This window comes from Mycobacterium sp. SMC-18 (genome assembly GCF_045310895.1).
Taxonomy (GTDB): Bacteria; Actinomycetota; Actinomycetes; order Mycobacteriales; family Mycobacteriaceae; genus Mycobacterium.
Map to the genome: position 1 here is coordinate 1 of NZ_JBJIAL010000020.1, position 54,518 is coordinate 54,518.

The 54,518-nt window shown below is 66.3% G+C and carries 58 protein-coding genes, 3 tRNA genes and 2 pseudogenes (1 of these 63 running past the window's edge); 39 read left to right on the plus strand and 24 right to left on the minus strand.

What is annotated here, in order from left to right; all coding sequences use genetic code 11:
• Positions 1–80 precede the first annotated feature (80 nt).
• Positions 81–332, minus strand: a pseudogene (locus ACJH6J_RS18045) (undecaprenyl-diphosphate phosphatase); the annotation flags it as partial.
• Between the two features lie 6 nt (positions 333–338).
• Complete coding sequence (locus ACJH6J_RS18050) at positions 339–1,169, minus strand: crotonase/enoyl-CoA hydratase family protein (RefSeq protein ID WP_212807453.1); 831 nt, start codon at positions 1,167–1,169, stop codon at positions 339–341.
• Positions 1,170–1,212: 43 nt separating this feature from the next.
• On the opposite strand from ACJH6J_RS18050, the gene ACJH6J_RS18055 reads away from it, so the two are divergent.
• Complete coding sequence (locus ACJH6J_RS18055) at positions 1,213–1,770, plus strand: TIGR03086 family metal-binding protein (RefSeq protein WP_212807452.1); 558 nt, start codon at positions 1,213–1,215, stop codon at positions 1,768–1,770.
• Here ACJH6J_RS18055 and hisC read toward each other — a convergent pair.
• Positions 1,745–2,806 (minus strand): histidinol-phosphate transaminase, encoded by a 1,062-nt coding sequence (gene hisC, locus ACJH6J_RS18060; RefSeq protein WP_212807451.1) that lies wholly within the window; start codon positions 2,804–2,806, stop codon positions 1,745–1,747. The two genes, ACJH6J_RS18055 and hisC, sit on opposite strands and share 26 nt — an antisense overlap.
• Positions 2,807–2,933: 127 nt before the next feature.
• On the opposite strand from hisC, the gene ACJH6J_RS18065 reads away from it, so the two are divergent.
• Positions 2,934–3,025, plus strand: a tRNA-Ser gene (locus tag ACJH6J_RS18065).
• A 24-nt stretch (positions 3,026–3,049) separates the two neighbouring features.
• Positions 3,050–3,125: transfer RNA gene (locus ACJH6J_RS18070), tRNA-Arg, on the plus strand.
• Between the two features lie 63 nt (positions 3,126–3,188).
• Here the strand turns inward: ACJH6J_RS18070 and ACJH6J_RS18075 are convergent.
• The 3 genes from ACJH6J_RS18075 to ACJH6J_RS18085 are packed head-to-tail and all read right to left on the minus strand — an operon-like array spanning position 3,189 to position 5,838.
• Positions 3,189–3,443 (minus strand): hypothetical protein, encoded by a 255-nt coding sequence (locus ACJH6J_RS18075; RefSeq protein ID WP_406784095.1) that lies wholly within the window; start codon positions 3,441–3,443, stop codon positions 3,189–3,191.
• Positions 3,440–4,246 carry an alpha/beta hydrolase gene (locus ACJH6J_RS18080; protein WP_406784096.1) on the minus strand — a complete coding sequence of 269 codons (807 nt, stop codon included), beginning with the start codon at positions 4,244–4,246 and terminating at the stop codon, positions 3,440–3,442. Before ACJH6J_RS18080 ends, ACJH6J_RS18075 begins: the two co-directional genes overlap by 4 nt.
• Before the next feature lie 5 nt (positions 4,247–4,251).
• Complete coding sequence (locus tag ACJH6J_RS18085; RefSeq protein WP_406784097.1) at positions 4,252–5,838, minus strand: alcohol dehydrogenase catalytic domain-containing protein; 1,587 nt, start codon at positions 5,836–5,838, stop codon at positions 4,252–4,254.
• Positions 5,839–5,934: 96 nt separating this feature from the next.
• On the opposite strand from ACJH6J_RS18085, the gene ACJH6J_RS18090 reads away from it, so the two are divergent.
• Entirely contained in the window at positions 5,935–6,561 is a 627-nt protein-coding gene (locus ACJH6J_RS18090) for a TetR/AcrR family transcriptional regulator (RefSeq protein WP_406784098.1), read from the plus strand.
• A 1-nt stretch (position 6,562) separates the two neighbouring features.
• Here ACJH6J_RS18090 and ACJH6J_RS18095 read toward each other — a convergent pair whose 3' ends face one another.
• Positions 6,563–7,201, minus strand: a complete 639-nt coding sequence (locus ACJH6J_RS18095) for a TetR/AcrR family transcriptional regulator (protein ID WP_406784099.1) — start codon at positions 7,199–7,201, stop codon at positions 6,563–6,565.
• Positions 7,202–7,291: 90 nt separating this feature from the next.
• Between ACJH6J_RS18095 and ACJH6J_RS18100 the strand changes: the two genes are divergently transcribed.
• The gene (locus ACJH6J_RS18100) at positions 7,292–8,593 is read left to right on the plus strand and encodes a flavin monoamine oxidase family protein (protein ID WP_406784100.1); all 1,302 of its coding nucleotides are present in this window, start codon (positions 7,292–7,294) and stop codon (positions 8,591–8,593) included.
• A 57-nt stretch (positions 8,594–8,650) separates the two neighbouring features.
• Here ACJH6J_RS18100 and ACJH6J_RS18105 read toward each other — a convergent pair whose 3' ends face one another.
• Complete coding sequence (locus tag ACJH6J_RS18105) at positions 8,651–9,331, minus strand: transporter (protein WP_406784101.1); 681 nt, start codon at positions 9,329–9,331, stop codon at positions 8,651–8,653.
• 11 nt (positions 9,332–9,342) lie between these two features.
• Positions 9,343–10,596, minus strand: coding sequence for a saccharopine dehydrogenase family protein (locus ACJH6J_RS18110; RefSeq protein ID WP_406784102.1), 1,254 nt, complete (start codon positions 10,594–10,596; stop codon positions 9,343–9,345).
• A 133-nt stretch (positions 10,597–10,729) separates the two neighbouring features.
• Between ACJH6J_RS18110 and ACJH6J_RS18115 the strand changes: the two genes are divergently transcribed.
• A complete protein-coding gene (locus ACJH6J_RS18115; RefSeq protein ID WP_406784103.1) occupies positions 10,730–11,932 on the plus strand; it encodes an adenylate/guanylate cyclase domain-containing protein in 1,203 nt (400 codons plus the stop codon).
• On the opposite strand, the gene ACJH6J_RS18120 is transcribed toward ACJH6J_RS18115, so the two are convergent.
• From ACJH6J_RS18120 to ACJH6J_RS18130, 3 genes are read right to left on the minus strand one after another with little or no spacing between them, the layout of a single operon-like run.
• Positions 11,883–12,521 carry a TetR/AcrR family transcriptional regulator gene (locus ACJH6J_RS18120; protein WP_406784104.1) on the minus strand — a complete coding sequence of 213 codons (639 nt, stop codon included), beginning with the start codon at positions 12,519–12,521 and terminating at the stop codon, positions 11,883–11,885. The genes ACJH6J_RS18115 and ACJH6J_RS18120 overlap by 50 nt on opposite strands.
• Before the next feature lie 22 nt (positions 12,522–12,543).
• Positions 12,544–13,881: a wax ester/triacylglycerol synthase family O-acyltransferase gene (locus ACJH6J_RS18125; RefSeq protein WP_318983950.1), complete on the minus strand. Its 1,338-nt coding sequence runs from the start codon at positions 13,879–13,881 to the stop codon at positions 12,544–12,546.
• 7 nt (positions 13,882–13,888) lie between these two features.
• Positions 13,889–14,572 (minus strand): TetR/AcrR family transcriptional regulator, encoded by a 684-nt coding sequence (locus tag ACJH6J_RS18130; RefSeq protein ID WP_406784105.1) that lies wholly within the window; start codon positions 14,570–14,572, stop codon positions 13,889–13,891.
• 101 nt (positions 14,573–14,673) lie between these two features.
• Between ACJH6J_RS18130 and ACJH6J_RS18135 the strand changes: the two genes are divergently transcribed.
• From ACJH6J_RS18135 to ACJH6J_RS18145, 3 genes are all read left to right on the plus strand, one after another.
• Positions 14,674–15,231 carry an ester cyclase gene (locus tag ACJH6J_RS18135; protein ID WP_406784106.1) on the plus strand — a complete coding sequence of 186 codons (558 nt, stop codon included), beginning with the start codon at positions 14,674–14,676 and terminating at the stop codon, positions 15,229–15,231.
• Positions 15,228–16,019 (plus strand): MBL fold metallo-hydrolase, encoded by a 792-nt coding sequence (locus ACJH6J_RS18140; protein ID WP_406784107.1) that lies wholly within the window; start codon positions 15,228–15,230, stop codon positions 16,017–16,019. The genes ACJH6J_RS18135 and ACJH6J_RS18140 overlap by 4 nt, the downstream gene beginning before the upstream one ends.
• Before the next feature lie 146 nt (positions 16,020–16,165).
• Entirely contained in the window at positions 16,166–17,404 is a 1,239-nt protein-coding gene (locus ACJH6J_RS18145; protein ID WP_406802841.1) for a DUF222 domain-containing protein, read from the plus strand.
• A 27-nt stretch (positions 17,405–17,431) separates the two neighbouring features.
• On the opposite strand, the gene ACJH6J_RS18150 is transcribed toward ACJH6J_RS18145, so the two are convergent.
• From ACJH6J_RS18150 to ACJH6J_RS18160, 3 genes are all read right to left on the minus strand, one after another.
• Positions 17,432–20,239: an RND family transporter gene (locus ACJH6J_RS18150; RefSeq protein ID WP_406774126.1), complete on the minus strand. Its 2,808-nt coding sequence runs from the start codon at positions 20,237–20,239 to the stop codon at positions 17,432–17,434.
• 68 nt (positions 20,240–20,307) lie between these two features.
• Entirely contained in the window at positions 20,308–20,706 is a 399-nt protein-coding gene (locus ACJH6J_RS18155) for an MmpS family transport accessory protein (RefSeq protein ID WP_029119092.1), read from the minus strand.
• Between the two features lie 179 nt (positions 20,707–20,885).
• Positions 20,886–21,350: a hypothetical protein gene (locus ACJH6J_RS18160; protein ID WP_029119091.1), complete on the minus strand. Its 465-nt coding sequence runs from the start codon at positions 21,348–21,350 to the stop codon at positions 20,886–20,888.
• Positions 21,351–21,477: 127 nt separating this feature from the next.
• Here ACJH6J_RS18160 and ACJH6J_RS18165 point away from each other — a divergent pair, with 127 nt between their 5' ends.
• From ACJH6J_RS18165 to ACJH6J_RS18175, 3 genes are read left to right on the plus strand one after another with little or no spacing between them, the layout of a single operon-like run.
• Positions 21,478–22,458, plus strand: coding sequence for a phosphotriesterase-related protein (locus ACJH6J_RS18165; RefSeq protein ID WP_346415895.1), 981 nt, complete (start codon positions 21,478–21,480; stop codon positions 22,456–22,458).
• A gap of 11 nt (positions 22,459–22,469) precedes the next feature.
• Positions 22,470–22,961 (plus strand): metallophosphoesterase, encoded by a 492-nt coding sequence (locus ACJH6J_RS18170; RefSeq protein ID WP_346415894.1) that lies wholly within the window; start codon positions 22,470–22,472, stop codon positions 22,959–22,961.
• A gap of 31 nt (positions 22,962–22,992) precedes the next feature.
• Positions 22,993–24,870 carry an alkyl sulfatase dimerization domain-containing protein gene (locus ACJH6J_RS18175; protein ID WP_318983946.1) on the plus strand — a complete coding sequence of 626 codons (1,878 nt, stop codon included), beginning with the start codon at positions 22,993–22,995 and terminating at the stop codon, positions 24,868–24,870.
• A gap of 18 nt (positions 24,871–24,888) precedes the next feature.
• Here ACJH6J_RS18175 and ACJH6J_RS18180 read toward each other — a convergent pair whose 3' ends face one another.
• Complete coding sequence (locus ACJH6J_RS18180; protein WP_346415893.1) at positions 24,889–26,334, minus strand: carotenoid oxygenase family protein; 1,446 nt, start codon at positions 26,332–26,334, stop codon at positions 24,889–24,891.
• A gap of 70 nt (positions 26,335–26,404) precedes the next feature.
• Between ACJH6J_RS18180 and ACJH6J_RS18185 the strand changes: the two genes are divergently transcribed.
• The gene (locus tag ACJH6J_RS18185; protein ID WP_318983944.1) at positions 26,405–27,067 is read left to right on the plus strand and encodes a WHG domain-containing protein; all 663 of its coding nucleotides are present in this window, start codon (positions 26,405–26,407) and stop codon (positions 27,065–27,067) included.
• A gap of 1 nt (position 27,068) precedes the next feature.
• Here ACJH6J_RS18185 and ACJH6J_RS18190 read toward each other — a convergent pair whose 3' ends face one another.
• Positions 27,069–27,827, minus strand: a complete 759-nt coding sequence (locus tag ACJH6J_RS18190) for an SDR family oxidoreductase (RefSeq protein ID WP_318983943.1) — start codon at positions 27,825–27,827, stop codon at positions 27,069–27,071.
• Between the two features lie 188 nt (positions 27,828–28,015).
• Here ACJH6J_RS18190 and ACJH6J_RS18195 point away from each other — a divergent pair, with 188 nt between their 5' ends.
• From ACJH6J_RS18195 to ACJH6J_RS18205, 3 genes and pseudogenes are all read left to right on the plus strand, one after another.
• On the plus strand, positions 28,016–29,161 hold the full coding sequence (locus tag ACJH6J_RS18195; RefSeq protein WP_318983942.1) for a TIGR03364 family FAD-dependent oxidoreductase: 1,146 nt from the start codon (positions 28,016–28,018) through the stop codon (positions 29,159–29,161).
• Between the two features lie 43 nt (positions 29,162–29,204).
• Positions 29,205–29,904, plus strand: a pseudogene (locus tag ACJH6J_RS18200) (phosphonatase-like hydrolase).
• Positions 29,905–30,099: 195 nt separating this feature from the next.
• Positions 30,100–31,434 carry an MFS transporter gene (locus tag ACJH6J_RS18205; protein WP_318983940.1) on the plus strand — a complete coding sequence of 445 codons (1,335 nt, stop codon included), beginning with the start codon at positions 30,100–30,102 and terminating at the stop codon, positions 31,432–31,434.
• A 6-nt stretch (positions 31,435–31,440) separates the two neighbouring features.
• On the opposite strand, the gene ACJH6J_RS18210 is transcribed toward ACJH6J_RS18205, so the two are convergent.
• Positions 31,441–32,172 (minus strand): GntR family transcriptional regulator, encoded by a 732-nt coding sequence (locus ACJH6J_RS18210; RefSeq protein WP_318983939.1) that lies wholly within the window; start codon positions 32,170–32,172, stop codon positions 31,441–31,443.
• Between the two features lie 87 nt (positions 32,173–32,259).
• Here ACJH6J_RS18210 and ACJH6J_RS18215 point away from each other — a divergent pair, with 87 nt between their 5' ends.
• Complete coding sequence (locus ACJH6J_RS18215; RefSeq protein ID WP_064857768.1) at positions 32,260–32,868, plus strand: histidine phosphatase family protein; 609 nt, start codon at positions 32,260–32,262, stop codon at positions 32,866–32,868.
• A gap of 9 nt (positions 32,869–32,877) precedes the next feature.
• The gene (locus ACJH6J_RS18220) at positions 32,878–33,900 is read left to right on the plus strand and encodes a phosphotransferase family protein (RefSeq protein ID WP_406783998.1); all 1,023 of its coding nucleotides are present in this window, start codon (positions 32,878–32,880) and stop codon (positions 33,898–33,900) included.
• Positions 33,901–34,063: 163 nt separating this feature from the next.
• On the opposite strand, the gene ACJH6J_RS18225 is transcribed toward ACJH6J_RS18220, so the two are convergent.
• The gene (locus tag ACJH6J_RS18225; RefSeq protein WP_318983937.1) at positions 34,064–34,459 is read right to left on the minus strand and encodes a lipopolysaccharide assembly protein LapA domain-containing protein; all 396 of its coding nucleotides are present in this window, start codon (positions 34,457–34,459) and stop codon (positions 34,064–34,066) included.
• 106 nt (positions 34,460–34,565) lie between these two features.
• Between ACJH6J_RS18225 and ACJH6J_RS18230 the strand changes: the two genes are divergently transcribed.
• The 5 genes from ACJH6J_RS18230 to ACJH6J_RS18250 are packed head-to-tail and all read left to right on the plus strand — an operon-like array spanning position 34,566 to position 38,535.
• Positions 34,566–35,495 carry an ABC transporter substrate-binding protein gene (locus ACJH6J_RS18230; RefSeq protein ID WP_406804314.1) on the plus strand — a complete coding sequence of 310 codons (930 nt, stop codon included), beginning with the start codon at positions 34,566–34,568 and terminating at the stop codon, positions 35,493–35,495.
• Positions 35,492–36,589 carry an ABC transporter ATP-binding protein gene (locus ACJH6J_RS18235; protein WP_318983935.1) on the plus strand — a complete coding sequence of 366 codons (1,098 nt, stop codon included), beginning with the start codon at positions 35,492–35,494 and terminating at the stop codon, positions 36,587–36,589. The genes ACJH6J_RS18230 and ACJH6J_RS18235 overlap by 4 nt, the downstream gene beginning before the upstream one ends.
• Entirely contained in the window at positions 36,586–37,230 is a 645-nt protein-coding gene (locus tag ACJH6J_RS18240; RefSeq protein WP_318983934.1) for an ABC transporter permease, read from the plus strand. Before ACJH6J_RS18235 ends, ACJH6J_RS18240 begins: the two co-directional genes overlap by 4 nt.
• Positions 37,227–37,928, plus strand: a complete 702-nt coding sequence (locus ACJH6J_RS18245; RefSeq protein WP_406783999.1) for an ABC transporter permease — start codon at positions 37,227–37,229, stop codon at positions 37,926–37,928. The genes ACJH6J_RS18240 and ACJH6J_RS18245 overlap by 4 nt, the downstream gene beginning before the upstream one ends.
• A 4-nt stretch (positions 37,929–37,932) precedes the next feature.
• Positions 37,933–38,535, plus strand: a complete 603-nt coding sequence (locus ACJH6J_RS18250; protein ID WP_212807425.1) for a putative glycolipid-binding domain-containing protein — start codon at positions 37,933–37,935, stop codon at positions 38,533–38,535.
• Here ACJH6J_RS18250 and ACJH6J_RS18255 read toward each other — a convergent pair.
• Entirely contained in the window at positions 38,498–39,442 is a 945-nt protein-coding gene (locus ACJH6J_RS18255; protein ID WP_318984278.1) for a prephenate dehydrogenase, read from the minus strand. The two genes, ACJH6J_RS18250 and ACJH6J_RS18255, sit on opposite strands and share 38 nt — an antisense overlap.
• Positions 39,443–39,536: 94 nt before the next feature.
• On the opposite strand from ACJH6J_RS18255, the gene ACJH6J_RS18260 reads away from it, so the two are divergent.
• The 3 genes from ACJH6J_RS18260 to ACJH6J_RS18270 all read left to right on the plus strand — a co-directional run bounded on the left by ACJH6J_RS18260 (position 39,537) and on the right by ACJH6J_RS18270 (position 40,921).
• Complete coding sequence (locus tag ACJH6J_RS18260; RefSeq protein WP_318983932.1) at positions 39,537–40,055, plus strand: tRNA adenosine deaminase-associated protein; 519 nt, start codon at positions 39,537–39,539, stop codon at positions 40,053–40,055.
• Between the two features lie 20 nt (positions 40,056–40,075).
• Entirely contained in the window at positions 40,076–40,534 is a 459-nt protein-coding gene (locus ACJH6J_RS18265; protein ID WP_293012475.1) for a nucleoside deaminase, read from the plus strand.
• Between the two features lie 296 nt (positions 40,535–40,830).
• Positions 40,831–40,921, plus strand: a tRNA-Ser gene (locus ACJH6J_RS18270).
• Between the two features lie 38 nt (positions 40,922–40,959).
• On the opposite strand, the gene ACJH6J_RS18275 is transcribed toward ACJH6J_RS18270, so the two are convergent.
• Positions 40,960–42,120: a tyrosine-type recombinase/integrase gene (locus ACJH6J_RS18275; protein WP_406804315.1), complete on the minus strand. Its 1,161-nt coding sequence runs from the start codon at positions 42,118–42,120 to the stop codon at positions 40,960–40,962.
• A complete protein-coding gene (locus ACJH6J_RS18280; RefSeq protein WP_406804316.1) occupies positions 42,107–42,718 on the minus strand; it encodes a helix-turn-helix domain-containing protein in 612 nt (203 codons plus the stop codon). The genes ACJH6J_RS18275 and ACJH6J_RS18280 overlap by 14 nt, the downstream gene beginning before the upstream one ends.
• Positions 42,719–43,085: 367 nt before the next feature.
• Here ACJH6J_RS18280 and ACJH6J_RS18285 point away from each other — a divergent pair, with 367 nt between their 5' ends.
• From ACJH6J_RS18285 to ACJH6J_RS18340, 12 genes are all read left to right on the plus strand, one after another.
• Positions 43,086–43,340: a hypothetical protein gene (locus tag ACJH6J_RS18285; protein ID WP_406804317.1), complete on the plus strand. Its 255-nt coding sequence runs from the start codon at positions 43,086–43,088 to the stop codon at positions 43,338–43,340.
• A gap of 94 nt (positions 43,341–43,434) precedes the next feature.
• Positions 43,435–43,794: a hypothetical protein gene (locus tag ACJH6J_RS18290; protein WP_406804318.1), complete on the plus strand. Its 360-nt coding sequence runs from the start codon at positions 43,435–43,437 to the stop codon at positions 43,792–43,794.
• Positions 43,794–44,276 (plus strand): hypothetical protein, encoded by a 483-nt coding sequence (locus ACJH6J_RS18295; protein WP_406804319.1) that lies wholly within the window; start codon positions 43,794–43,796, stop codon positions 44,274–44,276. Before ACJH6J_RS18290 ends, ACJH6J_RS18295 begins: the two co-directional genes overlap by 1 nt.
• Positions 44,273–44,611, plus strand: coding sequence for a DUF2742 domain-containing protein (locus ACJH6J_RS18300; RefSeq protein WP_406804320.1), 339 nt, complete (start codon positions 44,273–44,275; stop codon positions 44,609–44,611). The genes ACJH6J_RS18295 and ACJH6J_RS18300 overlap by 4 nt, the downstream gene beginning before the upstream one ends.
• Positions 44,608–45,882, plus strand: coding sequence for an AAA family ATPase (locus ACJH6J_RS18305; protein ID WP_406804321.1), 1,275 nt, complete (start codon positions 44,608–44,610; stop codon positions 45,880–45,882). The genes ACJH6J_RS18300 and ACJH6J_RS18305 overlap by 4 nt, the downstream gene beginning before the upstream one ends.
• Positions 45,879–46,265, plus strand: coding sequence for a hypothetical protein (locus ACJH6J_RS18310; protein ID WP_406804322.1), 387 nt, complete (start codon positions 45,879–45,881; stop codon positions 46,263–46,265). Before ACJH6J_RS18305 ends, ACJH6J_RS18310 begins: the two co-directional genes overlap by 4 nt.
• Positions 46,266–46,652: 387 nt before the next feature.
• Positions 46,653–48,116 (plus strand): terminase large subunit domain-containing protein, encoded by a 1,464-nt coding sequence (locus ACJH6J_RS18315; RefSeq protein WP_406804323.1) that lies wholly within the window; start codon positions 46,653–46,655, stop codon positions 48,114–48,116.
• A complete protein-coding gene (locus ACJH6J_RS18320; protein ID WP_406804324.1) occupies positions 48,113–49,441 on the plus strand; it encodes a phage portal protein in 1,329 nt (442 codons plus the stop codon). The genes ACJH6J_RS18315 and ACJH6J_RS18320 overlap by 4 nt, the downstream gene beginning before the upstream one ends.
• Positions 49,441–49,623 carry a hypothetical protein gene (locus tag ACJH6J_RS18325; protein WP_406804325.1) on the plus strand — a complete coding sequence of 61 codons (183 nt, stop codon included), beginning with the start codon at positions 49,441–49,443 and terminating at the stop codon, positions 49,621–49,623. The genes ACJH6J_RS18320 and ACJH6J_RS18325 overlap by 1 nt, the downstream gene beginning before the upstream one ends.
• Positions 49,616–50,068: a hypothetical protein gene (locus ACJH6J_RS18330; RefSeq protein ID WP_406804326.1), complete on the plus strand. Its 453-nt coding sequence runs from the start codon at positions 49,616–49,618 to the stop codon at positions 50,066–50,068. The genes ACJH6J_RS18325 and ACJH6J_RS18330 overlap by 8 nt, the downstream gene beginning before the upstream one ends.
• A gap of 96 nt (positions 50,069–50,164) precedes the next feature.
• On the plus strand, positions 50,165–51,025 hold the full coding sequence (locus ACJH6J_RS18335) for a phage major capsid protein (RefSeq protein WP_406804327.1): 861 nt from the start codon (positions 50,165–50,167) through the stop codon (positions 51,023–51,025).
• A gap of 50 nt (positions 51,026–51,075) precedes the next feature.
• On the plus strand, positions 51,076–51,330 hold the full coding sequence (locus tag ACJH6J_RS18340) for a hypothetical protein (protein ID WP_406804328.1): 255 nt from the start codon (positions 51,076–51,078) through the stop codon (positions 51,328–51,330).
• A gap of 375 nt (positions 51,331–51,705) precedes the next feature.
• On the opposite strand, the gene ACJH6J_RS18345 is transcribed toward ACJH6J_RS18340, so the two are convergent.
• Together ACJH6J_RS18345 and ACJH6J_RS18350 are read right to left on the minus strand one after the other, a co-directional pair.
• Positions 51,706–52,431: a hypothetical protein gene (locus ACJH6J_RS18345; RefSeq protein WP_346415886.1), complete on the minus strand. Its 726-nt coding sequence runs from the start codon at positions 52,429–52,431 to the stop codon at positions 51,706–51,708.
• A 227-nt stretch (positions 52,432–52,658) separates the two neighbouring features.
• Positions 52,659–53,924, minus strand: a complete 1,266-nt coding sequence (locus tag ACJH6J_RS18350) for a helix-turn-helix domain-containing protein (protein ID WP_318983930.1) — start codon at positions 53,922–53,924, stop codon at positions 52,659–52,661.
• Positions 53,925–54,029: 105 nt separating this feature from the next.
• On the opposite strand from ACJH6J_RS18350, the gene ACJH6J_RS18355 reads away from it, so the two are divergent.
• Positions 54,030–54,518 carry the 5' end (the start) of a class I adenylate-forming enzyme family protein gene (locus ACJH6J_RS18355; protein ID WP_212807422.1) on the plus strand. 972 nt of this gene lie beyond the right edge of the window, so only the first 489 of its 1,461 coding nucleotides appear in the window; the start codon lies at positions 54,030–54,032; its stop codon lies off the right edge, out of view.

The window sequence follows — 54,518 nt, forward strand, 5'->3', positions numbered from 1 at the left end:
ACACCCAGCCAACCAGACACCCCAATCACAGGCCGACAGCAGCTGACCGTTCTACACCCTCAATCATGAAGAGCCACCAAACCGCCGGCGACCGCCACCCAGTCCCGCCAGAAGAACACCAGCAGCGCCAGCGCCGTCGCGACGTGCACGGCCACCAGGAACGCGAGGTACGGCGACTTCTCGGCCGTCATGCTCAGATCCTGGGCCCATTGCCCACCGACCAGAGCCGGAACCAGGATCGAGTGGCCCAGGCTCGACACCGGGAACAGCTCGGTGACACCCTGGAACGCGCCGACTACGATCGCTTCGATGTAGTTGAGGCTCAAGGTGATTCGCCCTTACTCGCCCTTGAACTCCGGCGCGCGCTTCTCGAACATCGCGGTGATGCCTTCGCTCAGATCCTTCGACGCGATGAACGCCGAGTTCCAGGCCGCGACGTACCGCAGGCTGGCCGAAACCCGTTCCGTGCGTTGCTCATCCAGTACGTCTTTGACACCGCGCACCGTCAGCGGCGGGTTCGCGGCGATCTCACGTGCGGTCTCGTGCGCGGCAGCGAGCGACGCGTCGGCGTCGGCGTAGACGTCGTTCACCAGGCCGATCTTCTCGGCGCGGGCAGCGTCGAAGTCCTTGCCCGTCAACGCCAATTCACGCAGATGACCGTCGTTCAGGATGAGCGGCAACCGGGCCAGCGAGCCCACGTCGGCGACGATGGCCAACTTCACTTCGCGCACCGAGAACTTGGCATCGGCGCTCGCGTAGCGGATGTCCACCGCCGAGATCAGGTCGACACCGCCGCCGATGCACCAGCCCTGGATCGAGGCGATGGTGGGGGTGCGGCAGTCGGCGACCGCGGTGATCGCCTGCTGCATGGCCCGCAGCGCGGTGTGGAAGTCGGCGCGTTCCTTGGCCAGCCCGCCCCCGAGCATGGGTGCCAGCATGCCGCCCATCGCGGGCAGATCCAGTCCATAGCTGAAGTTGCGGCCCGACCCGGTGAGCACGATGGCCCGCACGTCGGGGTCGGCGTCCAGGGCGGCGAAGGCCACCGGCAGCTCGGCCCAGAAGGCCGGACCCATGGCATTGCCCTTGCCCGGCCCGAGCAGCGTCACCTGTGCGACGTGGTCCTTGGTCTCAATGGAGAGCGATTCGAAGCTTCCCGAGGTTTCACCCATGATCGGCAGGCTAGCCGGTCAACCTGGGCGTAGCGTCTCGCCCATGACGATTCCGTCCGATGTGATCGAGGCCGGCGAGGCCAGTCTGGACGTGCTCGAGCGGGTGTTGGCCGGTCTCGGGCCTGACGATGCGGCGCGGCAGACGCCGTGCACCGAGTTCGATGTGGCGGCCCTCACCGATCACCTGATGAACTCGATCACGGTCATCGGCGGGATCGCCGGCGCGCAGCTGCCCGAGCGTGACGCCGCGGCGCCGATCGTCGACCAGGTCACCGCCGCAGCCCGGCCTGCTCTGGCCGCGTGGCGCAGCAGGGGGCTGGAGGGCACCGTCGCGGCGGGGCCGGGGGAGATGCCCGCCGCGCAGATCGCCGGCATCCTGCCTCTCGAATTCCTCGTCCATGCCTGGGACTACGCAACGGCCGTCGGCCGCGACGTGGACGCCCCGGAGGACCTGGCCGAGTACGTCCTCGTCATGACCAGGGCTGTGATCAGTCCCGCGGCGCGCGCGGCCGTCGGGTTCGACGACCCCGTCGAGGTACCGGCTGATGCGAGTGCACTGGATCAGCTGATCGGCTTCACCGGCCGCCGCCGCGCCACCTGACCGCGAAGTCGAGGAACAGGTCGTTCTCGTGCGGCACCGTGACGGTGACGCGCACGCCTTCCCCGCCGTAGGGCCGCACCAGCAGCTTGTTGTCGGCGGCCGCGTCGACGAAGTCGGCGGTGTCTTCCGGGCTCAACGGCAGCCAGACGAAGTTGGCCTGCGAGTCGGGCAGCTCGAACCCTGCGTCGCGCAGGGCGGCGCTGACCCGGGCCCGCTCGGCCACCACCGCGTCGGTGCGCGCCAGCAGTTCGTCGGCGGCGTCCAGGCAGGCGATGGCCGCGGCCTGGCTGACGCTGGTCGCCGTGAACGGCACGTACACCTTGCCCAGCGCGGTGACGATGTCCTCGTGTGCGACGGCGTAGCCAATCCGCAGTCCGGCCAGGCCGTAGGCCTTCGAGAAGGTGCGCAGGACGACGACGTTGGGGTGCTTGCGCACCAGCGCCAGACTGTCCGGCAGGAGGCCGTCGCGGATGTACTCGACGTACGCCTCGTCCAGGACCACCAGGATGTGCGGCGGGACCTTGGCGACGAACTCGGCCAGCTTGACCGGGTCGACGACCGTCGAGGTGGGGTTGTTGGGGTTGCAGACGAAGATCAGTCGCGTGCGGTCGGTGATCGCGGCCAGCATGGCGTCCAGATCGTGCGTGTAGTCCGTCAGCGGGACGGGCACGGGCGTCGCGCCGGCGGTGCGGACCTGCAGTGGGTAGATCTCGAAGCTGCGCCACGCGAACAGCACCTCGTCGCCGACCGAGGCGGTGATCTGGACGAGCTGCTGGCACAGGCTCACCGACCCGCAGCCCACCGAGATCTGGTTGGGCGCGAACCCGACGTAGGCCGCCAGTCGTTCACGCAGCGCCGCGTAGCCGTTGTCCGGGTAGCGGTTGATGTTGTCCATCGCTTTGACGATGGCTTCGCGGACGCTGGGCAGCGGTCCGTCGACGGTCTCGTTGCTGGCGATCTTGATGGCGCCGGGCACTGTGCGGCCGGGGGTGTAGGCAGGCAGAGCGTCCATCTCGGGGCGCAGGCGGGCGGTCACCCGGGACAGTCTAGGTGGACGGCAGATGGCGCTCTGGCGTCGCGCTTTGCCTTTGTGGGCGTTGACTGTGTACCGTATGCCCTCGGCGGTTCCGGGGTGCAAGAGTCCGGTACCCTCGGATCGTTCAGGAGGCGTGCCAGAGCGGCCGAATGGGACTCACTGCTAATGAGTTGTCCCCCTTACAGGGGACCGGAGGTTCAAATCCTCTCGCCTCCGCCACATAACTGAATAGTTGTACCCAATGCGCCCGTAGCTCAACGGATAGAGCATCTGACTACGGATCAGAAGGTTAGGGGTTCGAATCCCTTCGGGCGCACCACAAACAACAGGCCAGAAGCTCACGCTTCTGGCCTGTTGTCGTTGGCGGGTGAGTGCGGTCTCGTCAGCGCACCCTGAGGGCGCCCCTGATTGTCCCCATGACCGCCATTTCGAGTTCCTTGCGGGACGCCGGCCGGCCGATGGTGGTGTGCGTGACGAGCACGCCGAGGACGAGATGAAATATGGCCTGCGCGTCGCCATCTGGATCGCGCGATGAGACGCAGCCGGATCGGCAACCGTGTGCAATGGCCTCCCGCAGCGGCGCGACGAGTTCGTCGGACGGCGTGACGATGAGGCCTGAGCAGAACCAGTCAATCAAGGCCGCCGTGTACGACTGGATGCGTTCCAGCGGGTCCCCTGGTGCTGCCGCCTGACGCAATTGCCCTGCGGCGCTTCGTAGATCATCGTCCACCGCGACCACCGGTGGTCGACGTCGGCGAGTGGGTTCATGCGAGTGGCCTCGCGGGCATCGGTGAGATGCTTTCGCAACGCCGGCGCCCAGAACGGGACGGCGAGAACGGCGTCGCGTCGCCTTCGGTCGGCGGCGATGGCCGCTTGGCCGAGCGGATCGATCACCGGCGACCACAGCACCACGGCTCGCGGCAGCGGCAATCCACTGTCCTTCACCTCGTTGACCAGGCACGCCGCGAGATGGCCGCCGGCCGAATCGCCCGCCACCACCAGGGTGGCGGGGTCGACACCAGCTGCCAGCAGCGCGCGGTAGACGGCGACAGCGTCATCAGCCGCAGCCGGGACCGGATGTTCGGGCAACAGGCAGTAGTCGGGCACGCAGACGCGTAGTCCGCTGGCAGCAGAGATCCGCGCGGCAGTCCCGGCTGCTGCGTGTGCGGAGCCGACGAAATAGCCGCCACCATGCAGGTAGAGCACCACGCCGTCGCGGCCGGCGCCGTCTGCGGTGACCCAGGCGCAACGGACGCCGTTTTCGACGGTCGATTCGACGTCGGTGCCGCGATCGGGCCGAGGAGCGAACTGTTCGACCACGAACCGCAACGCCGCCAGTTGGATGCCGCTGGGTTCGCCGATGACGAACATCGGCCGGAAGAACATGTAGAGCAGACGCTGAACGAACTTGCTGCGACGACTCGGGCGGTGACCAGACATCCCGGCTACCGACGCGGTCCCGCCGGCAGCAACACGGCTTTGACGACATCTCCGCGTTGCGTCGCCGCGATGGCGTCGTTGATCTCGTCGAGCCCGAACGTGGTGATCAAGCGGTCGACGGGTAGCGCACCGCTGCGGTACAGGTCGATGAGCGTCGGGATGAAGCGGCGTGGCACCGCCTGGCCTTCGACGACACCGCAGAGGGTCTGACCCTTGCCGACGAGCTTCGCGAGGTCGACCTGGATGGGGGTGCTCAGGCCCTGCAGGCCGACGACGGCGCAGACGCCGGGCGACGCCAGGCTGGCGATTGCGGCGCGCGCGGATTCCGGTTTGCCGATGCAGTCGACGGCGTAGTCGACGCCGGACCGGACGGCGCTTCTGGCGTAGGCGGGATCGACGGCGTCGGTGGCGCCCAACGACACCGCAAGCTCCCGCCGTTGCGGTTTGGGGTCCACGGCGATGATCCGTTCGCAGCCGGCCACCTTCGCGGCCATGATGGCCGACAGCCCCACCGAGCCCGCGGCGAACACCGCGATCGATGAACCCGGCTCGGGGCGCAGCGCGTTCAGTACCGTGCCCGCGCCGGTCTGGACGCCGCAACCGAGGGGAGCGAGTACGTCGAACGGCACGTCCTTCGGGACGCGTACCACGGTGTGAGCGACGGCGAGAGCGTATGTGGCGAAAGAGGATTGGCCGCAGAAGCGGGCATGCACCGGCGTGGTGCCGATCCGCATGCCACCGCTGCCGTCGAGCCGGGCGCCGGTGAGGTTGAGCATGTTGGACCGCGAGCAGTACGCCATCCGGTCGCGTCTGCAGTTGGTGCACTCGCCGCACCACGCGTAGCTGAGCACGACGTGATCGCCGGGCTGGAGGTCCGTCACATCGGTCCCGACGGCCTCGATGACGCCCGCGCCTTCATGGCCGAGAACCATCGGAAGTTGTTGGGGCTGAGCCATTCCGGCGATCACGAGGTCGCTGTGACAGATGCCGACCGCCTCGATACGCACGAGAACCTCGTCGGGGCGCGGACTTTCGAGCTCGACCTGGGTGACCTCGAACGGTTGGCCCGGTGCGCGCAGGACAGCGGCGTCCGCGGTGCGGGCCGGTTCGCACGAGACGAACTCGGGATTGCGCGGCCGCTCGATGGTGTCCATCCGGGTCAGGTAGAAGTAGCCGGCCCGGCTCTGCCCCGGCGCTTCCATCGCCCCGATGAGGATGGTGTCGGAGATCTTCCGGAAATGATCCGCCATCGGCAGGTCGTGGTAGGTCATCGTGGCGGTTGCGCTGCCGCGGTAGTCCGTCAGCCGCAGGCTCGCGCCCCCGAAGATGGGGTTCACGAAACGGCGTCCCGCGTCGTCGAAGCAGACGATCGGTGCGACGTCATCGGCGGCGCCGAAGGACTTGCCGGCCCATTTGATCGCCTCCAGCTGCGCTTCGGCGGGGTGGCCCAGGCCGAACACGCCGCCCGCCCATTCGCCGAGCACATCGTCGACGCCGACGGCGGACGCGTCGTCGTACAGCGCGTCGAGCTGGTCGAGCGTCGGGGCGACGCCGCGGTCGATCAGGTCCTGGAATCGGTCGGTGAGGTTCATCGGCGGCCTTTCTTGGCGTGCTGTGGATGGTGGCCGGTTCGGGCCCGAAGTAGGAACAATGGTGTTCCTGGAACAGCGCTGTGTCAAGATTGAGATATGACGACCGTGACGCGGCCTTTCCGTGGTGTGAAGGCCGATCAGCGCGTGCAGGAACGCCGGAATCGCCTGATCGCGGCGGGCCTGGACGAAGTCGCGGAGGTGGGCGTCGCCGGGTTGCGGATGAACACCGTCTGTCGGCGGGCGCGGCTCAGCCAGCGGTACTTCTACGAGCATTTCGCGAACCGTGACGAGCTGCTCGCCGCCCTGTTCGACGACGTGATGCGGGACGTTTTCACGCAGACGCTGGCGGCCGTGGACGCCTGCGGGCCCGACATCGTCGAGCGGGCGAGCGCCGCGCTGGCCGTGTTCTACGACGTCATCATCAGCGATGTACCCAGGGCGCGGTTGTACGCCGAATCCGCCGGCGTCGCGGCTGTCGCGGCGCGCAAGCGGGTGGCAACCGATCAGTACGTCGCGTTCGTGACCGAGCAGGTGGCCGCCGTCGTCGGCCCCATGGACGACCGGACGACCGGCCGTCTGGCGATGGCGACGCGGGTACTCGTCGGCGGCCAGGTGGATGCCGCGGTCGCGCTCGCTGCCGGCGACGTCGTCATTTCCCGCGCGGACTACATCGCGCTGTGCGCGCGCATGCTCAGCGACGCCATCGCGGCCGCGGCGGGCTGACTCAGCGCGCCCGCTTGGTGGGGGCGTAGGTCTCCAGATAGGCGGTACTCATCCGTCGCACTTCATCGATGACGACCTCGTCGCCGGTCGGCGACTGTCGGAAGGCGACGTCGAGAAGTCGGTTGCCGGCTTCGAAGGTCAGCAGTACGACCAGGACCGGTGTGTCCGGATGCAACAGCTCGCGCTCGATGAGGTACCGCCAGAACTGTTCGGCCCACGCTTCGTCGGCAGCGCGGGCGGATTCGCCAACGGCAGACGTGCGTTCGACGAACCACAGCGCGATCAGGCTGCGGTGCTCACGGAAGTAGTCGACCATGGTGTCGATCAGCACGTTGATGGCGCCGCGCAGGGTGCGGGCGCGGCTGCGCTCGAGCGCAGCCGTCAGGATGTCGTCGAGCGCGGCGATATGCCGTTGCACGAGTTCGGCTTCGAGCTGATGACGGTCCGCGAAGTAGTGGTAGACCGACGCGGTCGGGATGCCGGCCAGCTCGCCGACGGCTTTGAGCGTGGCGGCCGCGTAGCCCTGCTCGCTGAGCAGCGTTTCGGCCGCGTCGAGGAGCGCCTGTGTGCGCTCCACGCCGCGGCGCTGAACTGCTGCCGGACGGGACCGTCCGGCGCTTGAAGGCGGGGTGGTGGGCATCTTTCGAGAGCATAGCCGCCTTCATTGACGGCGCCCGGCGCACTACCTAAAGTCGAACACGAATCGAATTCGCCTTTGATGGGAGCAACAATGACAGATCAATACGACGTCGCGGTGATCGGCGGTGGCTTCGCCGGCGTCATCGCGGCGCGCGACCTGAGCCTCAAAGGGCACTCGGTGGTGCTGCTCGAGGCACGCGACCGGGTCGGCGGCCGCACGTGGACCGGTCCCGGCCTGGGCCGGCAGTTGGAGTACGGGGGCACCTATGTGCACTGGACGCAGCCCAACATGTGGCAGGAACTGCAGCGGCACAACATTCCACTCCAGATCCCTGTCGTGCCCACCACGATGTACTGGATTGCCGAAGGCGCAACGCATTCGGCGTTACCCGAGGAGTACGGCGCGGCGCTCGAGCCGCTGATGAATCAGTTCTTCGCCGACGCTCGTGCTGTGTTCCCGCAACCGTTCGAAATCGGCCTCGTTGACACCAGCGCAATCGAGAAAGAGACCATTGCCGACCGGCTCAACGCACTGAATCTGCCGCCCTACGAGCATGACCTGCTCGACGGTGCCATGGCTGCGCTGGTGACGTCCTACGAAGATCACGGTGTCGCCCAGTTCCTTTCGTGCGTGGCGACATACTTCGGCAGTTGGGCGGCGTTCTTCGAGACAGCCGGCACCTGGCCCATCGAGGGCGGCACCAGAAGGCTGCTCGACGCCATCATGGCGGAGTCGACGGCGAAGGTGAGGTTGTCGACTCCGATCGCCGCAGTCGAGGACGACGGTGCCGGCGTCACCGTCACCACGCGAGACGGTCAGCGGATCCGGGCGCGTGCGGCCGTCGTCGCGGTGCCGCTGAACACCTTGGGGGACATCGCCATCACCCCCGAGGTCCCGGCGGCGTCGCGTCGCATGATCGAGGAGAAGAATCCGATCGTGGGCTCCAAAATCTGGGTGCGGGCCAAGGGCGTACTCGAGCCGTTCCAGGCCGTCGCGCCGCTGGGACAGAACCCCATCAACGCCGCACGGGTGGAGTACCACGAAGACGGCGACACGTTCATCATGTGTCTGTGCTCCACGGGCGCCGCGATCGACGCCAACGATCCCGCCGCGGTGCAGCAGGCGTTGCGGGCGTTCATTGCCGACATCGAGGTGCGCGAAACCGCCTGCCATGACTGGGTTACCGACGAATTCTCCAAGGGCGGATTCATGGTGCACCGGCCGGGACACTTCACCGGCGGTGCCGCGCAGCTGCGGGAAGCCCATGGGCGAATCCACTTCGCCGGCAGCGACATTGCCGGGGTCGAGGCCGGCGCCATCGAAGGTGCCATGGACACCGGTGCGCACGCGGCCCGGAGCATCGCTGCCGGACTGGCCGACGGCGCGTACTGACGAAGTGCAGAAACGGCCCGCGGGATGTACCCGCGGGCCGTCACTGTCTGCGAAGTGCTATGCGGTAAAAGCCTTTTCGGCCGGGATTCGCGCGGTGTGATTGTCCAGCGCGCGGTAACCGTAGTAATACACCGTCATCTGCGCCGCCCAGGTGGTCAGCGCCAGGATGTAGAAGACCGTGTGGTGCTGATCGTCGCCCGGGATGCGGTAGAAGTCGTACATTCCGGCAATGGCAGCCGCCGCGATCGTCACGGCGGCGACGGCCATCGCGTTACCTTGTGCGCCGATCCGCCACAGTCGCCAGGCGAAGTAGAACAGGAACAGCGTCGTCAGGGCGTTCATGACCACGTAGAAGATGGCCCCGGCCACGCCGAAATCCGCGGCGAACAACGACATCACGAGTCCGCCGATGACCGCGAGCCCGAACACTCCGATGTCGACGGCGATCGACGGCCGGTACCCGTGCGTGACCTTCATCAGGCCCAGGACGAGGATCACGGTGATGCCGATCGACCGCGAGAAGGCGTCGAGAAAGAACGCCGCGTGGAACATCGGACTGGTTTCGTCGGCGCCGACCAGCCCATACACCAGGAAGTTGGTGCCGGACGACGCGACGATGATCCACTCGAGGCCCAGCAGGTAGTTCTGGTAGTTCCGAATGAACTTGAAGCCGTACGTGAAACCGGCGACGATCATGAAGATGTCGGCGAGTGCGTACAACGCGGTCTTCAGATCCATGACCAGCCCCTCTAGTGCGCGCCGACGGGAAGTTCGGCGCTCGGCGTGCCGACCCGCTTCAGTGCCGAGTAGAACTGCGCCGGTTCGGCCCATTCCTCGGGCGTGAAAACCCCGGCGCGGCTGCCGGATTCGAGTGCCACCACCATGAACGCGGCGCACGCGGTGCCCGTTGCGGCCGCCATGTCGGTGAACAGATAGGTGCCTGGGCCTGCGACCGGCGTGCGGCGGCTGGCGACGGTGGGGATGCCGTCCTTGAGGCCGGTCACCTCGACCTTCAGCCCAGATTTGTACGGAAAGGTGTGGCCCGCTGCAGCTTTGGCGAGGAACGTGAGCAGCTCGAGGCGCGTCGACTCACCCGTGCGCACCAGGTCCCACATTCCCGCCAGGCCGTGGCGCCAGCCGGCGACACTGCCCACTCCGCCGGTGAGCAGGGATTCCAGGAAGTCGATGGCCTTCTCGACGGGTATCTGACCCTTCTGCACGGCCAGGCCGACGCCCCGGACCAGGCCGTTGTAGGGCGCCGGGTCCAGGCCGCCGAAACAACGAATGTTCTTGGCATCGGGGTACTTCCGCGGCAGTGTCACGGGTTCGGGATGGGCCGTCTCGTGCACCAACGTCAGGCCCAGCCCGCCGCCCAGGTCCGTCCACCGGGTCTCCAGCCAGGACTGGTGCATGACCGGTCCGCCGTTCTCCCACGTCATGCAGGGACCCGCGGCGACGCGCAGCATGTGGTCGAGCACCGCGCGACCGATCGAACCACGCTCGTCGCCGACCACCCAATAGACGTCGATGTTCTCGACGGTGTCCAGTTCGGCGGCGGCGTCGGCGGCCAGCACGTTCGTGATGCCGGGCGAGGCGCCGCAGCCGATGTACATCGGAACGCCGGCCGCCTTGGCGGCGTCGCCCAGAGTCAGTGCGTGCAAGGTGCTTTCGATGTCGTCATCGAAATCGAGGTACGGCACCCCGGCGGCCAGGCAGGCTTCCATCACCGGACCGGCGGTGCGGTTGTACGGGCCGGCGCCGAGCACGACGAGTGCCGCGCCGTCGATGGCGGTGCGCAGGCCGTCGCGGTCATACAGATCGAGCCGGGCGGCCGTCGCCAGCCCACTCGGCAGCTTCTTGATCAGCGGCTCGAGCAGTTCTGGCCGGATGTCGTAGAGCGCGAGCTCCCAGTCGCCGGCGGCTACCGCGAACCGTTCGATGGCCAGGCGACACATCTCACCGGCCGCGCCGATGAAGACGACCCGCCGTCGGGTGTTGGCCATGTTCTTCTCCTTCTGATGGGGATCGCCCTGTAATACTCAAAGCCAATATCGAATCGAAATCGAGTTTAGGTTTCGCGCGGATGCACTGTCAATGCCCGCGGTGACGTGCGCTTTCGGCGCTAGGCTGCGGATCATGTCGCCGAAGGCTGCGTCCGCCGAGAGTCTGGCGCGCCGCCGACGCGTCCTCACGGTGGCCGCCAGGATCGGTGCCGTCGTCGCCGCGTTCCTCGGGACGCTGTCGATGCTCGCCGGCGAGGCCGGCATCTGGATCGGTGGCCTCGCCGTCGTGTGCGCCCCGGTCTATCTCGCGATTCCCCGCTTGTACCGGTACGGCGAACTCGTCGCGCCGCTGACCTTCATCGGTATCGCGTACTCCTTGACGACGCTCGTGACCGTTTATGTCGGAAGAGGTTCCGGCCAGCAGCTGTACTTCCTGGTCGCCGCTTCGCTGGTGGTGCTGATCCTGGGGATCGAGCACATCGTGGTGGCATCGGCGGTGGCGGCGGTGGGTGCGGCACTCATCATCGCGCTCCAGTACCTGGTGCCCGCGGACACCGGTGTCCAGCCGCTGTGGGTCACGACTGCCGGATTCCTCATCTCGGTAATTTCCTCATGGGTGCTCGTCCTCGCGACCGTCTGGTACGCACTGCGTGAAATCAGCCGCGCGGAATCGGCTTTGGCTGCCGAATACGAGCGCTCCGAGTCGCTGCTGGCCAACATCTTGCCCTCGAAGATCGCTCAGCGGTTGAAGGATCCGCACCGCGACGTCATCGCTGACAGCTACGACGACGCCTCGGTGCTGTTCGCCGATATCGCCGGATTCACCCAGCGCGCAAGCGATACCACGCCCACCGAGTTGGTCAGGTTTCTCGATCACCTGTACACCGACCTGGACACGCTGGTCGACCGGCACGGCTTGGAGAAGATCAAGACGAGCGGCGATTCCTACATGATCGTCAGTGGGGTTCCCGAGCCGCGGCCCGACCATCTCGAGGCGCTGGCCGATCTGGCTCTCGACATGGTCGACGCGGTGGCCGAGTTGACGGACCCCAACGGCCGGCGGGTGCCACTGCGCATCGGGCTGGCGGCCGGACCGGTGGTCGCGGGTGTGGTGGGCGCACGCAAGTTCTTCTACGACGTGTGGGGGGACGCGGTCAATGTCGCGGCGCGAATGGAGACCACCGATGTCGAAGGTCGAATCCAGGTGCCGCACAACGTCTATGAGCGGCTCAAGGACGCGTTCGTGCTGGAGGAGCGGGGTGCCGTCGAGGTCAAGGGCAAGGGGGTCATGCAGACCTGGTACCTGATGGGGCGAATGTCGTCAGGTACGCGGTGAGCATGCGCCGACCCTCGTCCATGGTGGCGTCATCGCCCTTGGGGGAGCGCTGGAACGCCACGTCGAAGAGCCGATCACCGACCTCGAACATCAACTGGACGGCGAACAACGGGGTCGCTGCGGTGATGAGTTCGTGCTCGATGAGGAAGTGCCACAGCTTTTCTGCCCAGGATTCGTCGAACAACCCACCCAGCTCGGACAGTGTCGCGCTGCGGCCCGCGAACCACAGCTGCACGAATCCGGGATTCTCCCGGAAGTAGGCGAGCAGTGGGTCGATCATCGCGTCGACGCCGTCGCGCAGCGTCCGGATCTTGTTGCCGTACAGCGATGCCGCGAAGCGCTCGTCGATGACCGGGATGTGGCGCCGCACGAGCTCGGCCTCGACCTGCCTCCGGTCCGCGAAGTAGTGGTAGAGCGATGCCGTCGGGATGCCGGCATGCTCGCCGATCGCCTTGAGAGTTGCTGCGGCATAACCTTGTTCGGCGAGGATCGTCTCGGCGGAATCGAGGATCGCCTGGGTGCGTTCGATGCCGCGGCGCTGCACCGCGGTGCGAACAGCCGGCTGGCTCACCGACGAAGACTCGATCACGGATCGAGATTCTATCAGCGGCCTATGCGGCGGCCCGCTCCAATTCGTCGAGCGCCTCGCGGGAGTAGACCGCCAGGCGCTGCAGATGCGGCATGGTGTCTCGGCAGCCGACGAAGCCGAGGATGACCTTGTCGGTGTAGCCGACCAGGGTGATGTTCAGTCCGTAGCCGTCGCACAGGAAAGAGACCGGAGCGATCAATTCCAGCTGTGCGCCACCGAGGTACAGCGGTTCTCTGGTCAGGACCACGTTGGACACCGTGAGGTTGAACAACGGCGGAATCTTGGTCAGCGCACCGGTTTTCTGCCCGATCGTCAGTGGCAGCAACCCCATCAACGTGTAGTGGTTCAGGGCATTCGGTGACATCGCGAGCAGTTCCTTCTTACCGCGCGTGGTCGAGGCGTTGATCACCGCCAGCCGCTGCAACGGGTCCGATTCTGTTGTCGCCAAAGGGCAGACGAAGCCCGCGGCCGCATTCAAGGTGTCCTCGTCGCGCTCCCAGCCCACCGGCACCGAGGCGGTCAGCGTCTGCTCGGGCAGCTCGCCCTGCTCGTCGAGGTAGCGGCGCAGCGCCGCGCCACACACGGCGAGTGTCACGTCGTTGACGGTTGTCTCGGTGGCCTTGGCGATGGCCTTGAGGCGGCCCAGTTCGAGCACCTCGACCGCGAGCCGGCGCTGCGGCGTGAGGGTGGCGTTGAACGGCGCGCGCGGCGTGCCCAGCGTGGCGCCGACGTGGCTGTTGTCGCCGCCGATCATGCCGACCAGGCTCTTCACCAACTCGGCAGAACCCGCGACGCCGTCCGTCGTCCGGTTCCACAGCTCGTAGGCGACCGACGCGACCCGGTTGCGGTCGGGCACCTCGGCCTTCGGTCCGGCCTCGGACAGCGGCACGTAGCGGTCCGGCTCGGTGCTCAACCACTTCTTGATGGTGTTGATCGCGCCCATGCCGTCCACCGCACAGTGGTGGGCCTTGAAGTACATGGCGAAGCGACCGTCGGACAGGCCCTCGATGAAGTGTGCTTCCCACAGTGGCCGGCGCATGTCGAGCGGGTGCGCGTGCAGCCGGGCGACCAGGGTGCCCAGATCGGCCTCGCTTCCGGGGTACGGCAGCGCTGACAGCCGGACGTGGTACTCCGGGTCCGGGCGGACCTCGCGCCACTCGGGCAGCAGGCCGTCGACGACGGCGCTGTCGAACGGGAACGGCAGGAACGACAGTTCGGCGAATGCGTTGTACAGGGTGCGGACGTAGTCCGGCCCGGCGCCGTCGGGCAGCCGGAACGTCAGCAGGGCGCCGATGTGCATGGGCGTCCGGTCGGACTCCATCCGGTAGAACATCGTGTCGACAGCACTCAGCAACCGCATGGCAGCACTATGTCAGGCTCACCAGCTGGAATGCGGCGAAATCCGCGAGCAAGTCCACGCCCGACGCGAATTCCCGGTCCCGGTCGAACCGGGCGAGAAATGGTGCGCACGCAACCACTTCCGGGAGCGCGGAATCTTCCAGTTCGGCCTGCCGGGCAGCGATGTCGGCGGACTTTCCGCTGCCGAAGGTGGGGCCGGCGGACACCTCGCGCAGCAGCATCCCGACGACGGCGGCCACCAGGACACGGGTGAGTCGCACGGCGAGCTCGGGGGCGGCGCCGGCCCGATGCAGGATCGACAGGAGAGCCTCGACGGGCGCGAGTCCGGCGAGCGTCGTCATCTGCCGGGTCAGCACGAGCGTCGCGGCCTCCGGGTGGGCGAGGGTCACGCGCCGGAACTCGTAGGCGAGGGCCCGCAGGTCGGTCCGCAACTCGCCGGTGGGTGCCGGTGGTCGCAGCTGCCCGAGCAGATGTTCGGCGACGGCGTCCAGCAGATCGTCCTTGTCGGCGACATGGTGGTAGAGGCTCTTGGCGTCGACGCCGAGCAGGCGGCTGACGGACCGCATGCTGACCGCGGCGATGCCGTCCTGGTCGATGACGGTCAGCGCCGCTTCCCGGATCGTCGATCGCGTCAGCTGTGCCAGCGCCTTCGGCGGCCGTCCGCGGCGGGGAGTCGGGGTGGCCGCGTTCATGGCCTCATTCTGGCCCAGACCCTTGCAAATTTCCACACCGTGGGATTATTGTCATATTAATCCCACGGTGTGGAAATACTTTGCAGTTCGAGGAGGACGCCATGACGCACCGCTTCGCCATCCCTTCCGTCGAGGTGTTGCAGGCTCGCGAAAAGCTCGTCCTCGACCACTTCCACGACGAGGTCCGACAGGACTGGGACGACGTGCTGGCCACCTTCCCGCATCCGCACTACGAGATCATCCCGACGCTCACCGTCCACGACGGTGACGTCGATGTGCGTGGCTACTACCACGACACCCGCGTCGCGTTTCCCGACCAGGATCACGAGATCATCGCGCTGCGACACAGCGCTGATGCCGTGATCGTCGAATTCTGGCTCCTCGGAACGCATCTCGGCCCGCTCGGCGGCATCCCGGCGACGGGCTCGCGGCACCGCACCCGGATGACGGCCTATTTCGTGTTCGACGAGAACGAGGACCTGGTCGCCGAACGCATCTACTTCGACACGCTGACGATGCTGAAACAGCTTGTGGGAGGCCTGAATCTGCGTGACCCGCGAAACTGGCCCGCCGTCATCCGCGGACTGCGGGGGCTGCTGGCCATGTCCAGCCAACCCGATGCCCGGCTCATCGGGACGGCCCCGGCTGACCTGACATGAGGGTCCACCACCTCAACTGCGGCACCATGCATCCGCGGTTCGTGCCCGACGGATTGGTCTGCCACGTACTCCTTGTCGAAACGCCGGGCGGTCTCGTGCTTGTCGACTCCGGGTTGGGGCTGCGGGATGCCGAGTCGCCGGGCAGTCGCTTCGGCCCGGCCCGCTTCTACGTCCGCCCGGTGTTCGATCCGAACGAAGCCGCCATCAACCAAATTCGCCGCCTCGGGTTCGAGCCCAGCGACGTGCGGCACATCGTCGTGACCCACTTCGATGCCGACCACGTGGGAGGTCTGGCGGACTTCCCTTGGGCGCAGGTTCATCTCACCGATGCCGAGGCATTCGCGGCACTGCATCCGAAGACGCTCGTGGAGAAACAGCGCTACCTGCCGGCCGGTCACGCGCACGGCCCGATCCTGGTCGAGCACTCGCCCGCGGCCTCGGAGTCGTGGCGCGGCTTCCCCGGCGCCAAAGAGTTGGCCGAGATCGCTGACGGCATCGTCTTGATCAGCCTGCCCGGGCATACGCGCGGGCACGCCGCGGTGGCCGTCGACGCGGGGGACCGCTGGATTCTGCATGCCGGCGACAGCTTCTACCATCGTGGCCAGCTCGACGGCAGCAATACCGCGCCGCGGGCCCTGCGTCTGATGGAACGCTCAGTTGCCTTCGACTGGGCGAAGGTGCAGGCCAATCATCAACGGCTGAGCGAACTTTGGGCTTCGGATGAACCTGATATGTCCCTCGTCAACGCCCATGATCCGCAGCTGCTGCGGCAAGCGGTCGGCGGCTAGGCCGGTTGGGCGTCGCGATCGGCGCTTGCTCTCTCGCCTAGCGCGCAGTGACCTAGCCGCCACTTCGCGGCTCGCCCTCTGGCATGCCGGAAAGTTCGGAGCGATAGATCCGTTGCCTTTCGAACGTATGTTCGATACGATGTGTTATGGGAATCGCACCGGATCTCAAAGCTCTCCTCGACCACCTGCGCGGCGTGGTCATTTCCGAAGACATCACCGGGGATGCCGCACTTGGTGTGCTGCGGACGCTACTGACACTGCGTGGCGTGATCGATCATCTGGCAGCGATGCTGACCGGGGTGCTGGATCGCCGCGGGGTGGCGGCGGCGCAGGGCCGGACGTCGCGGGAGTTGTTGATGGCGTTGGGGTGTGCGCCATCGGTGGCCGAGCGCTTTATCCGGGTATCGGGCGCCTTGCCGGCGTTACCCACGCTCACGGCCCATGCCGCCGACGGTGCGATCTCCGGGGAGCATGTCGATGCGATCGTCAAAGGCATCAACCACATCCAAGCCCGCGCACCCGGTGAGGTAGACGAAGAAGCCCGGTTCGCGCAGGTGACCGATCTGCTGGGGCAGTTCTTCTCTGGCGCCACCCCCGCCGACATCGACAAACGCGCGCGGCGTTTGGGGAACCGGCATGCGGCCGCCGAAGGTGGGTTGCCGGCCGCGGAGGACCGGTCGATCAACACCGTCGAGCACCGCGTCACCTCCGATGGTCGGGTGCAGGTGCGCGCGGACTTGGACGTGGAGGTGGGCGCCAAGCTGGTCGCAGCGATCGAGGAACACTCGGCACCGCGGCCCGAACCCGACGGCACCCCCGACACCCGCACGGCGGGCAGGCGGCGGGCGGATGCGTTAGAGGCCGTGTTGGACATCGCCGCCCGCGGCGGGGACGTCGCTTCCGCGCCGCGCACGCAGCTACTGGTGACGGTGCCCGCCGACACTCCAGACCTGGCGGCGTTGGAATTCATCGGGTCGATCAGCACCATGACCCTGGAACGAATCTGCTGCGACACCACCGTCACCACGATCATCGTCGACGGCGAACAGGTACCCCTGGACATGGGCCGGGAGAAACGTTTGTTCCCGGCGCACCTGCGCAAAGCGCTGTATCTGCGGGATCAGTGCTGCATCAAATGCGGCGCACCACCCGGACGCACCCACGCCCACCACATCATCCACTGGACCCACCACGGTGAGACATCACTAGCCAACGGCTGCCTGCTGTGCCCGGCCTGCCACGCCAACGTCCACCACGACGGCTGGGACGTCGTCATGGGCCTGGACAAACACCCCTGGCTCGTCCCACCCGCGGCCGTCGACCCGCAACGAAAACCGATCCCCGCATACAACCGCCGCACCATGCGCCTCGACACAGCCGCATAACACCTAAAGCATTGCGCACCTTGACAACTACACAGTGTTAGCCGGGGTCAAGGTGGCCGGCGTGTACGGACGTAGCGGCCGCTGCCGGACGAATGTCGGCCACCAGAACCAGGGGCCCAGCAGTCGCACCAGACACGGCACGATGAACGACCGCACCACCAGGGTGTCGAGCAGCAGGCCGATGCAGACCGTCGACCCCATCTGGCCGATGGTCCGCAGATCACTGGACAGCATGGCCAGCATGGTGAACGCGAACACCAGGCCCGCGGAGGTCACGACGCCGCCAGTGCTGCCGAGGGCGCGGATGAGGCCGGTGTTCAGGCCGGCGTGGATTTCCTCCTTGAGCCGGGCGACCAGCAGCAGGTTGTAGTCCGAGCCGACGGCCACCAGCACGATGAAGGTCAGCGGCAGGATCAGCCAGTGCAGGGGTAGCCCGATCAGGTGCTGCCAGATCAGCACCGACAGCCCGAACGCGCCGGCGTAGGAGAACGCCACCGTGCCGGGAATCACCAAGGCGGCCACCAGGGATCGCGTGATGATCATCATGATCAGGAAGATCAGGACGAAGGCAGCGATGGCCGCGATCATCAGGTCGTTCTTGGCGTACAGCTGGATGTCCTTGTTGTTGGACCCGGATCCGCCGATGTAGATCTTCGACCCGGCCAGCGACGTCTCCTTGAGCGCGATCTTGATCGCGTCGGGGAACTGTTCGACGTGCTCGATGCCCTCGGGCCCCATCGCGTTGCCCTCGTGGGTGACGATGAAGCGCGCAGCATGCCCATCGGGCGACATCATCAGTGACATACCGATTTTGATGTCGTCGTTGTCGAACGCTTCGCGGGGAATGTAGAAGAAGTCATCACTGCGCGACGCGTCGAAGTCGTTGCCGACGTTGATCATGTCGTCGAAGGTCTGGTCGGTATTCCGGTTCTGAATGTCGGTGGGGCCGTAGTTGTTCACGATGATCGCGAGCAACGCCTGATTGTCGGCGACCGTCTGGCGCAGCAGCGACACCATCTGCGGCATGAGGCTGTCGATCACCTCGAAGGATCCGACGGCCTTGCCGATGTCGGCCGCCAGGTTGTCGACCTTGTCGATCACGTCGAACAGCGACCGGAACGACCAGCACACCGGGATATCGAAACAGTGTGGTTCCCAATAGAAATACGCGCGGAGCGGGCGCATGAAATCGTCGAGGTTGGCGACCGCGTCGCGCATGTCGTTGGTGACCTGCTCCATGTCCTCGAGGGTCAGCACGGTGTTGTGCAGCTCGTCGGCGAGGGTCTGGGTCAGGTCGGCCGTCTTCTTCAGCACCTCGATGCTGTGCGCGGTGATCTTCGCCTGCTTCGCGGTGTTCTCGTTGTTGTGCTGGGTGAACGGCAGCTGCTGACCGTTGCCGCTGCCCTGTGTGGTGAAAAGGTAAGGAATGGAGGCGTGTTCGAGCGCCCGTCCCATGGGGCGGGTGATGCTCTGCACCATCGCCACACCGGGCAGACGGATCAGGGCCTTGGCCACCCGGTCCAGCGAGATGAAGTCGGCCGAGTTGCGCATGTCGTGGTCGGCTTGGACCATCAGCATCTCGCTGAACAGCTTGCTCTTGGGGAAGTGCCGGTCGGCGGCCTGAAATCCCTGGTTGGCCGGGGCATCTGGCGGCTGGTAGGTACGGTCGTCGTAGCTGACGCGGTAGGTGGGCACAAACACCGCGCCGACCGAGACGACCGCGACACTGGCGACGAGGATCGGCTTGGGCCAGCGCACCACGGCGGTGCCGATGCGCCGGTACAGCTTCGCCTTGACTTCCTGTTTCGGGTCGAAGAGCCCGAAGAGGCTGCCGACGCTGAGCAGGGCGGGTCCGATGGTCAGGGCGCCGGCGATGGTGATCAGCATGCTCACCGCGACGGCGGGGCCCATGGTGTGGAAATAGTTCAGCCGAGCGAACGTCAGACACGCGCAGGCGCCGGCGATGGTCAGACCCGAGCCGACGATGACATGCGAAACACCCTTGTAGGCGGTGTAATACGCGTCCTCACGACTTTGTCCGGCCAGGCGGGCCTCGTGATATCGGCCGATGAGGAAGATGCCGTAGTCGGTACCCGCGCCGAGGGTCAGCGAGATGACCATGTTGGTGGCGAACGACGACAGCGGGATGAAGCCGTAGTGCCCGATCGCCGAGATGACGCCCTTGACCGACAACATCAGCAGGATCACGCCGAAGAACGGCACCAGCATCGTGACGACGGAGCGGTAGACCAGCAACAGCATGAAGATGATCAGGAACATCGTCGCGATGGTGATGTTGTTCAGGCTGGAGTTGGCGATCTCGACGGTGTCGGCCGCCAGCGGCGCCGCGCCACTGACGTAAACCTTCAGTCCGGCAGGCGGATTGGAGTCCTTGACGATCTTCCTGACGGCGTCGACCGAGTTGTTGGCCTCCATCTGCCCGATGTCGCCGGCGAGGCGGAGCAGGACGTAGGCGGATTTGCCGTCGAGGCTCTGTGCGCCGGCGGCGGTGATCGGCTTGCCCCACGTGTCCATGACGTACTGCACGTGCGTGGTGTCGGCGTTGAGCGTGCGGACCAGGCCCGCGTAGTAGTCGCGGTCCTGCTCGGTCAGGCCGCGATCGGCTTCCAGCACCAGCATCGTCAGGCTGGTGGAGGTGGACTCGTGGAATTCCTTGCCGATGGCCAGCATGGCCACCTGGGACGGCGCGTAGGTCGGCACCATCGGGCCGGCGAGTTCCTCGGCGACATCTTCGATCTTCGGCACGAAGGTATTGGTGACCACCGCGAGCAGGGCCCAGAAGACGATGATCGGAATCGCCAGCAGGCGAACCATTCTGGGGACGAAGGGGCGCTTGGCCGCGCTGTGCGCCGGGCGGGCGATCGGGGCGGTGTCGGTGTCGGTCACGCGGACTTCACCCGGCAGGCGACGTCGGCGTTGCCGTGCTCGTCGGACTGTTCGTCGCGGACAACGTCATTCACCTTCATCCGGCAGCCGACGGTGCCGCCGTGCACCTGGACCGAGATGCTGCCGGAGACGACGGTGAGGGTCGTGGTCTCGGTGTGCGACCACGGCAGTTCGGTGAGATCGACCTTGTGGGGGTGTCCGCTGATGTCGACGTACGAAAGCAGGCCGCCGGACCCGAGGGTGCCGAACACCTCGTAGGTGAGCGTCTTGGGGGTGAACTCCGGGGGCGCCTGCGGCGGGTTGACGGCCAGCACCGGTCCAGGCTCGGAGAATTCGTGGACCTTGACCATGCACAGCACGCCGACGCCGATCGCGATGAGGGCGATCAACGGCATCCAGGCTCGTGCGAGGAATCGTCGGGCGGTAGAGCGTTGGCTCACTCGATCACCTTTCGACGTCGGCGAGTTGTATATCAACTAACTTGAGATGAATCGGCGTAAACACTATCAGTGATTGGACACGCACGGCTTTCCACATATTCCGTGGAATAGAAAGACGAGGTGAGAGCGTCCAGCTAATTCCCAGAATCCACCAAGGTGACGTTTCCGAGCCGCTTTTTCAGCTTGATCACGCGGAAGATCTGGGTGGTCACATTGATGGACGAGATCATGGCGATGACCCCGAGAAAGGTGCGCTCCGAAGGGGTTGCGCCGTGGAGTTGCTCGAGACTGCCGAGCACGTAGAAACACCCCAGCGAAAAGATCGTCAGGGGAATTGCGAATGTCATCAACGTCCGCTGATTGTCGATCACCTGGGTGGCATATTCGAGCTCTTCAGCGGTCATCGGCTGGCGCTTGCGGACCTTCGTGAGCACCGTCTGCTTGGCCCGGACGTTTTCGGCGATCGGCAACTGCGGTTGTTTCCGCAGGCGCTGGATGTAGAAGAACATCACCGTCGCGGCGAACAGCAGCGTCAGCAGGGCGACGTCGGCCAGCTTGCCGAACAGGTGCCAGTCGGTGCCGAGGAAGTTCCAATCCATGGGGCACTCCTTTGCAGTTCGCAGATGGGTGGGACGTTACCTCAGCTAACTGGCAACACGCGGTACTTGTCAACTCAGTTGATATAGGGTCTTGATGCTCGACCGCTCATGACACAGACTGGCCGTGATGACGCACGTGCAGACCGTCAGGGGCCCGGTGCCCGTCGACCGCCTCGGGGCCACGCTCATGCATGAGCACGTGTTCATCCTGAGCGACGAGATCCGGCAGAACTTCCCGGACTATCCGTCGCGATGGGACGAGGACGCCCGCGTCGCCGACGCGATAGACCAACTGCGCCAATGCAAATCGCGTGGCATCGACACCATCGTCGACCCGACGGTGATCGGATTGGGCCGGTACCTGCCCCGGATTCAGCGGGTCAACGAGCAGGTCGACATCAACATCGTCGTCGCGACCGGCATCTACACCTACAACGACGTGCCGTTCCAGTTCCTGCACACCGGTCCCGGCCTGCTGTTCGACACCCCCGAGCCGATGGTCGAGCTGTTCGTCAGGGATATCCGGGAGGGCATCGGCGGTACCGGCGTGCGCGCGGCCTTCCTGAAATGCGCCATCGAGCATCAGGGACTGACGCCGGGCGTCGAGCGGGTGATGCGCGCCGTCGGCCAGGCCCACGTGCAGACCGGCGCGCCGATCACCGTGCACACCGACGTGCACAGCCGCTCCGGGCTCGTCGCGCAGAAAGTGCTGGGGGAGGAGGGCGTCGACCTCACGAAGGTGGTGATCGGGCACTCGGGCGACAGCACCGATCTCGATTACCTGTGCGCGCTCGCCGATGCCGGTTCGTATCTCGGCATGGACCGCTTCGGGCTCGACATCCTGCTGCCGTTCGAGCAGCGCGTCGACACCGTGGCGGAACTCGCCAGACGCGGATACGCCGAGAAGATGGTGCTGGCGCATGACAGTTCGTGTTTCATCGACTGGTTCTCGCACGAGGGGAAACTGGCCGCGGTGCCCAACTGGAACTTGACGCACATCAGCGACGACGTACTGCCCGCACTGCGCGAACGCGGCGTCACCGACCAACAGCTCACCACCATGCTGGTCGATAATCCACGCCGGTATTTCGGCGGCGAGATCAGTTGAGCCGCAGCGGGATGCGTCTACTACTTATCTCCGACACCCACGTGCCCAAGCGCGCCCGCGACATGCCGGCGCGAGTCTGGGACGAGGTGGCCCGCGCCGACGTGGTGTTGCACGCCGGCGACTGGGTGGACGTCGCACTGCTCGACGAACTCGAGCTGCGAGCGACACGGCTGGTCGGCTGCTGGGGCAACAACGACGGCCTCGACCTGCGGGCCCGTCTGCCCGAGCGGGCCGACGTGACGCTCGAGGGCGTCCGGTTCACTGTCACGCACGAGACCGGCGCGTCGGCCGGCCGCGACGCGCGCATGGCACGGCTGTACCCCGACACCGACGTACTGGTGTTCGGGCACAGCCACATTCCGTGGGACAGCACCGCGACAACCGGACTGCGGCTGCTCAACCCCGGCTCGCCGACCGACCGCCGACGCCAGCCGCACTGCACCTACATGACGGCCTCGGTCGGCGATGGCACGTTGTCGGACGTAGTGCTTCATAAGCTCTGACCCGCGGGAAATTGACGCTAGGTTGGTCGGCATGGAGCAGAAGCCGCCCACCGATGCCATTGCCGCCGCCAACCGCGCCCACACCGCGACGCTGCCGTTCGCGGACACCCGGGACTTCGAGGACGCCGACCGCGGCTTCATCGCCGCGATGGAACCGTGCGTCGTCACCGCGGCCGACGGAAGAGTGGTGTGGGACAACGACTCCTACAACTTCCTGAACGGCGACGCGCCGGACACCGTGCACCCGAGCCTGTGGCGGCAGTCGCAGTTGTGCGCCAAGCAGGGCCTCTACGAGGTGGTGCCGGGCATCTATCAGGTGCGCGGCCTGGACCTGTCGAACATCAGCTTCATCGAGAGTGACACCGGCATCATCGTCATCGACCCGCTGATCTCCACCGAGACCGCGGCGGCGGCGCTGGCGCTGTACCGCGCGCACCGCGGTGACCGTGCGGTCCGGGCCGTCATCTACACGCACAGCCACGCCGACCACTTCGGCGGCGTGCTGGGCGTGACGTCGCAGGCCGAGGTCGACGCCGGCCACGTCGTGGTCATCGCGCCGGAGGGTTTCACCGAGCACGCGGTACAGGAAAACGTCTATGCCGGAACGGCAATGGCGCGGCGGGCGGGCTACATGTACGGCGCGGCGCTCGACCGCGGTCCGCAGGGGCAGGTCGGCTGCGGCCTGGGACAGGTCGGGTCGACGGGTGAGGTGGCACTGATCGTGCCGACGCTCGACATCAAGGTGACGGGCGAGACCCACACCATCGACGGCGTCGAGATCGAGTTCCAGATGGCGCCCGGCACCGAGGCGCCCGCCGAGATGCACTTCTATTTCCCGCAATTCCGCGCGCTGTGCATGGCCGAGAACGCCACCCACAACCTGCACAACCTGCTGACGTTGCGCGGCGCGCTGGTCCGTGACCCGCACGGCTGGGCGGGCTACCTGACCGAGGCCATCGACACCTTCTCCGGCCGCGCCGACGTGGTCTTCGCGTCGCACCACTGGCCGACGTGGGGGCAGGACAACATCGTCGAATACCTGTCGCTGCAACGGGATCTGTACGCCTACCTGCACGACCAGACGCTGCGCCAGCTCAACCAGGGCTACACCGGCATCGAGATCGCCGAAACCTTCCAGATGCCACCGGCTCTGGAGAAGGCCTGGCACACGCACGGGTACTACGGCTCGGTCAGCCACAACGTCAAGGCCGTCTACCAGCGCTACATGGGCTGGTTCGACGGCAATCCGGGCCGCCTCTGGCAGCACCCGCCGGCCGCCGCGGCGCCGCGCTACGTCGCGGCGATGGGCGGTATCGACCGGGTCGTCGAGCTGGCGCAGGCCGCGTTCGACGAGGGCGACTTCCGTTGGGCGGTAACCCTGTTGGACCACGCGATCTTCACCGACGAGCATCACCCCGCGGCCCGGGCGCTGTATGCGGACACGCTGGAGCAGATGGCCTACGGTGCCGAGAACGCCGTGTGGCGCAACTTCTTCCTGTCCGGTGCCACCGAGCTGCGGGTCGGGAACTTCGGTACCCCGACGCAGAGCTCGTCGCCGACGCTGCTCGCGCAGCTGACCCCGGCGCAGATGTTCGACACCTTCGCGATCAACATCAACGGCCCGCGGTCGTGGGACCTGAACCTGGCCATCGACGTGACGTTCCAGGATGTCGCGACCAACTACCGGTTGAGCCTGCGCAACGGCGTGCTGGTGTACCGCAAGGTGGCCGCCGACCCGGATACCGCCCAGGCCACCGTCACGCTGGCGAACAAGTTGCGGCTCTTGGCGTTTGCCGCGGGCGACACCAGCTCGCCGGGTGTCGAGGTTACGGGTGACGCCAGTGCCCTGCCCACGCTGCTGGGCGCGATCGACCGGCCCGACCCGGCGTTCAACATCATCACGCCGTAGCCGGGCCGGCCGTCTCGGCTATACGGTCGGCACCCAGTTGCCGTGGAAGCCGGCCGGCACGCGGTGCGGCAGTTTGATGCTCGCGACGTCCTGCAGCGTCTGGGCGTCGAGGATCGCCAGCTCACTGCGGTCGGTCGGCGCGTCGTAGACAAAGCCCATCAGCACGCCGTCGTCTTCGGCGGCGGTCGCCGACGACGGGTGAAAGACGAACTCGCCCAGCTCTTTCCCGGCACCGAAGTGACGGGTCGCGGTATTGCCGCCGACGAAGTCGTGTTTGAGCAGCGCGTCACTGCCACTGACTCCCTCTGCGATCATCGGCGCGTAGCCGTAACGGTGACGCTTGCCGACCAGGCGTTCGTCGACGCGGGGGAACTCCTGGGGGTGGTCGTCCACGCGGTCCTCGAGCACCTTGCCGGCGCTGAGGTCGATGGTCCACCGGTCCAGCGTCGGCGGCCCCTCGTTGGGGCCGATGCGGTCTGTGTCGAACATCTTCGGGTGGCGCACCACGTCCAGGACGATCGTGTTGTCGTCGGGGGAGTCGTAGGCGTTCATCGGGTGGAAGACGTAGCACGGTTCGACGTCGAACCACCGCACGTCGGCGTTGCCGCCGTCGCGGGGCATCACGCCGATGCGCGCCGGGTACTTGGGGTTCCACGAGTACGGGAAGCGCCGATCATTCGATCTGAAGCTCGACTGGCGCGCGACGACCGGATCGGGAATCTTGACCCGGCCGATCACCGAGGACAACAGCAGTCGCGCCGGCAGCCGCAGTGCCTTCGGTACCGCCATTTCCGCGATGGTTTTCGCATCGAAGCTCACGGGCAGGTCGTAGAAGATGACGTGGCGCTCGGTCAGTGAGAAATCGTGCATCATCGGGCTGCCGTGGACCTCGATGTCGACGGTGCGCTTGGCCCGGCCGTCGGCACCGATCACCGAGTACTGCACGGTGTTGCCGCGGGTGAAGCTGTACGAAACCGCATGCAGTTCACCGGTTTCCGGGTCACGTTTCGGGTGTGCGGTGTAGCCGCCGCTGAGGGTGCCGTCGAAATCGCACACGCCGACGGTGTCCAACTCGTCGGTCAGCTCGTAACTCGCCCCGCCACCTTCGACCAGCGCCAGGGTCTTGCCTGCGTGGCCCAGTACGTTGGTGTTGGCGCCGATGCCGAACGGGCTACCGTGCCCGGGCGGCGTGCCCTCGCCGAGCGCGGCCGTGGTCAACGGCCCACGCACCCAGCGATTGCGGTACCACTCGGCCTTGCCGTCGCGGAGGCGGATGCCGTGCACCATGCCGTCACCGAGGAACCAGTGGTAGAGCTCGGGGTCGATTTCGCCGATCGGGTTGGGGCCGTTGCGCAGATAGCGGCCGTCCAGGTAGTCCGGGATCGTGCCGGTCACGGACAGCTCGGTCAGGGTGTACTCGTCGTGCAGTGGCGCGAAGGCGCCTTCCAGGTAGCGGTTGGTCATCCCAGAACCTCCATAACAGTGTTATTGGCCGCGGTTACTGGTATAACACTGTTATGAGAGGTCTGCAAGGGTGAGCGAAGAAATTCGTCGGCAATTGATCGAAGCCGGCATCGTGATACTCGAACGCGACGGTCTCCAGGCGCTGACGGTGCGCAAGCTCGCCGCCGAGGTGGGTACGTCGACCATGGTGGTGTACACCCACTTCGGCTCCATGACCGGTGTGGTCGACGCCCTGTCGGCCGAGATCTTCGCGCGGTTCGGTGCGGCGCTGGCGGCCATCCCGCACACCGATGACCCGGTGGCGGACTTCTTCTCGATGGGCGCCGCCTACCGCCGGTTCGCGCTGAAGAATCCGCAGCACTATCAATTGATGTTCGGCACGACGGTCCCGGCATCGTTGTCGAGCGTCCGCAGCGATCTGACGGTGACCGGCCATGCCACGTCGCGCGACGCGTCCTTTCAGACGCTCTGCGATTCGGTGCGCCGGATGGCCGAGGCCGGGCGCATCCGTGACGACGGCGAAGCCGCTGTCGCGGGCCGGATCTGGAGCATGTGCCACGGGGCGGTGATGCTCGAGATGGCCGGATTCTTCGGCGCGGAAGGCCACGGGCTGCGGGATATTCTCACCCCGATGACCGTCGACTTCCTCGTCGGAATGGGCGACGAACGCGATCGCGTGAACGAGTCACTCGCCACCGCGGCCGCTGCGCTCGTGGCCAGTGGCCACTTGTGAACTAAGCGAAACCGCCGTCGGCGCGCAGGATCGAGCCCGTGGTGAAGCTGGACGCGTCGGACATCAAAAAGAGTGCGGCGCCGACGATTTCGCGAGGATCGCCGGCGCGCTGCAGCGGCAGCGAGCGGAAGGCGCGTGACGTATCCGCACCCCACGCCTTGCTGATGTCGGTGAGGAACGGCCCGGCCATCAGGGTGTTGACCCGCACCGTCGGGCCGAACGCTTTCGCGAAACCCTCTGTGAGCGTGTTCAATCCGGCCTTGGCGGCGGCATACGGCAGCATGTAGGCGTCCGGTCGCAGTGAGCCCGACGAACTGATGTTGATGATCGAGCCGCCGCCGTCGGCCACCATCCGCTCGCCGATCAGTGCCGACAATCGGAACGGCCCCTTGAAGTTCAGGTTCACCACGGCGTCGAACAGCTTCTCGGGCACCGAGCCCAGCGACTCGTACAACGGCGACATTCCGGCGTTGTTCACGAGTACGTCGACCTTGCCGAACGCGGCATAGGCGGCGTCCACCAGGCCGTCCAACTCGTCCCAGCGGCCGACGTGCACCTGATGGGCCAGCGCGACCCGGCCCGTCTCGGCGACGACCTCGGCAGCAGTGGCCTGACACGACTCCAGGTTCCGGCTGGCGATGATGACGTCGGCGCCGCAGTGGGCCGCCGCGAAAGCCATCTCCCTACCGAGGCCGCGGCTGCCCCCGGTGATCAGGACCACCCGGTCCGTGAGGTCGAACAGTTCGTCGGCGTACCCCATGGCGGCTCCTTCGGTGCTGGGGCGGCGTGCTGGTGCCCATGTTGTCACGGCGGCCGTCCTGTGGTGGGTAGTGCGCCGTTGGCATTGTTTCCCGCACGTTCACACGCCGTTACACTTATATATACGAGTACAGAGATTGCCCATAACTTGTATTGACAACTATGGCGATGTGCCGCACTGTTATTGCCATGCCAAATCAACGGAGCTACGACGTCGTTGTCGTAGGAGCTGGAATCGTCGGCCTTGCCCACGCCTATCACGCCCACCGTCGCGGACTGGCCGTCGCGGTGATCGATCACGCGGCCGGTGTGGTCGGTGCGTCGGTGCAGAACTTCGGCCACGCGTGCATCACCGCGCAGAACGGTGTCGCACTGGACTACGCCCGGGCCGGTCGGCAGCACTGGCTCGAGCTGTCTCGACAGGCCGGGTTCTGGTCGAAGCAGGCGGGCACCTACTGTGTGGCCCGCCACGAGGACGAACTGGCCGTCATGCGTGAATTCGCCGACGTCCGGCCCAGTGGTGACGTGCACGTGCTCAACCGTCAGCAGATGGTCGACCGCGTACCGGTGCACGATCCACGCGTCGTCGGAGGCATGTACCTGCCGGGCGACCTTCAGGTCGACCCGCGCACCGCGGTGCCGTCCATCGCGCGGTGGCTGGAATCGCAGGGCGTCGACTTCCATTGGCGTACCGCGGCTTCCGGCTTCGGGCCGGGCGTCGTGCACACCTCGCGCGGGCAGATACGCACCGAGACCACCTTCGTCGCGGTCAACTACGACATCGACCGGCTCTTCCCTCAGCTGGCCGAGCGCGACGGATTGCTGCGCTGCCGGCTGCACATGATCCGGGCCAGGCTGCCGCTGGCGTTCACGCTTCCGGCGCCGCTGTTCACCGGGTGGTCGTTGCTGCGGTACTCGGGTTTCGAGGACCTGCCCAGCGTCAGGGCCGTCGCGCGGCGACTGCGGGACGAGCACCCGGACGCGGTGGACATCGACCTGCACCTGATGTTCACGCCGCAGCCCGACGGCTCGCTGTTGATCGGCGACACCCACATCCGGGAAGTCGCGGCGGCGCCGTTCCAGTCCGAGCAGGGCTTCGAAATTCTGCTCGATCAAACCCGAAAACTATTCGGCGTCAACGACATCGAAGTCTCCGAACGCTGGCAGGGCGTCTACTGCTCGGCCCCGGGACAGGAGTTCCTCATCGAGGAGCCGGTGGAACGCACCCACGTCGTGACGGTCACCACCGGGATCGGCATGACCACTGGCCTGGGCCTGGCGGCCGCCGCCGTCGACCGGGTGCTGTCGCCGAGCAGCATCCCCGCAACTGTCTGAGCCACACCAAAACCAAACCGCCGCAAGAGAAAAGGACGCCATAATGGAAAGCCAGTCAGCCCCCGGAATCAGCCTGGTCGTGTTCGACATGGCCGGTACGACGGTCGAGGACACCGGCCTGGTACAGCAATCGTTCCTGGCCGCCGACAATCATGCCGGTCTGTCGAAGACGGAAGCGGACCGCGCGGAGATGCTGCGCTTCGTCGCCGACACCATGGGGCAGTCGAAGATCGTCGTGTTCCGCCACCTCAGCCGCGGCAACGAAGAGCAGGCACAAGCGGCCAACAAGGAGTTCGAGCGCTGCTACGCCCAATTGGTCGCAGACGGCAACTGCAGCCCCATCCCGCCGGCCGAACATGTCATTACATCTTTGCGGTCCCGCGGCATCAAGGTCGCGCTGACCACGGGCTTCGCCAGGGATACCCAGCAGGCCATCATCGATGCGCTGGGTTGGCAGGACCTCGCCGACGCGGTGCTCTGCCCCGCTCCCGGCGTCCGCGGGCGGCCCTATCCACGACATGGCGCTCGCCGCCCTCATGCAGACCGAGACCGACTCGGTGCAATCGATGGTGGTCGTCGGCGACACCTCGTCGGACGTCATCACCGGCCTGCGCGCCGGAGCGCGTGCTTCGGTCGGCGTGCTGACCGGCGCGCACAACGCCGCGCAGCTGTCCGCTGCCGGCGCCACCCACATCCTGGACAGCGTGGCCGACCTGCCCGGTTTGGTGGCAACCCTGGGCTGATTCGACGACGCACTCCGCGGTGGTCGGGTGCCGCACCCTCGGCCCCGACCAACCCCGCGCCTCTCACTCTAACCTCTCGCGCTCTCGCGCCAAAAACCTTGCCTTGCCGACGATCTCGATGGCGTTGCTACGCATCTGGTCGGCCCATCTTCGCTCCGCGCTCCCTTACCCCGCACCCAGTGGAAGTGAACAGCCATGTCGCAGACCCTGCTGTCCAAGTCGCGCACCACCAATCCGAAGTACCAACGCTGGCGTATCCGCATCTTTGCCATCACCTGGATCGCTTATGCCGGTTTCTATTTCACCCGTCAGACGTTCTCCGTCGCCAAGCTTGGCATTCTCGAAGACCCCGTCCTGGACCTCCATCTGACCAAGAGCGTCATGGCCAATCTCGACGCCGCGTATCTCACCGCCTACGCCGTCGGCCAATTCGTCTGGGGCCAGGTCTCCGACCGGTTCGGCCCACGCGTCGTCGTGCTCGGCGGCCTGGCCATCTCCGCGGTCGCGACTCTGTTCATGGGTCTGCTGCCGGCCGTGGTCTTCCTGCTGCCCTTGATGATCGTGCAAGGCCTGGCTCAATCGACAGGCTGGTCGGGCACGTTGAGCAACATGTCCCAGTTCTTCTCCGTCGGGGAACGTGGCCACGTCCTGGGGCTGTGGAGCACCAACTACGCCTTCGGTGGACTCGTCGCCGCGCCGGTCGTCGGGTGGTTCGCCTACGACCTGTTCGGCAGCTGGCGCGCCGCGTTCTTCAGCGGTGCGGCCATCGTCGCCGTGGTATTCGTGCTGTTCTTCATCTTCCAGCGCAACAGCCCTGCGGATGTCGGCCTACCGCCGATCGAGGAGTACCGGGCCGCGGAGGACACCGTGGAAGGGGTCGAGCTCGACGCTGCCGCGGAGGACGAGGCCATCGCCGAGCCCAGCTCGTCGTGGCGCGAGTCCCTTGCCGTGGTACTGAAGGATCAGATGGTGAGAACCCTTGGGGCGTCGTACTTTCTGCTCAAGCCCGCGCGCTACGCCATCCTGCTGTGGGGCCCGGTGATCGTTGCCGAACAGCTGCACGACGGTGACAAGTTCACCGCGGTGACCGTCCCGGTGGCGTTCGGCATCGCCGGCGTCATCGCCCCGATCCTGCTGGGCCGCGTCTCGGACAAGGTGTTCAAGGCGCGCCGGGTGCCGGCGAGCGTTATCAGCCTGGCCGTGCTGGTTGTGGTGCTCATGCTGTTCGGGCCGCTGACCGCGACGGGCAATGTGTGGATCATGGTCGGCGTCCTGGGCCTGATCGGCCTGACCGTCTACGGCGCCGATGCCATGATCTCGTGTATCGCGGCCGTCGACTTCGGTACGTCCAAGCACGCCGGCACGGCCACGGGAATCATCAACGGCTGCGGCTCGGTAGGCGCCATCCTCGGTGGCCTGCTGCCGGGTTACCTGGGCACCTCGGCACTGTTCTACGGCTTCGCCGGGGCCGCGTTCATCGCCATGCTGCTGTTGATTCCCTACTGGAATCGGATGCCGGTGGCCGACTAGCCACCGTCAGGCGCGGACCTCGATGGTGCGGGCGTTGACGATGCTGAAGGCCACCACGTCGGGCCGGTATCGGTCGTCGGAATACTCGAAGGCCACCCCGAACTGGTCGCGTGAGGTACGACGCTCACGCAGCAGGGGGCTGCCCCGCTCGATGTGCATGTTCTCGGCGTCGACCTCGTCCGCGGCGACGGCGTCGAGCACGTGCTCCATGGCGTCCCACTGGACTCCGCGGTCGGTCAGGTAGTCGGTGATGGAGCCGGAGTCGGTGTCGAATTCGAACAGCAGCGAACCCACCGCGTCGGTGAAACTGCTCCGTTCGATCATCGCCGGCTCGCCGTCGAGCAGACGCACACGCAGCACCTCGACGACGAAGTCGTCGGTGGTCAGGCTCAGCGCGGCGGCCGCGGTCTCGCTGGCGCGTCTACGCGAGATCTCCAGGGTCCGGCTCCCTGCGGTGCGGCCGTTGCGCTCGGCCCACTGGGTGAACGGCGTGAACGTGTCCAGCGTCTGGCGGACGTCGTGGCTCCGGACGGTGGCGGGCTTGCCCCGCGAAATACGGATCAGGCCTTCGTTTTTCAAGGTCGCGAGGGCCTGGCGGACGGGCCCTCGCGACACGTCGAACTCCGCGCACAGCGCGCTCTCGGCGGGCAGTGACTCACCGATCTGGTACTCGTGCCGCGTGATCCGCTGCCGCAACACCGCCGCGACATGCTCATGGCGCGACTGGGAGCCGACCATCGGTGTACCGCCTCTCGGTGTCTTGTCATGACAACTTAGCTGCATAGTATTGCCCGTCAGCGCACTACCGCTGTGGAGGAAACCGCTATGCAACTGCTTCTGATCCGTCATGCCCTGCCGCTGCGCAACGAGCCTGGTGAGGGCGCCGACCCCGACCTCTCCGAGGAGGGCATCGCGCAGGCCAACCGGCTGCCCGACGCGCTCAAGCGGTTCCCGATCACGCGGCTCATCAGCAGCCCGCAGAAGCGCGCCATCCAGACCGGCCAGCCGGTGGCGGCCGCGCTCGGGCTGAACATCGAGATCGACGACCGGCTCGCCGAATACGACCGCGACATGGCGCAGTACATCCCGATCGAGCAGATTGCCGCCGAGCACCCCGAGGAGATGGCCCGGCTCATGACCGGCCACCTGCCCAGCAGCGTCGACGAAGAGGCGTTTCTCGCCCGTATCACCGAGGCCGTCACCGACATCGCGAGCGAGGCCGAGGCCGAGGACACCGTCGTGATCTTCAGCCACGGCGGCGTGATCAACGGACTGCTGCACGACATCGTGCCGACCGAGCGCATCCTGTCGTTCCAGGTCGACTACACCGGCATCACCCGCCTGCTGGCCTCACGCAGCGGCCGGCTGGCGGTCGCCGGCGTCAACAGTGTCGAACACGTGTGGGATCTGCTGCCGCGAAATCAGCGGTGGTAGACAGATCGGGTGGGATCTCTCGACGGCCTTGATCTGACTGCCCTCGACGCGCATCTGCGCGAGATCGGGGTGCCCCGCAGCGGTGAGCTGCGCGCCGAACTGATCGCCGGGGGCCGGTCGAATCTGACGTTCCTGGTCTTCGACGACGCCGCCAAATGGGTGCTGCGCCGGCCGCCGCTGCACGGCCTGACGCCGTCGGCGCACGACATGGCCCGCGAGTACAAAGTCGTTGCGGCACTTGAGGGTACGACGGTGCCGGTGGCGCATCCGGTGACCATGCGCAATGACGACTCGGTACTCGGTGCGCCGTTCCAGATGGTCGAATTCGTGCCCGGCCGGGTCGTGCGCTACTCGGCGGAGCTCGACGCGCTGGGCGATCAGCAGACCATCGACGCTTGTGTCGACGCCTTGATCAAGGTGCTGGCCGACCTGCACGCCCTGGACCCGGAAGCCGTCGGACTCGGGGACTTCGGGAAGGCCAACGGGTACCTGGAACGGCAGGTGCGGCGGTGGGGTTCGCAGTGGGACCTGGTGCGGCTGCCGGATGATCCGCGCGACGCGGACGTGCGCCGGCTGCACGGCCTGCTGGCCGAGAAGCTGCCGCCGCAGAGTCGCAGCGCCATCGTCCACGGCGACTACCGCATCGACAACACCATGCTCGACGCCGTCGACCCGACCAAGGTGCGGGCGGTGCTGGACTGGGAGATGTCGACCCTGGGTGATCCGCTGTCGGACGCCGCGCTGATGTGCGTCTACCGGCACCCGATGTTCTCGATGGTGCACTCCGACGCGGCCTGGTCCTCGGACAAGATTCCGCCGATGGACCAGCTGGCCCAGAAGTACTCCGTGGCGGCCGGGCAGCCACTCGATCATTGGGATTTTTATCTGGCGCTGGCGTACTTCAAGCTGGCGATCATCGCCGCCGGCATCGATTTCCGCGCCCGCATGGCCGCCGGCGAAGCCGGCCACGACGACCCCGTCGGCGAGGCCGTCGCGCCGCTCATCGCCGCCGGATTGGCAGCCCTCACCTAGCGCGAGCGCGCCTGCCTTTCTTTCCCGCGAGCGTCCGTGTCTGCACGCAACACGCCGGGATATTCGTGCAAAAACGTCGCGCTCGCGGCTGACGAGCGCGACGTCCTTGCACATGGCGGGCGGCGTGTCGGGTGCAGACACGCACGCTCGCGGGGGAACGAAACTAGAGCCCGGCCTTCAAGTTCTTCCGTGCGGCGAGCCGCAGCTGCAGAATCCGGATGCTCGCGACCGCGAAGGTCAGCAGACCACCCGCGACGGCCGAGAGCAGGATCGCGACACCCTTTTGCATGGTCAGCTGCCAGCCGAAAAGCCGCAGCGTGACGTCGTCGCCGTTCTGCAGGATGAACACCAGCAGCAGGATCAGGATGAGGAAACCGAGGACCAGCGCCGTCCAGAGTGCCGCGGTGCGGGTGAACTTCACCGCCGATTCGGGCGTCTTGGACTTCTTGTCCGGAGTGCCCGGCTTGGGGGACTTGGGCGCGGGCGGTTCGGCGGGCACAGCCGCGGGCTCGGACTCCGACCCGGTCGGCTCGGGGGTAGACGCGTGATCGCTACTCATACCGTCCATCTTGACGGTTCTGCGGGCCGGATGCCGGGAACTCCGACACCAATTTTCGAATAACGCTAGGGTCGGCCTGAGTGCACGACGCCGGAAGGATGTTCGGGTGGCGCGAATTCTGACCGCTCTGGGACTGCTGCTCGCTGTCCTGTTGGCGGGCTGCGGCAGTGCGAATCCCCTCGGTGGGGGCAGCATCTCGGGTGATCTCAAGTCGATCGTGGTGGGGTCCGCCGACTTCCCCGAGTCGAAGATCATCGCCGAGATCTATGCGCAGGCATTGGCGGCCAACGGCTTTACCGTCGGCCGTCAGTTCGGCATCGGCAGCCGAGAGACGTACGTCCCTGCGGTGAAGGACCATTCGATCGACCTGATCCCCGAATACACCGGCAATCTCCTGCAGTACTTCGACCCGAAGACCAAGGCCACCGCCGCCGGTGACGTCGAATTGGCGCTCGCGCGAGCGCTTCCGGGCGACCTGTCGATCCTGACTCCCTCGCCGGCCGAGGACACCGACACGGTCGCGGTGTCCGCGGAGACCGCGAAGAAATGGAATCTCAAGACCATCGGTGACCTGGCCCAGCATTCGCCCCAGGTGAAATTCGGTGCGCCGTCGGAGTTTCTGCAGCGGACCGAGGGCCTGCCCGGTTTGAAAGCCAAGTACGGCCTCGATATCGCGCCGGCCAACTTCATCGCCATCAGCGACGGCGGGGGACCGGCCACCGTGCGGGCGCTGGTCGACGGAACCGTCACCGCGGCAGACATTTTCAGCACCTCGCCGGCCATCGTCCAGAACAACCTGGTCGTGCTCGAGGATCCGAAACACAACTTCCTGGCCGCCAACGTGGTGCCGCTGGTGGCGTCGCAGAAGAAGTCCGATCTGCTCAAGACGGTGCTCGACGGCGTCAGTGCGAAACTCACGGCGAAAGCGCTCATCGAGATGAACACCGCGGTCTCCGGCAACAGCGGCGTCGACGCCGACCAGGCTGCGAAAAAGTGGGTCCAGGACAACGGATTCGACAAGCCGGTGAGCCGATGATCACCTTCGACAAGGTCACCAAGAGCTACGGCAGCGCGGTCGCCGTCGACGAACTGAGCCTCGAGATCGCCGAGGGGACACTGTCGGTGTTCGTCGGGCCGTCCGGGTGCGGCAAGACCACCTCCATGCGAATGATCAACCGGATGATCGACCCCACCTCCGGAACCCTGACCGTCGACGGTGCCAACGTCGCCACCGTCGACCCGGTGCGGCTGCGCCTCGGTATCGGCTACGTGCTGCAGAGCGCCGGCCTCATGCCGCACCTCAAAGTGGTGGACAACGTCGCCACCGTGCCGGTCCTCAAAGGCGAATCACGCCGCAGTGCAAGGAAAAAGGCGCTGGGCGTGCTGGAGCGCGTCGGGCTCGACGTCAAGCTCGCCGACCGCTACCCGGCTCAGTTGTCGGGCGGGCAGCAGCAGCGGGTCGGAGTGGCAAGGGCGCTGGCTGCCGACCCGCCGATCCTGCTGATGGACGAACCGTTCAGCGCCGTGGACCCCGTCGTCCGCGAAGATCTGCAGACCGAAATCCTGCGGCTGCAAAGCGATCTGCGCAAGACCATCGTCTTCGTCACGCACGACATCGATGAGGCCGTCAAACTGGGCGACCGCGTCGCGGTGTTCGGACCCGGCGGCACCCTGCAGCAGTACGACGCACCGCAACGCCTGCTGTCCAACCCCGCCAACGAGTTCGTCGCGGGCTTCGTCGGCGCCGACCGCGGCTACCGCGGCCTCCAATTCCGTGACACCGACGGACTGCGGCTCCGCGACATCCGCACCGTCGCCGAACCGGCGGTCGACGCGCTGGATCTGACCGACGGCCAATGGGCCCTGGTCGTCAACGCCGACGGCACCCCCTACGCCTGGATCAATGCCGACGGCGTCGGTCTGCACCGGCACGGAAAGTCCTTGTACGACAGCACCATCGCCGGCGGTTCACTGTTCCGGCCCGACGGCACCCTACGGCTGGCCCTGGATTCGGCGTTGTCGTCCCCGTCCGGGCTGGGCGTGGCGGTCGATGAGCGGGGTCACGTGATCGGCGGTGTGGGCCTCGACGATGTGCTGGCAATCATCAAGAGCCGCAAGGGCGAGCAGTGAAATACCTGCTGACCCACCTGGAAGGGGCGTGGCTGCTCACGCAGATCCACCTGCGGCTGGCTCTGTTGCCGTTGCTCATCGGCGTGCTGATCGCCGTGCCGCTGGGCGCCTATGTGCGCCCGCGGCCGCGGCTGCGCCGATTCAGCACCATCACCGCGAGCATCGTCTTCACCATCCCGTCGCTGGCGCTGTTCGTGGTACTGCCGCTGATCATCCCGACCCGGATTCTCGACGAGGCCAATGTCCTGGTCGCGCTGACGCTCTACACCGTCGCACTGCTGATGCGGACGGTGCCCGAGGCACTCGATGCCGTGCCCGCCGACACCCGGGAAGCGGCCACCGCCATGGGCTACCGGCCGCGTACCCGGTTCTTGAGAGTCGAACTCCCGCTGGCGATTCCGGTCCTCACCGCTGGGATGCGCGTGGTCGCCGTCACGAACATCTCGATGGTGTCGGTCGGTTCGGTGATCGGCATCGGCGGGCTGGGCACCTGGTTCACCGAGGGGTATCAGGCCGACAAGAGCGACCAGATCATCGCCGGCATCATCGCCATCTTCGTGCTGGCGGTGGTCGTCGACCTCGTCATCCTGAGCGCGGGCCGCCTGGCCACCCCGTGGACCCGGGCGAAGGCGCCGGCATGAACTTCCTGCACCAGGCCCTCGCCTACATCTTCACCGCCGCCAACTGGACCGGCCCGGCGGGCCTCGGCATGCGGCTGCTGGAGCACCTGGAGTACACCGGCATCGCGGTGCTGTGCAGTGCGCTCGTCGCCGTCCCCGTGGGCATGTACGTCGGCCACACCGGTCGCGGCACGGCCCTGGTGGTCGGCGGCGTCAACGCCCTGCGCGCCCTGCCCACCCTCGGCGTCCTGCTGCTCGGCGTCCTGCTGTGGGGACTGGGACTGGTGCCGCCGACCGTCGCGCTGATGCTGCTGGGCATTCCGCCGCTGCTGGCCGGGACATATGCCGGCATCGCCAACGTCGATCCGGTGGTCGTCGACGCAGCCCGTGCCATGGGCATGACCGAGCGCCAGGTGCTGCTGCGCGCCGAGGTACCCAACGCCATGCCGCTGATCGTCGGCGGCCTGCGGACCGCGACCCTTCAGGTGGTCGCCACCGCGACCGTCGCCGCGTACGCCAGCCTGGGCGGGCTGGGCCGGTTCCTGATCGACGGCATCAAAGTGCGCCAGTTCTACCTCGCGCTCGTCGGCGCCCTGCTCGTGGCGGCGCTCGCGCTGGCTCTGGACGCCGCCTTGGCGCTGGCTGTGCGGGCGTCGCGGCCCGGTCCGTCCGGAGTTTCGATCGTGACTACGAAGGCGGGCTTCCGTCGCCTACGGTAGACGGGTGAGCGCAGACCAGTCCGATGTCACCGAACCCGCCTGGCCCGCGATTCTGACCTGGCGCGCGCAGGATGTGTCGCGCATGGAGTCGGTCCGGGTCCAGTTGTCCGGCAACAGGATCAAGGCCTACGGCCGGATCGTGGCCGCTGCCACCGAGATTCATCCCGCATTCAGCGCGTCGTATGACCTGGTCACCGACGAGAGCGGCGCAACCAAACGGCTGTCTCTCACCGTCACCCTCGCGCAGCGTGAACGGCAGCTGTCCATCGCGCGTGACGAAGAGAACATGTGGCTGGTGCAGGACCACCAGAACCAGGCCCGGCGCGCCGCCTACAACGGTGCCCTGGACGTCGACGTCGTCTTCAGCCCGTTCTTCAACGCGCTGCCCATCCGGCGTACCGGCCTGCACAACCGCACCGCGTCGGTGTCGCTGCCCGTCGTCTACGTCCGGGTGCCGGATCTGACGGTGGAAGCCGTCACCATCGGCTACACCAGTGCCGGCCCGGGCAAGCCGATCAAGCTGGACTCGCCCGTCGCGGACACCTCGATCACCGTCGACGACGACGGCTTCATCCTCGGCTACCCCGGACTGGCAGAGCGGATCTGATCACGCCGCCGGCGCGGCCCAACGCGGCCAGTTCTTCGCGCCAGCCCTCTTCTCCGATGGTCGTCGCGAGGATCTGCGGGCGCCGGAAGCTGTCGTAACGGACCCGCGCGGCGTGGCCGCTCTCCACGAGCTCGGCCACCGACTGTGCCTCGACCAGTGACGAACGGGCCTGGCTGAGCAGCTCCATCGCCCGGTCGAGCATTGTCGTCAGCTCCGTGGCGTTGGCCTCGCACATGGCCCGGACCAGGTCGGGTGCGGTGGCGGCAACCCGGGTGCCGTCCCGGAACGAACCCGCGGCGAGGGCGAATGCCAGCGGAACCTCACCCGCAGTCGCGGCGAGGGCCTCGGCCAGCAGGTGCGGCAGATGCGAGATCGCGGCGGCCGCGGCGTCGTGTTCGTCGGAGCGCGCGGGCACGATCACCGCGCGGCAGTCCAGCGCCAGATGCATCACCTGGGCCCACACCTGCGGGTCGACGTGGTCGTCCACGCTCACCACCCATGGTGCCCCGGCGAACAGATCGCGGGTGCCCGCCGCCCAGCCGGAATGCGCGGTGCCGGCCATCGGGTGTCCGCCGACGAAGCGGTCGAGCAGGCCGTACTCCTGAACCTGTTGCAGCACATTGCCTTTGACGCTCACCACGTCGGTGAGCGGGCAATCCGGGGCAGTGTCGCGAATGCGCTCGAGCATGATCGGCAGCGCGGGGACCGGCACCGCCAGGACGATGAGCGCATCGCTCGCCGCAGCGCGCTTCAGCGCCGCGCCGAGGTCCTCGGTCGCGTCGAAGCCGTCGGCCGTCGCCGCCCGGACCGCGTCGATCGAGCGGTTGTATCCGAACACCTCGCGGCCCGCGGCCTGCCCGGCCCTCATCAGCGAACCGCCGATGAGTCCCATACCGAGCACACACACCGGAGTTGTCACCTTCCAAGGTTTGCACACGGCCACGGTGGGGTACATACGGGACCGCTGGTCAAGTGGCAGAGTGCGGACTAGCGTTATCCGCATGGGAGTACAGCGCGCGCAGGCACAGCAGCAGGTTGCCGATCTCCCCGACGGTTTCGGGGTCGCGGTCGTCCGGGAGGACGGCGCATGGCGTTGCGTCCCGCTGAAGCGTGCGGCGCTGGTGGACCTGGCCGCCGCCGAGACCGAACTTCGTGAACTGCGTTCCGCCGGGGCGGTTTTCGGCCTCCTGAACGTCGACGACGAGTTCTTCGTCATCGTCCGTCCTGCGCCCTCTGGGGCCCGGCTGTTGCTGTCGGATGCCACCGCGGCGCTGGACTATGACATCGCGGCCGACGTGCTGGAGAAGCTCGACGCCGACCTGAGCCTGGAAGAACTCGAGGAAGACGACCCCTTCGAGGAAGGTGATCTCGGGCTGCTGTCCGACCTGGGCCTGCCCGAGGCGGTGCTCGGCGTGATCCTCGCCGACGACGAGTACGCCGACGAACAACTCAGCCGCATCGCCCAGGAAATGGGCTTCAACGATGAACTCGTGGCGGTATTGGACAAGCTGGGGCGGTGAGCTCCACTAACTGTGGCCCGATTGTCGGCTCCGCCGACGAACGGCTGATCCGGCTGGCGCTGGAGGCCGCCGAACTCGCCGGTGCCGACGACGTGCCGATCGGAGCGGTGGTCTTTTCGGCCGACGGGGTGGAGCTGGCTCGGGCCGCCAATGCCCGCGAATCCCTGGGTGACCCGACCGCGCACGCGGAAATCCTGGCGCTGCGCGCGGCTGCCGCGGTGCACGGCGACGGCTGGCGGCTGGAAGGTGCGACGCTGGCCGTCACCGTCGAGCCGTGCACCATGTGCGCCGGCGCGCTGGTGATGTCCCGGGTGGCCCGCGTGGTGTTCGGGGCGTGGGAACCCAAGACCGGCGCCGTCGGCTCGCTGTGGGACGTGGTCCGCGACCGCCGGCTGACGCACCGGCCCGAGGTACGCGGCGGGGTCCTGGAGGCCGAGTGCGCGGCGCTCATGGAGGGGTTCTTCGCCCGGCAGCGCTGATTTCCTTGCTGTCGCATTAGCGAGTTCCGGCTGAAAGTGCGTGAGTTCAGTCGAAGGGGCGATCGACCTGTTGTGATTGAACTGAGGGACCTCTCGCGGCGGGAAACGGTACCTGGTTTCAGTCAAAGCGGCTTCGAGCGTCCAGTGAATGAAGCTACGGACTTTCTGGCCCGAGGCCCGTGCGGGTAGTCCCAAAGGCACCCCAACTAGAGCTCAGGTCACGGACGCAAGCCTCGTTTCGGCGTCACGCGACCAGCGATTAGGGACTGGGGCCCGGGTTCGGTAAGCTGCCACACGGTGGCGTGTCCGAGCGGCCTAAGGAGCACGCCTCGAAAGCGTGTGTGGGGTAACCCCCCACCGAGGGTTCAAATCCCTCCGCCACCGCCATAGCCCCGGTGCCTGTTATCGCAGGTACCGGGGTTTTTTCATGCTCCCGTACTGGCTTCAAGCTCGGTTTCTGACCACACTTTGACCACACTTGCCGGTGAATATGCGTTGTGCAGGGTGACTGCAACGGCATCTAGGTCGGTGTCGAACAGGTCCGCGTAGATGCGCAGTGTGACGCTCGCGTCCTTGTGTCCGAGCATTCGCGCCAGGGCCAAGACGTTGCACCCGGCAGACACCGCCAGCGACGCGCAGGTGTGCCGCAGATCGTGCGGGGTGATCCGCTGGACCTTGGCCCGCTTCACCGCACCCTCGAACCAGCCACGCCCTGTTTTCGGACGCGGCAGGTACTCGTCATCCTCGCCGGGGAACACCAGATCGTTCGGACCCTTGTCTTTGCACAGCACCGCGAGCTCATCAAGGACGAAGGCCGGTACAGGCACTGATCGGATCTTCTTGCCCTTCGTCTCGCCGACCGCGTGATCTACGCCGAGCTGCACCGCGTTGTCGGCGACGGTAAGGCGGCGCTTCAAGAACTGAACATCGCGGACCCGAAGCGCGATCGCTTCGCCCCAGCGCGGCCCACACAGCGCCAGCACGTACACCAGCGCCCGATGCCCGCCGGCCTCGGCCGCCAGCCGGTGCACGTCGTCGGCGGTCAGGTAGATGTGCCGCTTCGCCTTCTTCTTCGGCAGTCCCTCGATACCCCTGGCCGGGTTCGACGGCAGCCGCTTGCCCTTCACTGCGTCTTGCAAGATGCCCGACAGCCCACCGTGGGCGCGCAGCACCGTCGTGGCGCCCTTGCCGTCCCTGACCATGTCGGCCACCCACGACTCGATGTCGGGTGCCGTGATTGCCGACACCTGCCAATGGCCCCACTTCGGCTTAACGTGGACGCGCCACGCCGACTCGATCATCCGGTAGTTAGACCGCGCCGTGGCCTGTTCCTTGCGGGCCAGCCAATCGGGCGCAAGCTCGGCGACGGTGATCTTGCCGAGGGCCGGGGCGATGTACTCGCCGGTGAGCTTCTGCACCTCGACAGTCGCGGCGAACGCTTCGGCGTCCCGTTTGGTCTTGAAGCCGCGCTTCGTTGTCTGCCGATGATCCGGCGTCCTGTACCGAACCCGGTGTCGCACAACGGGCTTAGTTGGGTTGCCATCCTTGTCCTTGCGCGGCAGCTCGTACTTCTCAATCGTTGCCATCGGCTACCCCAAGCTCTTTGATTACTTCGGCTAGCAAGCGATTCATCTCGGCAGCATCTTCGTCCCCAAGCTCCAGTACCGTTCGCAGTTTTTCCGACATCTCCGGCGTCATGCGGGATGCGAGCAGGCGCTGTGCATCTGGATCGTCGCCGTGTATTGCCCGCTGTGACAGGGCCCGACCTCGAGCGTAGATGCGGCGCTCCACCGTCTCTAACTTCCACGGCGGCAACGCCTTCGAGAAGAATTCGGTTAGCCCCTGGCCTGGGAATGGCCACTCAGCAATCAGCCACTCCCACAATGTCGCCGCTTTGAACTCCGCTCCGGCGGCGGTCACGATTTCGTCGGCTGCAACCCACGGCATCAACAACGTCACCGGCGAAACACCAAGCGCCGCAGCTAAAAACGCTAGATCGTCGACATTCACCCGGCGATTACCGGCTTCAATGTTTTTGATCGCGACTGCTGTCAGTGTCCAATCGAGCGCGTCCAGGCGTGCTGACAATTGAGTCCATGTGAGGTTTTGCGCTTCTCGCAGCCGCTTGATGTTGTTCTTGACCGCCTCGGCAGTCTCTCCCGTGTCGGGTGGTCTTCCAGCCATGCCCACCATCGTGACACACAAACTTTGTCAGTCAACAGTAGAACCTTGACACGCGACATTCGCTGTGATTCTCTGTGAATAGACAGACAAAGTTTGTCATTGCACCGACAAATTTATGACGGAGGCAAGGAACCGGCGGGGCTGCAAACCCTGGAAGGCCGAACCCCGGGGACCACTGCAGCGGACACGGAGAACGTCGGGGGAGACCCGACTGGCAACTCGGATAGCGACGGCAAGCCCAGCGTGAATTTGAGAGAGGAGTTATTCACAGATCTATCCACACCAAGAGGTTTGGAATTGGGCCTAAACCTGTTTACATATCGCCCACCAACGGGACATCACCAAAACCGAACGGAGACAACAACACATGACCAAGCACGCCGCCGTGGCCAGCCTGGTGGCCGCGATGGAAACGGAAATTCCAGAGCACCTACTGCCGCACATCGCAAAACCGGAACACGTCGCCGCCGTCGTACACACCACGGTCGACGCACTCGCCCAGGACCGCTACCGCCGTCGCGGCATTCCGTACACGAAGATCGCCGGCCGCATCCGCTACTTGCGCGCGGACGTTCTGAAGTACCTGGCGGACAACAGAATCGGTGGCAACGATGCCGCATAACCCAATGACAACGGTCCCCGTTGATCTCGGTGCGCCAACACCGAGCGGGGACCGCTGCGAACCCATTCATCACCTGAAAGGAAGTTCACCCACCATGATGTCATCCGACCCGTGGCAGCACCAGACCTGCACGTCATGCACGGTCCCCGCAGCCACCACCACCCTTGATCCGTCCACCGGCCTGTGCCAGTTCTGCGCCGAACCCCCGTCACCGCTGGATGCCGACGAGCTGCTGACCGAAGCTGACCAACTGCTCGCCGCCGACCCGCTCGTCTACCCGCTGGCCGCGCGCATCGCCCACGGCTCACCGGCATTCCCGCTCAACGGGGGATGGAGCTGCTACGTCACCGACGTCGACCGCTCCCGCTTCACCATCACGGCGACACGTCGCGACGCCGAGACCGGAGAGATTGTGAACCGCGAATTCGTCTGCGCCGTCCTGGAGGTGAAGTGATGAACCCGAAGAAGACCAAGATCATCGACGGCATCGAATACGAGGTGGTCGACATGCCACCGGTGGAACTCGATCCGCCGGCGCCTGAGGTTGTCCGCTGGCAGGAACTAGCCGACCGGGAACTGGTCATCTATCACGGCGGCGACGCCGAGAAAATTCTCTCATTCCCACGGCCAGCGTGGTCCGACCCCGACTGCGATGGCATCGGGAACAGCGTCCTCAACACCCGCTACCGATCGGCCATCACCTACGTGGTGTCGGGATACGGGCGCGGAGATGTCGACGACGACGAATTAGAACCGGCGGCGTTCGGGGTGCGCGTTGCGAAGTTCGGCGACGGGACCGAAGTGGTCAACGTCCACCTGCGCCGACAAGTTGACGGCAAATGGGTCGACTTCGGGCTGAGCATGTTCCTGGAACAAGCTAGGGAGCTGGCGCGGGTAATCGACGCAGCGGCCGACCTCGTAGAGGTCGACAGGTGACCAACAAGACGGGAGGCCGGCACCACTTCGGTGTCGGCCTCCTGGCCTCCCGCCAGGTCGACTGGTGGCCAGTCCACGAGTTCGTAGAAGAACTAGATCTTGCTGATCTTCCGTTCCCCGGCACACCCGCCTGGTGCCAACTCGACGACGAGCACAAGCGGCTGGCCTGCATCGCCGCCGCACCCCACTACGCCCTGCTGCTCGACACCCGGCAGGAACACCTCGCTGCTGCATCCAAAGCCATTGCCGCCGGGGAGAACTGGGCCGCTGTCGCCCGCACCATCACCCGCCGCAACAGCGGCATCTACGTACCCCGAGAAAGGAGGTCGGCGTGAGCCGTGGAAACGAAGAAATTATCTGGTGCCCACCAGATGCCCCGCTGATGTCCGGCGTACCGACCGCGTTGGACATCTTCAACACCGAATACCCCGACCTCACCGAACACGTCCCCGGCCTCGTCACCGAAGGTTTCGGCCTGCTGGCGGGTCCGCCGAAGATCGGCAAATCCTGGCTGATCCTCGACATCGCACTCGCCTGCTCCGAAGGAGGCATCGTGCTCGGCGGCATCAAGGTCAGCAAGCGCGCGGTGTTCCTGCTCGCCCTCGAAGATGGTCCGCGCCGCCTCAAGAGCCGGATGCAGCAGCTCGGCCGTACACCGACTGAGAACCTGCACATCGCCACGAAGGTCGAACCCCTACTGATCCTGGCCACCATCACCGAGTTCCTGACCGACAACCCGACCGGCTTGGTCATTGTCGACACGTTCGCCCTCGCACGGCGTGAACCTGCTCGGGGAGAGAACCCGTACCTCGCCGACTACAAGGCCGGCCGCGACTTCAAAGCCGTCACCGACGCCTTCCCCGGCTCCGCATTGCTGGCCGTCCACCACACCCGTAAGCAGGGCGCCACGGACTGGATGGACACGATCAGCGGATCGCAGGGTGTCAACGGTTCGGCCGACTTCACGCTCGCGCTGACCCGTGAACGTCAATCAGAAACCGGCACCCTCAACGTCACCGGACGGGACATAGCCGAAGGCGAGTACGCGGTAACCATCACCGGGTGCCAGTGGTCGCTCGACGGGGCCGACCTCGACGCAGCGTCGGAGTCAGCCCGTAAGCGTGCCGCCGAGGCTCGGGAGCGCAAGCCCTCGAAGCTCGGTCAGCGGATGCTCAAGGCCCTGTCATTCGTCCAATCGCGGCCCGGAGTAGACACCAAACCGAAGGACTTGGCTACCTATCTCGATGTCAGTCCAGCAATCGCCAGCAACGTCTTGGGGCGCCTGGTGGATGACGACCTCATCGCCAAAACCGGGTACGGCGCATACCAACCGCTGCAACGTGGTGGTGAAAGTGGTGAAGTGGTGAAGTCGGACGAACTAGCTGGTCAAGACGGTATTGCCGCTACGGAAACTTCACCACCTAGTGGTGAAGTGGTGAAGTTCCCCAACCCGGAAAACAGCCATCTACCTGGCAGTACACCAACTTCACCAACTTCACCACCACGTTCACCAGCTTCGATGCCCACCCACGGAACCGGCCCAATGCTCATCACCAGCCGCCGCCGTATCCGCAGCCGACAGCAAACAACTGAGAGTGCGTCATGAGACGGCGCGTGATCTTCCCCGACCCCGACATCTGGACCAACCCGAAGGAGCACCACATGACCGACCAACCCACACCCATCAACCGACCGCTCACCGACGACGAGCGGTTCCTACTCGCCGACCTGACCGTCTGGTGCATCGCCGAACAGAAGGGCGTCACCGACGACCAGGCACGAGACGCACTCGCCGAACTGAGCGCCAAAGGCGGACTCTCCACCACCGGCGACGCCATCAACGCCTATGTCCGCTACACCAACAGCGGCAAGGTGATCGTCCACGCCACCCGCGAGTGGTTGGCCTACTGGGCACACACGGACGAACAGCTCACCAGCGAGGAGCTACGCCGCGTCGTGCGGTACGACATCCCCGAGGCCGACGAGTGATCGCCCGTCCCTGCCTCGACTGCGGCACCCCCAGCGCATCCACCCGCTGCCCAGCCTGCCGAGGCTACGACGGCCGATGGACCAAACTCAGCCGCAAAGCCCGCAAGCTCCAGCGCTTCTGCACGGACTGCCACAGCACCCGCAACCTGCAGCTCGACCACCTACCCAGCGCATGGCAGCGCCGAGCACAAGGCCTACCCATCCGCCTCGGCATCGACACCGAAGTCGTATGCGGCCCGTGCAACACCCGCCGAGGGCAGGCTCGGCCATCGAATGATGGTGCAGCACAACAACATTCACGGCGCAAGGGTGGGGAGGCGCCCCCGGTATCAGCCCAGGTGAGACCGGCCAGCCTTGTTCCCAGTTACACACCGGAGGTGATGACCGATGCGCGCGGGGCCTAAAGCTGCGCCGAAGGGTGACCCACTGCCGCTGTGGGAGCTGCCAGAGGGTGGTTCGGAGCGGGTGGCGGCGTTCATTGAGACGTATTGCCGGGTGGTGAAGGGTGGGACCGGCAATCCGGCGGGGGAGTTGATCCGGCTGCGGCAGTGGCAGCGGGACTTCCTAGCTGATGTCTATGACCCGGACCCGCGGCCCCGTCAGGGCCTGTTGTCGGTGGCACGCAAGAACGGCAAGAGCCTGCTGGGAGCGTCGATTGCGCTGTACCACCTATATGCGGACGGGGAGGAGTCCGCTGAGGTGCTGCTGGCGTCGTCGGACCAGCGGACTGCCGAGGTGATCTTCAAGGTGGCCCGCCGGATGGTGGAGCTGGACGACCGACTGGCCGGCGTCACGCAGATATTCCAGGACCGGATCTATGTGCCCGAAACGGATTCGGTGCTGGAGCCGTTGCCGGCGAACGCGAAGAATCTGCAGGGCCGCAACCCGTCGTGCTCGCTGATCGACGAGGTGCACGTCAGTGACGCAGACACGTGGGACGCGCTGGCGCTGGCCGGCGGCACCCGCGCGCGGCCGTTGACGCTGGGCCTGTCGACCGAGTGCGGTGATGACCCAGACAATCTGATGGCCCGCCTGGTCGAGCATGGTCGGTTTGGTGGCGATCGGTCGTTCGCGTTCCGCGAGTACACCGCGCCGATCGGCTGCGCACTGACTGACCGGGATGCGTGGGCTGCCGCCAATCCGATGTTGGGCGACACCCTGGACCCAGACCACCTGGCCACGGTGCTGGGCACGACACGCGAGGCGGCGTTCCGGCGGTACCACTTGAATCAGCGGGTATCGGCAGCCGGATCGTGGCTGCCGCCCGGTGTCTGGGATGGCCTGTCCACCGGCCGGCCGGTCCCGGCGGGTGCCGAGGTGGTCATCAGTTGTGACGGCTCGTACAACTCGGACGGCACGGGCCTGGTCGTCGCCACGGTCAGCAAGCGACCGCATATCGACGTGTTGAACTACTGGGAGCCGCCCGAGCGGGCCGAGGACTGGTCAGTGCCGCTGCACGACGTGATGGCCGAGATTCGCGCGGCGTGCCGCAAGTACCGGGTGACCGAGGTCGTGTTCGATCCGTTCCGCTACGCGCTGGTGATGCAGAGCCTTGAGGCTGAGCGGATTCCGGTGGTGGCGTTCCCGTGGAGCCCTGCGCGGATCACCCCGGCGACCACCGAACTGTTCCGGGCTGCGGTCAGTGGCGAGCTGAGCCATTCCGGTGACCCGCGGTTGGCGCGCCACGTCGCCAACGCGGTGTTGCGCGAGGACGCCAAGGGTGTGCGTCTGGACAAGGCCAAGCGTGGTTCTAAAGCCCGCATCGACCTGGCAGCGGCGATGCTGCAGGCACATTCGCGTGCCACCTGGTGCGCGACCAAATCCCGTAAGAGGACAAGGAGCTTTACATGACATTGTTGGTTGATCTACTGCAGCGGCTCAACGAGCCGTTGGCCCGGTACGCAGAGCTGGACCGGTATTACGAAGGGCGGCAGCCGTTGGCGTTCCTGTCCCCGGAGGCTAAGACAGCGCTGGGCAACAGGTTCGGCCTGATGGCCTCGAACATTCCGCGACTGGCAATCACGGCACTGGCCGAGCGGTTGCGGATCACGGGGTTTACGGGCGACTCCGGAGTGTGGGCGGACTGGCTGCGCAACGACCTCGACCAGCAGGCCGGGGTGGCGCACCGCGAAGCACTGCTGCTCGGCGACTCGTACGTGATCGTGTGGGCCGACGGCCAGGGCCGGCCACAGGTGACGGTCGAGTCAGCGAAACAGGTTGCGACGCTCAATGATCCCGGTACGCGGCAGCCGTATGCCGGAGTGAAGCGTTGGGAGGACAAGGCGCGCAAGACAACCGAGCTGATGATGTATCTGCCGGACGTCATCGTGCACAAGCGGGCCGACCAGCTCGGCGCCGTCGCAAGCGGTTTCAAGACCGTGCAGGAGTTCCCGAACCCGCTCGGCGTGGTCCCGGTGGTGAACTTGCGCAACACCGACCGCATCGTGAACTTCAACTACTCGTCGCTGTTCGACTACGGATTCAGCGAGATATCGGATCTGCAGCCACTTGTGGACGCGCTCAACAAGTCCCTGGCCGACATGATGGTCACGTCGGAATACGTTGGGCGGCCGCGCCGTTGGGCTACCGGCATCGAGCTCACTGAGGCACCGGTCCTGGACGCCGAGGGCAACCCGGTCCTCGACGACGACGACCAGCCGGTGATGACCGAGGTCAACCCGCTGCCTGAAGGCGCCCGGGCGCTTATCTCGGAGAACGACGCTGCGCAGTTCGGGCAACTGCAAGCGGCGGACCTCGCTGGCTACGAGGCATCGGTACGGGTCATTCTCGGCCAGATCATGGCTGTCTCAACGCTTCCCGCTCACTACGTCGGGGTGTTCACCGATAACCCGGCCTCAGCGGATGCGCTGCGGGCATCAGAGTCCAGCCTGACCGCCCGCGCCGAAGCACGACAGCAGACGTTCGGGAGGTCTTGGGAACAAGTCGCCCGCCTGGTAATCGCGGTCCGTGACGGCGTCGACCCCAACCAGGTGGACGGCGTACGGGTCCAATGGGCGGACGCGGCAACACGTTCGGTCGCACAGGAAGCCGACGCGGTCGTCAAGCTCTACCAAGCCGGCCTGTTGCCGCAGGCGTACGCACTGGGCAAGCTCGGCTACTCGGCGGACGAGATCGCCAAGGTGGCCGCAGCCGCCCCCGCCCCGGAGGTGGCGTGATGCGCTTAGCTGCACGCAATCTCGAACCCACGGTCGTCGTCGCACCGGGGACCGAGCGTCCGATCCGGCTACGCACCGGCGCGCTGACGTACATGTTCACCGAGCACGAGGCAGTAGACCTGGCCACCAAATTGGCTGACGCAGTTCAAGAAAGCAGAAAGACAGGAGCGCAACATGAGTGAAACCACCGACACCACAACCGAACCCGCCGACGAGGCAGAAGTGACGGCCGACGAGGGCACTCAATCAACGAGTACCCTTGCCGAGGATGTCCAGCAGGCGGACACCCCTGCCGAGGACGCCGAGACGTTCCCCCGCGAGTACGTCGAGAAACTGCGCCAGGAGAACGGCAAGTACCGGCAGCGTGCGAGTGAGGCGGACTCCCTCGCAAACCGGTTGCACACCGAACTCGTCCGGGCCACAGGCAGATTGGCCGATCCCACCGACCTGCCGTTCGACGTCGACCATATTGCCGACGCCGGCAAGATGTCCGCCGCGATCGACGCCTTACTCGAGACGAAACCACACCTGGCGTCCCGCCGGCCCACCGGGGACATCGGCCAGGGCAACCGTGGCCAGGGTGGCGGATCGTTCTCCCTGCTGCAGATGCTCAAGGATCGAACCTGAGCGAGGTACACTCAACTCACCGGGCCTGGTGCCCAATTCGCGACTGACGTCCTGGCGACGTGTCGAACCAATCCGACACGTCTCTAGGAGTCAACCGTGGCCATCGAAGTCACAAGCGGCAATTCAACTCTCATCCAGTCGCAGGTATCCAGCCTGCTCGTCCAGCCCCTCGAACAGGCATCCACGTTCCTCGCGGCCGGCCCCGTCATCCTCGACAGCTCCAGCCCCGTCCGCGTCCCGCGCATCGTCAACGGCGTCACTGCCGGGTTCGTCGCGGAAGGCGCCCAGATCACCGATGGCGACGTCGCATTCGACGAAGTGACGCTGCTGCCAAGCACTTTGAAGTCGTTAAAGACTCTCGTGAAAATGTCGAACGAGCTCATCCGCACATCGGTGGTCGGCCTCGAAGCGGTCCTGCGCACCCGGCTCGTCACCGACGTCGCCAATGCCCTCGACGCGGCCCTGTGGGATGGCACCGGCACGTCGAACACCATCAAGGGCATCTTCCGGCAGACCGGCATCGAGACCGGCGTCCTGGACCTCACCGACCCCGATTCCCTGATCGACGGACTCGCCAAGGCTCTGGGCAACAAGATCAGCCCGACCCACTGGGTCATGACGTCCAGCTCGTGGGCGACACTCCGCAAGAACAAGACCGCCACCACCGGAAGCAAGCAGTATCTGTTCGACCCCAACGGCGGCATCGCAGGCGGCACCGAGCTGCGACTGTTCGACCTCCCGGTCATCGTCACCGACAACATCCCGGCCGTGTCCACCAAGAACCGCGTCGGCCTGGTCGACTTCTCCAAGGTGGTCGTCGCCCGCGACGTGGATGCCGAGGTGAAGATCCTCGACCAGACGTGGGGCGACTACGACAGCATCGGCATCCGCGTCGTCTCCCGCTGGGACACGGCACTGCTGCAGGCCAAGGCAGTCACTCTGCTGACCGAGGCCTAGCCCCGGTGCCCGTTGATCCGGCCACGGTCACGTCCATCCAAACGGGGGACGTGGCCACGGTCGTCCCAATCGTCACCACGATGGCCAAGGCGTACACCCGAGGACGCGGATTCACCGGCGCCGAACCTAACGGGGACATCGCCGCCGTCATCAGCACCGCATCGGCACGGCTGGCCGCCAACGGCACCGGCCTCATGTCCAAGAAGGTCGACGACGTCGAATATCAGTACTCGCTGGCGTCGTCGTTCGGCTGGACCCTGGCCGAGCTGTTCGTGCTCAACAGGTACCGAGTGCGCGCGCAGTAGACCAGGTGGTCCCGGCGTCAAACCGGGTTCTTTTCCTTTCTGATGACGGCAAGGCCGGCCACGACGCCCCTCGCGGCAGAGCTGGACCTGCGCCGGGACCACCTACCTACCTGGCCACAACGTGACCACATTCTGACCACAGTTACAGATAACTACTGTGAATCACAGTGATGTGTTTTAGCAGGTGAATGGTGTTGGGGCAGGTCGATCCGACCCCGATTTATGTTTCAAATCCCTCCGCCACCGCCATAGAGCCCCTCACCTGTCACCGCAGGTGAGGGGCTTTTTTGCGACCAGCAGGAGCCCGCCCGCTGAGATCCCGGAAACACAAAGGCCAGGCACCCATCTCGGGTGCCTGGCCTATGTGATCAGGAACTAGCGGCCGAAGGTGAAGGCCGAGCCGCCGTTGACGTTGGAGCCGCCGACCGGGGTCGCGACGCCCGCGCCGGAGTTGGTGCCGGCCTGGACGCCGTCGGGGCCGATCTCACCGGAGGTGCCGGTGTTGAAGCCGCTGCCGCCGACCGGGGTGTTGACGGCCGCGCCGCCGCCGGTACCGCCACCGAACGTCGGGATGAAGTCGGCCGGGGCAGGCGCGGCGAACTCGTTGGCGGCGCCGGCGTTGAAGCCGCTGCCACCGAACGGCGTGTTCACACCCGCGCCGCCGCCGGCGTTGGCGCCGCCGCCGAAGTTCGGGATGAAGTCAGCCGGGTTGGGCACGTTGAAGTCGGTGGACGCACCGGTGTTGAAGTTGCTGCCGCCGAGCGGGGTGTTGATCGCCGCGCCGGTGTTGGTGTCGAAGCCCGCACCACCGAAGCCGGCGTCGGTGCCCGTGGCGGTGTTGAACTCACCGCCGCCGAGCGGCGTGTTCACACCGGCGCCGCCGCCCGCGTTGCTGGAGGCATCGAAGGGGTGCCAGAAGGGGTTCTCCACGCCGAAGCCGGCGCCGCCACCGGCGTTGCCGTTGCCGATCGGGGTAGCGACCGCGGCGCCGGTTTCACCGGAAACCTCGTCGTCGGCCCAAGCCGGGGCCGCGACGGCGAGCGGGACCAGCGCCAGGGCCGATGCCGCAGCAAATCCGATCAAACGTCCTGAGTTGCGCATTAGTGATACTCCAATCATGGTTCTCTCGCGTGTGGCCAGGTGAACCTACTGGGTCGTACTCGGTTCCTCCGACCACTACCCTGGTATCGCCGGCCACGGCGCATCCGTTACAGCAGTGAACCAGCTGGTTAACACGCCATGATTTGCTGTCAGTCTCGATTTGATCACTCGTGCTGTGAATATGCTGGCAGTTGACGCTGGCGCCGGTCTTGCTGGCGGGCGGCCCGCTAGTCGTCGAGCAAAACCGCGGCCTCGTACCAGTGGCACAGCAGCAACGCCATCTCGACGTCCAGCCGGTCGTCGCCGAGCGGCCGTCCCCGCCGTTCCAGCGCCCGCCCGACGCGGTACTTGACGGTGTTGAAATGCACCACCAACTCGTCGGCCGCGGCTGTGTAGCTACCGCCGTGTCGCAGGAACACCTGCAAGGTCTCCCGCAGCCGGGCGTCATTGGCACCGGTCCCGGCCAGTGGCCCGAGGACCGTGTGGACGAACTCCCGTGCGTCATCCTGGTTCTCGCCCAGCAGCGCGGCCGCGGCAAAGCCCGGGTCATCGGCCGCGGTGACACCCGTCAGGTCCGCCGTCACCGCGACACTGTGCGCGCGCAGGGCCTGCCGGTGCGACCGGCGGAAGCCGTCGACGCCCGGCAGCGGGGTGCCGACGGCGACGGCAGGGGCGCTCGGCTGGGAGTCCGTGAACTGTCGCAGCTGTGCGGACGCGCCGTCCGCGGTGGCGCCCGACAACGGCAGCCAGCCCCAGCCGGTCCGCTGATCGGCGGCCAGGAACAGCGGACTTCCCTGGGTGCCGACATGATCGGCGGCCGCGCGCAGGAACTGTTCGAGTCTGGCCAGCGCGTCGTCGTGCCCGGTGACCTGGCCACTACCCGCGGGCCACCACAGCACCACGGCCAGATGATGGCGGCGCATCGGATAGCGGATCGCGGCCGTGACGGCTTCGGGGTCGGAGTCGTTGCCGGACAACACTTCCCGCACCCGCAGCGCCTGTGTGCTGTTGCGGTTGGCGAGCCAGCGGTCGCGCTCGTCCTCGTAGACCGTGACGACCTGCTGTGAAATCCAGTCGATGTAGCGGAACGTCACCGACGTCATGCGCTCGTAGATGGCCAGGCAGGTCTGGGGCGCGAACCCGGCGCGGTTGATCTCCTCGGCCGCGACGTCGAGCACGAGCGCGTGGCCGATGCGGTAGGCACGCGTGAGGGCGTTCATCGGTACCCCGCGCTGCGCGAGCCGGCGCGCGTACTCGAGGGCAGCGGTGGGCGCTTCGATGTTTTCCAGAGATATGTCGTAGCGCAGCGCGTGGAAGATGGTCTCGACATTGCCGCCGACACTGGCGCGGAGCAGTTCGATGATCTCGGGGTCGCCGCGCAGTTCGGTGATATCGCTGGCCAGACGGTGCCCGACGGAGCGCGCGACCTCGGCCTGGCGCGCGATGAGGCGGGTCATGATCGTGGTGTTGGCCTCGCTGACCGCCGGATCCATGTGCCGACTGTAGAGCCAGAGTTTGTGTCGAGCGTACAAATCGGCCGACAAAGTTGATCGGCGCACGACGGAGTGGTGCACACCACAAACTCCTACTTTTATGACATGAACCTCGCCACCCTGCCCGACCGTCGCGCTGCCGCGGCGCCCCACGCGCCGGCCGTCGCGGACGACCAGACCGACCTCGACAACGCCGCATTTCTCGATGCCGTTCAGCGCGCCGCCGGGGCGCTGCATCAGCGCGGTGTGCGCACCGGCGACGTCGTCGGCATCATGCTCCCGAACCGCGCGGCCTTCGTCGTCGCGCTGTTCGCCACCTGGCGGCTCGGCGCCGTCGCGACGCCCATCAGCCCGACCCTGGTACCCGCCGAAGTCGCCTACCAGGTGACCGACGCCGGCGCGGCCGTGCTCGTCGTCGACCGTGACGTCGACTCCGACGTCACCGTGCTGCACGTCGACGACATGGATGGCGAGCCCCGCACCGCCGATCCCGTGGCCGGCAACGACGATGACCTGGCCCTGCTGATCTACACCAGCGGCACGACCGGACGGCCCAAGGGCGTCATGCTCGACAACGCCAACCTGAATGCCATG

Bases quoted from the DNA above. Each gene is read 5' to 3' on its own strand.
- ACJH6J_RS18290 (WP_406804318.1), top strand. From the start codon at position 43,435: ATGATGTCATCCGACCCGTGGCAGCACCAGACCTGCACGTCATGCACG.
- ACJH6J_RS18180 (WP_346415893.1), bottom strand. From the start codon at position 26,334: ATGACCAACCGCTACCTGGAAGGCGCCTTCGCGCCACTGCACGACGAG.
- ACJH6J_RS18095 (WP_406784099.1), bottom strand. From the start codon at position 7,201: ATGCCCACCACCCCGCCTTCAAGCGCCGGACGGTCCCGTCCGGCAGCA.
- ACJH6J_RS18205 (WP_318983940.1), top strand. From the start codon at position 30,100: ATGTCGCAGACCCTGCTGTCCAAGTCGCGCACCACCAATCCGAAGTAC.
- ACJH6J_RS18285 (WP_406804317.1), top strand. From the start codon at position 43,086: ATGACCAAGCACGCCGCCGTGGCCAGCCTGGTGGCCGCGATGGAAACG.
- ACJH6J_RS18165 (WP_346415895.1), top strand. From the start codon at position 21,478: ATGACGCACGTGCAGACCGTCAGGGGCCCGGTGCCCGTCGACCGCCTC.
- ACJH6J_RS18090 (WP_406784098.1), top strand. From the start codon at position 5,935: ATGACGACCGTGACGCGGCCTTTCCGTGGTGTGAAGGCCGATCAGCGC.
- ACJH6J_RS18345 (WP_346415886.1), bottom strand. From the start codon at position 52,431: ATGCGCAACTCAGGACGTTTGATCGGATTTGCTGCGGCATCGGCCCTG.
- ACJH6J_RS18170 (WP_346415894.1), top strand. From the start codon at position 22,470: ATGCGTCTACTACTTATCTCCGACACCCACGTGCCCAAGCGCGCCCGC.
- ACJH6J_RS18085 (WP_406784097.1), bottom strand. From the start codon at position 5,838: ATGAACCTCACCGACCGATTCCAGGACCTGATCGACCGCGGCGTCGCC.
- ACJH6J_RS18195 (WP_318983942.1), top strand. From the start codon at position 28,016: ATGCCAAATCAACGGAGCTACGACGTCGTTGTCGTAGGAGCTGGAATC.
- ACJH6J_RS18210 (WP_318983939.1), bottom strand. From the start codon at position 32,172: ATGGTCGGCTCCCAGTCGCGCCATGAGCATGTCGCGGCGGTGTTGCGG.
- ACJH6J_RS18055 (WP_212807452.1), top strand. From the start codon at position 1,213: ATGACGATTCCGTCCGATGTGATCGAGGCCGGCGAGGCCAGTCTGGAC.
- ACJH6J_RS18125 (WP_318983950.1), bottom strand. From the start codon at position 13,881: ATGCGGTTGCTGAGTGCTGTCGACACGATGTTCTACCGGATGGAGTCC.
- ACJH6J_RS18140 (WP_406784107.1), top strand. From the start codon at position 15,228: ATGAGGGTCCACCACCTCAACTGCGGCACCATGCATCCGCGGTTCGTG.
- ACJH6J_RS18215 (WP_064857768.1), top strand. From the start codon at position 32,260: ATGCAACTGCTTCTGATCCGTCATGCCCTGCCGCTGCGCAACGAGCCT.
- ACJH6J_RS18175 (WP_318983946.1), top strand. From the start codon at position 22,993: ATGGAGCAGAAGCCGCCCACCGATGCCATTGCCGCCGCCAACCGCGCC.
- ACJH6J_RS18190 (WP_318983943.1), bottom strand. From the start codon at position 27,827: ATGGGGTACGCCGACGAACTGTTCGACCTCACGGACCGGGTGGTCCTG.
- ACJH6J_RS18260 (WP_318983932.1), top strand. From the start codon at position 39,537: ATGGGAGTACAGCGCGCGCAGGCACAGCAGCAGGTTGCCGATCTCCCC.
- ACJH6J_RS18315 (WP_406804323.1), top strand. From the start codon at position 46,653: ATGCGCGCGGGGCCTAAAGCTGCGCCGAAGGGTGACCCACTGCCGCTG.
- ACJH6J_RS18235 (WP_318983935.1), top strand. From the start codon at position 35,492: ATGATCACCTTCGACAAGGTCACCAAGAGCTACGGCAGCGCGGTCGCC.
- ACJH6J_RS18225 (WP_318983937.1), bottom strand. From the start codon at position 34,459: ATGAGTAGCGATCACGCGTCTACCCCCGAGCCGACCGGGTCGGAGTCC.
- ACJH6J_RS18155 (WP_029119092.1), bottom strand. From the start codon at position 20,706: ATGCCGTTGATCGCCCTCATCGCGATCGGCGTCGGCGTGCTGTGCATG.
- ACJH6J_RS18130 (WP_406784105.1), bottom strand. From the start codon at position 14,572: ATGAACGCGGCCACCCCGACTCCCCGCCGCGGACGGCCGCCGAAGGCG.
- ACJH6J_RS18320 (WP_406804324.1), top strand. From the start codon at position 48,113: ATGACATTGTTGGTTGATCTACTGCAGCGGCTCAACGAGCCGTTGGCC.
- ACJH6J_RS18330 (WP_406804326.1), top strand. From the start codon at position 49,616: ATGAGTGAAACCACCGACACCACAACCGAACCCGCCGACGAGGCAGAA.
- ACJH6J_RS18105 (WP_406784101.1), bottom strand. From the start codon at position 9,331: ATGGATCTGAAGACCGCGTTGTACGCACTCGCCGACATCTTCATGATC.
- ACJH6J_RS18150 (WP_406774126.1), bottom strand. From the start codon at position 20,239: ATGGTTCGCCTGCTGGCGATTCCGATCATCGTCTTCTGGGCCCTGCTC.
- ACJH6J_RS18245 (WP_406783999.1), top strand. From the start codon at position 37,227: ATGAACTTCCTGCACCAGGCCCTCGCCTACATCTTCACCGCCGCCAAC.
- ACJH6J_RS18310 (WP_406804322.1), top strand. From the start codon at position 45,879: ATGAGACGGCGCGTGATCTTCCCCGACCCCGACATCTGGACCAACCCG.
- ACJH6J_RS18115 (WP_406784103.1), top strand. From the start codon at position 10,730: ATGTCGCCGAAGGCTGCGTCCGCCGAGAGTCTGGCGCGCCGCCGACGC.
- ACJH6J_RS18145 (WP_406802841.1), top strand. From the start codon at position 16,166: ATGGGAATCGCACCGGATCTCAAAGCTCTCCTCGACCACCTGCGCGGC.
- ACJH6J_RS18350 (WP_318983930.1), bottom strand. From the start codon at position 53,924: ATGGATCCGGCGGTCAGCGAGGCCAACACCACGATCATGACCCGCCTC.
- ACJH6J_RS18080 (WP_406784096.1), bottom strand. From the start codon at position 4,246: ATGTCTGGTCACCGCCCGAGTCGTCGCAGCAAGTTCGTTCAGCGTCTG.
- ACJH6J_RS18295 (WP_406804319.1), top strand. From the start codon at position 43,794: ATGAACCCGAAGAAGACCAAGATCATCGACGGCATCGAATACGAGGTG.
- ACJH6J_RS18275 (WP_406804315.1), bottom strand. From the start codon at position 42,120: ATGGCAACGATTGAGAAGTACGAGCTGCCGCGCAAGGACAAGGATGGC.
- ACJH6J_RS18325 (WP_406804325.1), top strand. From the start codon at position 49,441: ATGCGCTTAGCTGCACGCAATCTCGAACCCACGGTCGTCGTCGCACCG.
- ACJH6J_RS18110 (WP_406784102.1), bottom strand. From the start codon at position 10,596: ATGGCCAACACCCGACGGCGGGTCGTCTTCATCGGCGCGGCCGGTGAG.
- ACJH6J_RS18050 (WP_212807453.1), bottom strand. From the start codon at position 1,169: ATGGGTGAAACCTCGGGAAGCTTCGAATCGCTCTCCATTGAGACCAAG.
- ACJH6J_RS18160 (WP_029119091.1), bottom strand. From the start codon at position 21,350: ATGGATTGGAACTTCCTCGGCACCGACTGGCACCTGTTCGGCAAGCTG.
- ACJH6J_RS18135 (WP_406784106.1), top strand. From the start codon at position 14,674: ATGACGCACCGCTTCGCCATCCCTTCCGTCGAGGTGTTGCAGGCTCGC.
- ACJH6J_RS18280 (WP_406804316.1), bottom strand. From the start codon at position 42,718: ATGGCTGGAAGACCACCCGACACGGGAGAGACTGCCGAGGCGGTCAAG.
- ACJH6J_RS18100 (WP_406784100.1), top strand. From the start codon at position 7,292: ATGACAGATCAATACGACGTCGCGGTGATCGGCGGTGGCTTCGCCGGC.